Here is a 57,671-nt window from a genome sequence, read left to right on the forward strand (position 1 = left end):
GGAGAGCACCTGGGACGTGCACGACGCGGGTAAGGACGCCTGACCGTGACCCCACCTGCCGCGCAGAACTCCGGCCGCCTCGGCGATTCGATCATCGCCCCGCTGCAGCCGCCCGCGGACGTGCACCTCGACGACACGTCCGACGCCATGATCAAGTCGCTGTCGGGTTTCCGCGACCAGATGACCGGCAAGCTCGGCGAGGTCTACGTGAAGTGGATCCAGCACCCGTCGCGGAACCTCGGCACGCAGTTCGCCGCGCCGTACGGGAGGGGTGACGAGGAGAATCGCCTGCTCAACGAGCTGGGCGGCTTCGGCTTCGGCCATCTCTGGGGGGCACAGGGCCGGGCCGCGAACCTCGGCAAGGCGGCGAAGGCCGCGCAGGACGACGCCGGGCAGGCCAAACAGGCCGTGGCCGCGAGCTGGCAGGGCAAGGCCGCCGATTCCGCGGCGGAGAAGCTGGACGATTTCGCCAAGGCCGCAGGTGATTACGGCGGCGCGGTGAACGGCTTCAGCCAGTTGCTGCAGCAGCTGTGGCACACCGTCCGCCAGCCGATCGTCGACCTGGCGAAGCTGCCGGAGGACGCGGGCCAGAGCCCGAAGCAGTTCCTGGACGCGCACAGCCCGGACGACTGCGACGGCCAGTCGATGTTCATCGACCGCCTCAACGATGCGATCAAGTGGGGCCGCCGGAAGAACCACGCCGAAGTGGCCAATTCCGAGGACGGCGGAACCGGGCCGATCTCGCCGCAGGACCTTCGCGACGCGAGCCTCGGCGTCGATCTGGACACCGACTACTACTCCAGGTGGGCCAACGACTTCTGCAATCAGATGGACGAGTACTGCGTGGCGTACTCCAACGCGATGAACACCTACCGCCAGTACATCCGCAATGCGCACACTGCCGCGACCAACGCGTTGCGGGCCTTCACCGACGGGCTCGACGTGCCGACCGATCCGTTCGGCGGGCTGCACTTCGGGGCCGGTGGGGACGCCGGCGGGCAGACCAAGTCCAGCAGCAGCGGTGGGGACCACGGGAACGGCGCAGGCGGGAGTCCGTCGGCGAACGCGGGCGGGAGCAGCGCCCCGTCACCGGCCTCGGCCGCTCCGCAGCAGGCAGTCCCGGCCCCGGCCCCGGCAGCTCCCGCTGCGACTACTCCTGCCGCGGCGGATCCGAACGCCAATCCGGTCACGCACCAGCCGCTCGAGACGGATCCGGGGACCGGGCAGCCGTATCCGATCGATCCGCGGACCGGGCAGGCGGTCAAACCGGACACCGAGCAGCCCGAGACCATGACCGTCCAGCAGGGCGACCACAAACTTTCCCTGACCGAACCCGGCGACGACGGCCGGATGGGCATCACCGTCGACGACGGAAGCGGCCACCCGAAGGACTTCCAGCTCGACTTCGGCGACCACCAGGACGGTGCGCAGGCCGGGGCCGACCCGGCCGCGCAGCAGCCCGGTTCGGGCCAGCCCGCGCAGGTACCGGGCCAGCCGGATGCCGGACCGGGCCAGCAGGCGGATTCACCGGGCCACTCCGCGCATGCACCGGACTCGCCGGGCCAGCCGGATCAGGCCACCGGCGCGCACGCCGCACCCGGTTCGCCGGACCAGCCCGGCTCCGACACCGCGCCGAAGTACGAACCCGGCCCGGACGGCAAGATCCACATCGAGGACGGCGGCCTCAAGATCATCGCCGAGCGGCCGCAGGGCCCGGACGGCCCCACCGTCGTGACCGTCGACGACGGCAGCGGCGAGCCGGTCAAGTACACCCTCGGCGACGACCACGGCACGCAGCTGTCCCCGGACGCGTCCGGCCCGGCACAGACGAGCACTCCCGACAGCGCAGCGCACCCGGGCCAGAGCATGCCCGACGCCGCACAGCAGCCGGGGCAGGGCGTGCCTGACGGTGCACAGCAGCCGGGGCAGGGCGTGCCTGACGCCGCACAGCACTCGCCCGCGGAGGGTGTGCAGCAGGCGCCTGCTGCTGCGCAGTACGAGCAGCCCGACGTGCCGGTGGCGCATTCGGCAGAGGCCACAGTGGACACTTCGGGGGCCGATGACGCCACCACGGCCCAGTCCGTGATCAACCCGCTGGACAGCGACAGCGGGATCGGGCATCCGGCGGACAACCCGCTCGGTGCCGCCCCGTCGGGAGAGCACACCTCCGGTGGCGGCGCGGCGGGGGATTCCTCGGTCGCCGAGCTCGGCACCGCTCCTCCCGGCAGCGACCACGGGCAGCAGCAGGCACCGTCCGCGATGGGCATGATGGGCGGCGGGTTGGGTTCGGCACCCAGCGGCGGAGGGGACCAGGAACGTTCCACCAACCCGTACCGGGCGCCGGGCGGACTGTTCGACGCCGGCTCGTCGGGCAGGCGGATCAGCGGTTCACTCGACGACGAAGGCAGCCAGGGCACCCGGTAACCGTCCGAAGCTCGCGGCAGGTTCGGTCACCGATGTTCCGCACGTCCGACGATGCGGTGTGTCACCCGGGCTGCCGCACCCCGGCGAGGTGGATCACGCCCCGTGGCAAGCTCGGTCGCCGGTGTTCCGCAGGCCGGACCATGCGGTGAGCTGCCGGGCTGCCGCGTTCCGGCCGGTGCACTTCGATGCGGTGGAGACGTCTTCCACGTGGTGTCCGGGGTGTGGACCGTCGGCTGCGCCGCGGCCGGTCAGGCGGCGGGCTCGTCCTCGTCCGGCAGGTCGATCGAGGCGCGTTTCACGTTCCCGTCCAGCAAGGGCAGGTACTCGTCCGTACCGGTCAGGTGGGTCAGGAAGAACGCGGTGAACAGCGCACGGGTCAGCTGTTGCGTGCCGCGGTGCGGTTTGCCCTGCAGCAGAAGCTGGCTCCAGTGCTTGCCCTCGGTCACCGCCAGGTGGCTGGACTTGCTCAGGGTGCGCAGCTGGACCGGGCCCGCCCAGTTGCGGGCGATCGCCTCGGCGTGGCCGATCGCGGGGGCGACCAGGTCGTCCTCGACGGCCAGGTGCAGACCGGGGGCGGTGATCACCTTCGCCGCTTCGGTGGCGGGCGGGAACGTCTGCGCGGCGGCCACCGTCGCCACCGCACGCACCCGTGGCCTTCCCTCGTCGCCGGCGCCTGCCGACTCTGCGGCGGCCAGCACCGAAGCACCACCGCCCGCGGAGTGACCGGCGAGGCCGAGCTTCTCCGGGTCGACGCTGATGCCGTCCGGGCCGAGCCGGACCGTGGTGACCACGTCGAGGGTGGTCAGCAGGTCGCCGGCCAGCAGTCGGTGCGAGGGCAGTGGCCCGGTCTGCGTGGCGGGCGCCGCGGCGACCACACCCCAGCTCGCGAGGTGGTGCAGCAGCTGCCGGTAGCGCGTGGCCGGCTGCAGCCAGCCGTGCCCGAAGGCGACGGCGGGCAGCCCGAGCCCACTGCGCGGGGTGAACACGATTCCGGGCAGCCCGACCAGGGCGAGGTTGCCGCGCAGGACCTCGTGGGGGCCCGGGTGGGACAGCTCCGTGAGCAGCTGTTTGGGCTTGCTGGCCATGCGCGTGACCTTACTGCCCGCGCCCCGGTCCGGCCCGCCCGCCGCTCCGGCCTGCCACCCCGGTTCGCGCCGTACCGGTTCACCGGATGCGCCGCGAGCGCGGTCGCACCCTTGCCCGATGGTCGGTTTTCGCAGTTCACAGTGGCGAGAAGGGACCGGAGTAGGGGGCTGGACTTGTCTGGTTACGCTTGTCCGCGTGTGCGGAATCGTGGGATACGTCGGACATCGGCCGGCGCTGGACGTCGTCCTCGGTGGGCTGCGGCGGATGGAGTACCGGGGTTACGACTCGGCGGGCGTGGCGGTGCTGGACGGTGCCGGCGCGCTGAACGTCGAGCGCAAGGCGGGCCGTCTCGCGAACCTGGAGGCCAGGCTCGACGAGGTCGGCCGCGGCTCGTTCGACGGCACCGCGGGCATGGGGCACACCCGGTGGGCCACGCACGGTGCGCCGGTGGACCGCAACTCCCATCCGCACCGCGACGCGAGCAACCGCGTCGCCGTGGTGCACAACGGGATCATCGAGAACTTCGCCACGCTGCGCGCCGAGCTGGAAGCGGCAGGCGTCGAGATGACCAGCGACACCGACAGTGAGACCGCCGCACACCTGGTCGCCAGGGCCTACACCGATGGCGTGACCAAGGGCGACCTGACGGCCAGCGTGGCCGCGGTCTGCCGTCGGCTGGAGGGCGCGTTCACCCTGGTCGTGACGCACGCCGACGAACCGGACACGATCGTCGCGGCCCGCCGTTCGTCGCCGCTGGTGGTGGGCGTGGGCGAGGGCGAGCACTTCGTCGCCTCCGACGTCGCGGCCTTCATCGAGCACACCCGTGCGGCCGTCGAACTCGGCCAGGACCAGCTCGTGGTGATCACCCGCGACGGCTACCAGGTCGCCGACTTCCACGGCGACGCCGCGCAGGCCAAGCCGTTCACCGTCGACTGGGACCTGAGCGCCGCGGAAAAGGGCGGCCACGAGTACTTCATGCTCAAGGAGATCGACGAGCAGCCCGAAGCGCTGGCCAACACGCTGCGCGGCCACTTCGAGGCGGGCCGGATCATCCTCGACGAGCAGCGCATCTCGGACCAGGACCTGCGGGACGTCGACAAGGTGTTCGTGGTCGCCTGCGGTTCGGCCTACCACTCCGGCCTGGTCGCGAAGTACGCGATCGAGCACTGGTGCCGGCTGCCCGTCGAGGTCGAGCTGGCGTCGGAGTTCCGCTACCGCGATCCGGTGCTGGACCGCGACACGCTCGTGGTCGCGGTGTCCCAGTCCGGCGAGACGGCCGACACGCTGGAAGCGGTCCGGCACGCGCGGGAGCAGAAGGCCCGGGTGCTCGCGGTCTGCAACACCAACGGCGCGCAGATCCCGCGTGAGTCGGACGCGGTGCTGTACACACACGCCGGGCCGGAGATCGGTGTCGCGTCCACGAAGGCGTTCCTCGCGCAGATCGCGGCCAACTACCTGGTCGGCCTCGCGCTGGCGCAGGCCCGCGGCACGAAGTACCCGGATGAGGTCGCGCGCGAGTTCGGCGAGCTGGAGGCCATGCCTGCCGCCGTGCAGAAGGTCTTGTCCACTGTGGAGCAGACGCGTGAGCTGGGGCGGCGCATCGCGGATTCACGCGCGGTGCTGTTCCTCGGCAGGCACGTCGGGTTCCCGGTGGCGCTCGAGGGTGCGTTGAAGCTCAAGGAACTCGCGTACATGCACGCGGAGGGCTTCGCCGCGGGCGAGCTGAAACACGGTCCGATCGCGCTGATCGAAGAGGGTCTGCCGGTGGTCGTGGTGATGCCGTCGCCGAAGGGCCGTGCGGTGCTGCACTCGAAGCTGGTGTCGAACATCAGTGAGATCCAGGCCAGGGGCGCGCGCACGATCGTGATCGCCGAGGAGGGCGACGAGACCGTGCGCCCGTTCGCCGACGAGCTGATCGAGGTGCCCGCGGTGCCGACGCTGTTGCAGCCGCTGGTGTCCACGGTTCCGCTGCAGGTGCTGGCCGCGGAGATCGCCCGTTCCCGCGGGTACGACGTCGACAAGCCGCGTAACCTGGCGAAGTCCGTCACCGTCGAATAGAGCGGGAGGCCGCCGCCGTGCAGGGGATCTGGACCACGGAACGGATTCGCGAGGCGGAGGACGGGCTGCTGGCGGTGACCCCGGACGGCGAGCTGATGCGCCGGGCCGCGTTCGGGCTGGCCACTCAGGTGGCCGCGCTGCTGGCCGAGCGGACCGCCGCGGTTTCCGGACGGCGGGTCGTGCTGCTCGTCGGTTCCGGCAACAACGGTGGCGACGCGTTGTGGGCCGGTGCGTTCCTGCGCCGGCGCGGGGTGTCGGTCACCGCGGTACTGCTGAGCCCGGACAAGGCGCACCCGGCAGGGTTGGCCGCACTGCGGCGTGCCGGTGGTCGTTCGGTGTCCACTGCGGACGGTCCACAGTGGATCGCCAAGGCGGATGTGGTGGTCGACGGCATTGTCGGCATCTCCGCACGCGGTTCGTTGCGTCCGGCGGCCGCCCAGCTGGTCGAGCAGGCCGAGCAGGTTGAGGCGCCGGTGGTGGCGGTCGATCTGCCCAGCGGTGTCGATCCGGACACCGGTGCGGTCGACGGTCCCCACGTCACCGCCACGCGCACGGTTACCTTCGGTGCGCTCAAACCCGTGCACGCGCTGGCTCCGCAGGAGTGCGGTGAGGTCGCGCTGGTGGACATCGGCCTGCGGCCCTCGCTCGGCGAGCCGGACCTGTACCGCCTCGAGCTCGCGGATATCGCCGGTGCGTGGCCGGTGCCCGGTCCGGAGGACGACAAGTACAGCCAGGGCGTGGTCGGTATCGCCGCCGGTTCTGCGGCGTACCCGGGTGCGGCGGTGCTCGCGTCCGGTTCGGCAGTGCGGGCGACGGCAGGCATGGTGCGGTACGCCGGGCATGCCGCGGACGTGGTCCGGGCGCGCTGGCCGGAGATCGTCGCGACGGGTTCGGTCACCGACGCGGGCCGGGTGCAGGCGTGGGTGGTCGGGCCCGGCATCGGCACCGGAACGGAAGGTCGCGACGTGCTCAGCCACATCCTCGGCCAGGGTGTGCCGGTGTGCGCGGACGCCGACGCGACCACGATCATCGCGCGCAGCTCCGAAGTCCTCGACGCGCGTGACCCGGGCACTCCGCTGGTACTGACCCCGCACGCCGGCGAGTACGAGCGGCTGATGGGCCACGGCCCCGGCGCGGACCGGCCGGCCGCGGCGCGGGCGGCGGCGAAGAAGTACGACGCGGTGGTGCTGCTCAAGGGCCACTGCACCGTGGTCGCCGCCCCGGACGGCCGGGCCTCGGTGAACACCCCGCGTGGCTCGTGGCTGGCGACGGCGGGCTCCGGCGACGTGCTGACCGGTCTGGTGGGCTCGCTGCTCGCGGCCGGGCTCGATCCGTGGCTCGCCGCGTCCGCCGCGGCACAGGTCCACTCGCTGGCCGGCGCGCTGGCTGCCGAGGACGTGCCCACCTCGGCGTCGGCACTGGTCGACGCCATCCCCGCGGCACTCCGGCTGATCCGTGCGACCTCGCACTGAACGGTCCGGAAGTTATCAAGTTATGCGTTAACTCTCCCGGGAAAATCTGGTAAGAACAGGGCGTGACCGGTAAGGCGAGGCCCTCGGACGCCGTCGTCGAGCAGCGGCGGCGCGAGATCCTCGACCACGTCATCGAGCAGGGCGAGGTGCGGATCGACGACCTCACCGCCCGGTTCGGCGTGAGCCTGATGACCATGCACCGCGATCTCGACGAGCTCGCCGCGCGGCGGCTGCTGCGGAAGCTGCGCGGCAAGGTCGAGGCGTACTCCACGCACACCATGGAAGCCGCCGGCCGGTGCACCTTCCACTCGGCCGAGCGGGAAGCGCTCGCCGAAGTCGCGATCCGGCAGGTCGAGCCGGGCCACACCGTGTTCGTCGACGATTCCACCACGCTGTTTCCGCTGGTCGAGCAGCTTTCCGCGGTCGACGGCCTGACCGTGATCACCAACTCGCTGCAGGCCGCGCGGCTCCTCGGCGACGGGGTCGAGGTCGTGGTCGCGGGCGGCCGTTACCACCCCGAGTACGACTCGTGCTCCGGTCCCGACGTGCTCGCGTTGCTGGAGCGCACCCGGGCCGACGTCGCGTTCGTCTCGGTGAGCGCGGTCGCGGTTGGCAGGCTGTTCCACCCCGTACGCGACTACGCCGAGTTGAAGAAGGCCGTGTTGCGTGCCGCGAACCGCAACGTGCTGGTGCTCGACCACGCGAAGTTCGGCCACACTGCCACCTACGCGCACGGCACCGTCGCCGATTACGACCTGCTGATCACCAGCGATGCCACGCCGACCGAGGAGATCGAGGCCGCGCTCAACGCGGGCACGGCCGTCGAGATGGTGGAACACGTCGAGGAAGGGCAGCCCTATGACAGCTGAGCTGGTGGCCGGTGTCGATTCGTCGACCCAGTCGACGAAGGTGGTGGTCTGCGACGCGCACACGGGCGAGATCGTGCGCACCGGCCGCGCACCGCACCCGGACGGCACCGAGGTGGACCCGGCCGCCTGGTGGGAGGCATTCGGCGAGGCCACCGGCGAGGTACTGGAAGGCGTTTCGGCCATCGGCATCGGCGGTCAGCAGCACGGCATGGTCACCGTCGACGAGGCCGGTGAAGTGGTCCGTCCCGCCTTGCTGTGGAACGACACCCGTTCCGCGCAGGCGGCGAACGACCTCACCGACGAACTGGGCGGACCCGGCGTGTGGGCGAAGTCGGTCGGCTCGGTGCCGGTCGCCAGCTTCACCGTCACGAAGCTGCGCTGGCTCGCCGAGCACGAGCCGGAGAACGCCGACCGCGTGGCCCGCGTCCTGTTGCCGCACGACTGGCTCACCTGGCGGCTGCTCGGCCGCCCCGCCACCGCGGTGACCGATCGCGGCGACGCGTCCGGCACCGGGTACTTCTCACCGGTCGAAGGCACCTACCGGAGGGATGTGCTGGCGCACGCGTTCGGCGGCCGTACGCCCGAGCTGCCCACCGTGCTCGGTCCGGCCGACGTCGCCGGGCACACCTCTGCCGGTCTGCTCGTCTCCGCCGGCACCGGGGACAACATGGCGGCCGCGCTCGCGCTGGAGCTCGAACCGGGCGACGCGGTGATCTCGATCGGCACCAGCGGCACCGTCTTCGGCGTCACGGAGCACGGTTCGGCCGACGCGAGCGGTCTGGTCGCCGGTTTCGCCGACGCCACCGGTCACTTCCTCCCGCTGACCGCGGCGCTCAACGCGGCCCGCGTGCTCACCGCGGGAGCGGCAATGCTGGGTGTCGGCCTTCCGGAGTTCGACCGTCTCGCGCTGGCCGCCGAACCGGGCGCGGCCGGGCTCACGCTGCTGCCCTACCTCGACGGCGAGCGCACCCCGAACCTGCCCGGTGCGGCCGGCTCGCTGCATGGTCTGACCAGGTCGAACATGACGCCGGAGAATGTGGCGCGGGCCGCGGTGGAGGGCATGGTCTGCGGGCTGGCCGCCGGGCTGGACGCGGTCCGTGCGCAGGGCATGGACGTGCGTCGGGTGCAGCTCATCGGCGGTGGCGCGCAGTCCGCCGCGGTGCGGGCGGTCGCGCCGATCGTGCTCGGGCTGCCCGTCGTCATCCCGGAAGCAGGCGAGTACGTGGCACTCGGCGCCGCCAGGCAAGCCGCGTGGGCGCTGGCAGGAAGCGCCGAGCCGCCCGCGTGGCTCGGCAGTGCCGTTACCGGATCCGGAAACCGGCTCGTGCTGGACGAGCCGACCGAGGCGTTGCGCGCCGCGGGCAAGGAGATCCAGCGCCGCCACCTCGAGACGCGCGAGTTCGCGCACGGGGTTCCCGCGAAATTCGGAGAGGACTGACCGATGGCCAGCATCACCTACGACAAGGCGACCCGCCGCTACGCCGGTACCGAGCGCCCCGCCGTCGACGAGCTGAATCTGGAGATCGCCGACGGCGAGTTCCTGGTGCTCGTCGGCCCGTCCGGTTCCGGCAAGTCCACCGCGCTGCGCATGCTGGCCGGTCTCGAGGACATCGACGAGGGTGCGGTGTGGATCGGCGACCGTGACGTCACGCAGCTGCCGCCGCGGTCGCGGGACATCGCGATGGTGTTCCAGAACTACGCCCTCTACCCGCACATGAGCGTCGCGCAGAACATGGGCTTCGCGTTGAAGATCGCCGGCCGTCCGGCGTCGGAGATCAAGCAGAAGGTGCTCGACGCGGCGAAGCTGCTGGACATCGAGCAGTACCTCGACCGCAAGCCGAAGGCGCTCTCCGGCGGTCAGCGCCAGCGTGTCGCGATGGGCCGCGCGATCGTGCGTGAGCCGCAGGTGTTCCTGATGGACGAGCCGCTGTCGAACCTCGACGCCAAGCTGCGCGTGTCCACTCGTACGCAGATCGCCGCACTGCAGCGCAGGCTCGGCGTCACCACCGTGTACGTGACGCACGACCAGGTGGAAGCCATGACGATGGGTGACCGCGTGGCGGTGCTCTCCGACGGCCTGCTCCAGCAGTGCGACACCCCGCGCGCGCTGTACGAGAAGCCGCAGAACGTCTTCGTCGCCGGCTTCATCGGCTCCCCGGCAATGAACCTCGTCACGGCGAAGCTCACCGCCGACGGGGCCGAGATCGGCGGTGCGAGCGTCCCGCTCACACCGGAGATCCGCTCCGCGGCCGACGGCGACGCGGTCACCCTCGGTTTCCGTCCGGAGTCGCTGGAGGTCACCACCGACACCGACGGCACCCTGCCGATCGCCGTCGAACTGGTCGAGGAACTGGGCTCGGACGCCTACGTGTACGGCAAGCTCACCGGCGCAGCCGAGGCCACCGCGGAAGGCTCGTCACGCAATGTGGTCGCCAGGGTCGACCCGCGCACCCCGCCTGCCATGGGCGACACCCTGCACCTGCGGATCCGCCCCGACGAGCTGCACGTGTTCTCCGGCACATCCGGACAGCGCCTGCCTTGACTGCCTGCCTTGACTGCCTGCCCTGACTGCCTGCCCTGATCCCCGGCCGTGGGAAACTGGCGGGCATTATGACTGCCAGTTCCCCACGGGCCGAGGCCGTGATCGACCTCGACGCCGTGCGCCACAACGTTGCGTTGCTGACGTCGCGTGCCTCCGGCGCTGCGGTGATGGCCGTGGTCAAGGCCGACGCGTACGGGCACGGCGCGGTGCCGGTGGCCCGCGCTGCGGCCGAAGCCGGTGCGACCTGGCTCGGCACCTGTTCACTGGCCGAAGCGCTCGAGCTGCGTGCTGCCGGGCTCGACACCCGGTTGTTCAGCTGGCTGGACGTGCCGGAGGTCGACTTCGCCGCCGGGATCGAGGCGGACGTCGACCTCGGTGCCAGCTCCACCGGTGAGCTGACACGGATCGCCGAGGCCGCCGTCCGGGCGGGCAAGCGGGCGCGGGTACACCTGAAGATCGACACCGGGTTGTCGCGCAACGGCTGCCCGCCCGCGGAATGGCCTTCGCTGGTCGAAGCGGCGGCTGCGACGCCGTCGGTCGAGGTCGTGGCCATCTGGTCGCACCTGGCTTGCGCCGACGAGCCCGGCCATCCCTCGGTCGACGCACAGGCCAAGCGATTCGCCGAGGCGTACGACCTGGCCAGGGCCGCCGGGCTCGACCCGATCCGGCACCTGGCCAACTCCGCAGCCCTGCTGACCCGGCCCGATCTGCACTTCGACCTCGTCCGCCCGGGCATCGCGATGTACGGGCTCAACCCGGTGGACACCGGCGACGACCTGCGTCCGGCGATGACCTTCCGCTCCAGCGTGGTGCTCACGAAACGGCTGCTCGCCGGGGAATCCGTGTCCTACGGGCACATCTGGACCACTCCGCAGGACACCACGCTGGCGCTCGTTCCCACCGGATACGCCGACGGCGTGCCGCGGTCGCTGTCCGGGCGGATGGACGTGTGGCTCGGCGGTCGCCGTCGTCCGGTCGCCGGACGGGTGTGCATGGACCAGCTGGTGGTCGACTGCGGCGACGAAGTGCCCGAAGTCGGTGACGAGGTCGTGCTCTTCGGCGCGGGTGGCGCGGGTGCGCCGACCGCGCGGGAATGGGCCGACAAACTCGGCACCATCGACTACGAGATCGTCACGTCGATGTACCGGCCGCGGGTGCGGCGACGCTACCTGGGGGAGCAGTCGTGAAGCCTTCGGCACGGTTGTGGGCGGTCGCCGGTGGCGTCGGCGCGGTGGTCACCGGCGCGGCGGCAGCGGTCGTGGCTGCACAGCAGCGCAAGCCGAGTGCGGACCCACTCGCCGAAGAGCTGTTGGGGGAGCTGAAGCCGGATCGGACGTCCACCGTCGCGGCCGAAGACGGTACGCCACTTTCAGTGGAGGAAATCGACCCTTCGGACGGCGAAGAACCGGAGCTGACTCTCGTCGGCGTACACGGCTTCGCGCTGTCTCGTCGTTCGTGGCACTTCCAACGGCGCGACATCGCGTCGCTGCGGCTGCCGCGCGTACGGCAGGTCTACTACGACCACCGCAGCCACGGTCTGTCCGGCGATGCTTCTACCGAGACGTCGACCATCGAGCAGCTCTCGCGCGATCTCGACGGCGTACTGCGGGCGATGGTGCCCGAAGGCCCGATCGTCCTCGTGGGACATTCCATGGGCGGCATGGTGATCATGGAGCTGGCGGCGGAGCGGCCGGAGTTGTTCGCGGAGCGGGTGTGCGGCGTTGCGTTCATCGCCACTGCCGCGGGCGAGGTCGGGGCACGCGGGTTGCCGCGGCCGCTGCTGTCGAAGTACAACCCGCTGACCCGCGGCGTCGGCGAGCTGGCCGGCTGGCAGCCGGGACTGGTGGAGTTCGTGCGTGCCGCGGGCGGGCAGCTGACCCGGCAGGCGGTCCGGCGGCTCGCCTTCGGCAGCCGGGACGTTTCGCCGCGGCTGGTGGATTTCATGCTGGAAATGCTGGCCGTCACGCCGGTCCGTGGCCTGCTCAACTTCGTCGGCACGCTCGGCAACCACAACCGGTACGCCGCGCTGGCCGGCCTGAAACACGCACAGGTGCTGGTGATCGGTGGCGACTCCGACCGGTTCACGCCGTTCGCGCACGCCGAGCGGATCGCCGCCGAGCTGCCGGACGCCGAACTGGTGCGGGTCCGCGGGGCAGGCCACATGGTGCAGCTCGAACAGCCGGAGCTCGTGAACAGTCATCTCATCGACCTGCTGCAGCGCTGCGGTGGCAGCGCGGCCCCGAACCGGCGGAACTGGTGGTGGACAAGGTGATCCTGGAGACCCCCGAGGACACGATGGCGTTCGGCCGTGCGCTGGGTGCGGTTCTGCGCGCGGGTGACCTCGTGCTGCTGGCCGGTCCGCTCGGGGCCGGCAAGACCACGCTCACCCGCGGTATCGCCGACGGGATGGGCGTACGCGGCCGGGTCAGCTCCCCGACGTTCGTGCTCGCGCGGGTGCACGGCGCAGGGACCACCGGTGTGCCGCTGATCCACGTGGACGCCTACCGCCTCGGCGGCGATCTGTCCCAGCTGGACGACCTCGACCTGGACACCGATCTGGAAAGCTCCGCGGTGGTCGTGGAATGGGGCGAAGGCAGCGCGGAACGGCTCAACGAGGACCACCTGGTGGTCCGCCTGTCCCGCCGTGCCGACGACACGCGCACAGCGGCCCTGGAACCACACGGCACCTGGGCCGAGCGCACAGAGGCACTCGAGGCACGGGCCCACTAGGGCGTACTGACCGGCAGGCTCGTACGGCGCGTTGCGGTTCGGTTCGTCGGTACAGCTGCGTCAGCTCGTCGCCGTCGGGCACCAGCGGGCCGGTCACCGGGTTCCCGGTGACCGCACCCAGTACTGCATTGCGGACACCGTGGCGGAAAACCACTTCCGCACGGCGTTGTCGTGCTCCCGGCGGACGGTCGGCAATGCCGTGGTGAACGACCGCAGCCACACCTCGGTCATACCGGATGCGTCCGCCCGACCGGCCCGCCGGAGCACGACGCCGGGGGTTCAGCGCCCGGCTGCCATTTCCCTGGCTTCCTCCTCGGTGCCTGCCGACGGCAGTGAACCGGGAAGCGACTTGCCCGCGGTCTCCTTGAGCTTCAGCAGCGTGATCACGCCGATCACGCCGGCCGCGATCAGGTAGTACGCCGGCCAGTTCAGGTCACCGGTTGCCAGCACCAGCGCACTCATCACCAGTGAAACGGTGCCCGCGAACGCGGAGACGAAGATGTTGAACGAGATCGACAGGCTGCCGTAGCGGACCTCGGTCGGGAACAACGCGGGCAGCGTCGAGGGACAGGTCGCGGAGAAGCAGATCAGCAGCAGGCCCATCAGGATCAGCCCGATCAGCACCGCGAACACCGAGCCGCTCTTGAGCAGCAGCACCATCGGGATGCCGAGCACGACAAGGCCACCCGCACCGACCCACATGATCGGCTTGCGCCCGATCTTGTCGCTCAGCCTGCCCAGCAGCGGGATCACCAGCACGGCGACCCACAGCACCGCGATCTGCGTCCACTCCGACGCGGTGGACGAGATCGCGTGCCCGCCGTTCGCCTCCATGGTGTCCGAGTCCTTGAGGTAGGTCGGCATGTAGGCGGTGAGCATGTAGTTGGTGACGTTCCAGGTGACCACCAGCCCACCGGCCAGCAGCATGGCGGGCCAGTACTTCGCGAAGATGTCCCGCAGGACGTGCTTCGCCGCGGCGCCCTCGCGCTCGCCGGACTCTTCGAGCAGGTGCTGGAACGCGGGCGTCTCCTCGAGCTTCGTCCGCAGGTAGACCCCGGTGATGCCGAGCGGCAGCGCGATCATGAACGGGATCCGCCAGCCCCAGGAGTCCATGAAACCGTCGGTGGACACCAGCGGCAGCACCGAGGAAACGGTGGCGCCGAGCGCGTACCCGACGAACGTGCCGAATTCCAGGAAGCTGCCGAAGTATCCGCGCTTGCGGTCCGGGCTGTATTCGGCGATGAACGTCATCGCGCCTGCGTACTCGCCACCGGTGGAGAAGCCCTGCAGTACTCGCGCGCAGACGAGCAGGATCGGCGCGGCGATGCCGATCTGGGAGTACGAGGGGATGCACCCGATCAGGAAGGTCCCGGTCGCCATCAGGATGACCGTCACGGCCAGCACCTTGGTCCGGCCGATCCGGTCGCCGAGCGGGCCGAAGAACAGGCCGCCGAGCGGGCGGACCAGGAAGGCGACCGCGAACGTGGCGAAGGTCGCCAGCTGGGCCAGTGCGTGGTTGTCCGGCGGGAAGAACTGCGCCTCGATGGTCGTGGCGAGGTAACCGTAGACCCCGAAGTCGAACCACTCGGTGATGTTCCCGACGGCTGCCGCCCCCACGGCCCGGCGCATCGTCGCGCGGTCGGTCACGGTCACCTCGCCCGGTGAACCGCTCGCCGTGCCCCCGGCCTCAGCTGCCTCTGACACATCGCTCCTTTCTGGCCGGGTTTCCCCGGCTCAGGACTCCCTTTTCGACCGGTCTGTCCGGCGAAGCCCCCTGATCGATACCCAGCCACGAGAAACCGACAGCATAACGTGACGTGTCTCACCCAATCGTGGCGGGTGGTGGCGGTAACACTTGGCCCGCTTTATGCGCTGTACCAGGTAGAACACAGGACAGCACCACAAACCGGCAAGCGTCGTGCACCCCCGTGCGGATCATCCGGATCCGACCACGACTCACGTCGCGAGCACCCAGTGAGGAGGAGCCGCTATGACGGCAGTATTCGTGTCCATCGCCAGCTGTGCAACCGCGGGACTTGCCGTGGCTTCTAGCCTCGTCGCGTACGCCCAGCGCAACTGGAAGGTCCGCGCCGAGGCCTGAGGCCCCGCGCACGCACCACAAACCAGCCCTGATTTTCAGGGCTGCACGATCCCCCGGGTAAGTCCCAGGCCAACCAGGTCCTGCGGACGCAATCGGAGCCGGTCCGCGATCTCCGGCACGTCTCGTAACGGACGTTTCAGGATCGCGGCCGCGGCTTCGGGTGACGTCACTGAAAAGTAGGCGTCCGGGGCCATCCACGTCGCTTCCGGGGCGGCGAACGCCATCGCCCCGCCGGAACCCCCCTCGCCGATCACCAGTGTGGTGATCGGCGAGGTGGTGGTTGCCATCGCTTCGAACAGTTCCGCGATTGCCGGGCCGACACCGGCCTGCTCGGCTTCCGCGTCGTTCGCCGCTCCGGGAGTGTCCACCAGCGTCAGTACCGGGATCCCGAGACGGGATGCCATGCGTACGAGACGCGCAGCGGTTCGAAATCCGGCTGGACGCGTCGCGGTGCCGCACTGTGCGGCGTACGCGATCGCCCGTCCGTTACGCCAACCGAAGCCGCACAGCACGCCAGGGTCGACTTCTCCGACCCGGTCGCCTTGCACGTCTTCTCGCCAGTCGAAGTACGAGTCGAGGTACTCGGCGGCGCGCGCTCGCGAAGAGGCACGCGCGGCCTGTACGGCGTCCCAGCCCGTTTCCGGCAACTCGACCGCGCGAAGGGCCGCAGGCGGGGGCGCGGGGTCAGGTGATCGCGAAGAAAGCAATCGCAGCCACCGGCTCAGCACGTCGCGCAGTTCGTCCGGCTGTACGACACGGTCGACTTGTCCCCACTCGAGCTTCGCTTCGACGGTGTACGCCTCTGAAGGCGACGTCGCCGGCCGTACGCGCGAACCGGCAAAACCCACTTGCGCCAACGGTAATCCGAGCACCACGTCCGAGCTTGCGCCGAGCGTCGCCCAGCCACCGCCGGTCGTCGGGTCACGCAGTACGGAGATCTGTGCGACGCCGTCCGCCCGCGCGGCCGCGGAAGCCCGCGCGATCCGTTGCAGCTGCGAAAGCGCCCGCATCCCGTGCTGCATCCGGCTGCCGCCGGTCGCGATCAACGAGACGACCGGCAGCTGCCGCTCCCTCGCGCGGGCGAAAGCCGCTTCGATCCGGTCGCCCGTCTGCTGTCCGATCGAACCGCCGAGGAAGCCGAACTCCCAGGCGATCAGCACCGCAGGCACGTCGCCGACACGTGCCTCGCCGACCACCACCGACTCGGTCTCGCCGGAGCGTTCGGCCGCGGTGGCGCGTGCGTCCGGGTAGCCCGGCCAGCCGATCGGATCGTCCGGTGCGCCGCCGGAGCGGGACAGTTCGGTGAAGGTGCCGGCGAGATCGGCGATCAGCGCACGGGCAGGCGTGCTCATCCGAGTGCCCGCTTCATGACCTTGCCCATGTCGTTGCGGGGCAAGGCGTCCAGATAACGCACGACCCGTGGCCGCTTGTGCGGGGCGAGCAGTTTCGCCACGTGGTCGGCCAGCTCACCGTCCGCGGGCCGGTCCCCGTCGGGCACCACCCAGGCCACGATCCGCTCGCCGAGATCGGCATCCGGTTCGCCGGTCACCGCGACCTCGGCGACGCCGGGGTGCTCCAGCAGCGCGTTCTCGATCTCGCCCGCGCCGATCTTGTAACCACCGCTCTTGATCAGGTCGGTGGCCTTGCGGCCGACGATCCGCACGTACCCGTCGGCGTCGCGGGTGGCCACGTCGCCGGTGCGGAACCAGCCGCCGTCCAGCGCAGCCGCGGTCGCATCCGGCCGGTTCAGGTATTCGGTGAACAGGTTCGGCCCGCGGACCTGGATCTCGCCGACCGCGCCCTGCTCGCCGATCTCGCTGCCGGACTCGTCCACCAGCCGCAGGTCCACCCCGGCCAGCGGAACGCCGACCGAGCCCGGTTTGCGCTCGCCGTCCGCGCGCACGCTGGTGTTCATCAGCGTCTCGGTCATCCCGTACCGCTCCACGACCTGCTGGCCGGTCGCGGCCGTGATCCGCTCATGGTCGTGCACGGGCAGCGCGGCCGATCCGGACACCAGCAACCGCGCACCGCGCAGCGCCGTGGTCAGCTCCGCATCGGCAGGTACCGCCTCGGCGATCCGGTGGTACATCGTCGGGACGCCGAACAGCATCGTGGCGCCGGAGGACAGCTCCCGCGTGACGCCCTCGGTGGAGAACCGGCCAAGGTGCCGCACCGAGCCGCCGCGGCGGAGCGGGCCGAGGATGCCGAGGATCAGCCCGTGCACGTGGAACAGCGGCAGGCCGTGCACCAGCACGTCTGCACTGCTCCACTGCCAGGCGTCCTCCAGTGCGTCGAGCGTGGTCGCGATCGCGCGGCGGGGGAGCACCACGCCCTTGGGCGGGCCGGTGGTGCCGGAGGTATAGACGATCAGCGCCGGTGCCTCGGCGTCCGGCTCGGTGTCCGGGACGGGGCCGGAACCGGTGAGCGGGATGTCCCGGCGCGGCAGTCCGGCCAGCCCTTCCGGCAGGTCCGCGCCCGGTTCGGCGAGCACCAGCGCGGGGCTGCTGTCGCCGAGGATGTGCGCCAGTTCGCGTTCGCCGATCTTCGGGTTGAGCGGCACCGCGGGTACCCCGGCGAGCAGTGCGGCGACCACCGCGACGCTGGTGTGCAGGGTCGGCGTCGCCCACACCGCGACCCGGCCCGCGGGCAGTTCGGCGGCCAGCGCGCCGGCCACCGCGCCCAGTTCGGCATAGGTCAGCGACCGATCCCCGAACCGGAGTGCTTGCTTGCCGGAGCCGGTCGTGATCGCGGGGAACAGCGGATCGGGCACTTCGGGGACCTCCTGCGTCGGCGGCACCTGGCACCGCACCGTACCGCGGCCGGACCGCCGCCACCTGCGATGCGATTCACACGGTCAAGGGGTTGGCGATCGGTCCGGGCCGGGGGCCGCCGGTCCGGCCCGGCAGCGAGTTGCGGAAGTCCTGGTCGTAGGCTGGGACACCGTGCTGGTACTGGCGATCGACACGGCGACCCCGGCGGTGAGCGCGGGCATCGTCGCCGTGCACGAGACGGAACTCGTCACCCGGTCCGACCGCGTGACGGTGGATCCGCGTGCGCACGGCGAGCTGATCACCCCGCATTCGCTCGCGGCAGCCGAGGATGCCGGAATCACGCTACGGGACCTGGACGCGATCGTTTGCGGGGTCGGTCCCGGGCCGTTCACCGGCTTGCGTGCGGGCATGGCGACTGCCGCTGCGTACGCGCATGCGCTCGGCATTCCGGCGTATCCGGTGTGCAGCCTCGACGCCATCGCCGCCGACGTAGTGCGCACCGAGAAGCCGTTCCTCGTCTTCACCGACGCGCGCCGCCGCGAGGTGTACTGGGCGGCGTACGACGCGGCAGGCGAGCGCGTGGACGGTCCGCACGTACAGCGGCCCGCGGAGGTGATCGCGGAGGCGCGCGTCGCGGCCGGCGACGGCGCGCTGCAGTACGCGGACGCAGTGGGGGTAGTGCCGATCGAGCCGCGGTTCCCGTCGCCTGCGGGTTTGGTGCGGGTTGCTCGTGCCGCGCTGCTGGCGCGTACGGAGCCGGAGCCGCTCACGCCGCTGTACCTGCGCCGTCCGGACGCTGTCGAACCCAACGCGCGCAAGCGGGTGACCGCGCCGTGAAGCTGGACCAGCTGCGCCGCGCCGACGTGGCGAAGTGCGCGGAGATCGAGAAGATCCTCTTCCCCGGTGACGATCCGTGGAGCAGCCGCGCGTTCCACTCCGAGCTCGACCAGGGCCACTACTACCTGGCTGCGCGCTCGGACGACGGCGCTGAGCTGCTTGGCTACGCGGGGCTGGCCGTGGTCGGCCGCCGCGGCGACTACGAGACGAACGTGCACACCATCGGTGTGGTGCCGGAAGCGCAGGGTCAAGGCATCGGCAAGGCGCTGCTGCGTGCGTTGCTGGCGCGGGCCGACGAGCTGGCTGCCCCGGTGTTCCTCGAAGTGCGCACCGACAACGACACGGCCGTGGCGCTGTACGAGGCACACGGCTTCCAGAAGCTCGGCATCCGGAAGCGGTACTACCAGCCCTCCGGCGCCGACGCGTTCACCATGGCCCGCCCGGCGCGGTCCCCGGCCCGAGACGAGGTGGCCCGCTGATGTCCCGCGTCATCATGGGCATCGAAAGCTCCTGCGACGAAACCGGCGTCGGCCTGGTCCGGCTGCACGACGACGGTGCGGTGGAGCTGCTCGCGGACCAGGTCGCCTCCAGCGTCGAGCAGCACGCGCGGTTCGGCGGCGTGGTGCCGGAGGTGGCCAGCAGGGCGCACCTGGAGGCGATGGTCCCCACCGCGGAGCGGGCGTTCGCCACCGCCGGGCTCAAGCTGTCCGATGTGGACGCCATCGCGGTCACCGCGGGTCCCGGCCTCGCCGGTGCGCTGCTGGTGGGTGTCTCGGCGGCGAAGGCCTACGCCTCGGCGCTGGACATTCCGCTGTACGGCGTGAACCATCTGGCCGGGCACATCGCGGTGGACACCCTCCAGCACGGCCCGCTGCCCTCGCCGGTGCTGGCGTTACTGGTGTCCGGCGGGCACACCCAGCTGCTGCGGGTGGACGACGTGGCGTCCAGTATCACCGAGCTGGGGTCCACTGTGGACGACGCGGCCGGCGAGGCGTACGACAAGGTGGCCCGCGTGCTGGACCTGCCCTACCCTGGCGGCCCGCCGATCGACAAGGCGGCCAAGCTCGGCGACCCGGCGGCGATCGCTTTTCCCCGCGGGATGACCGGCCCACGGGATGCGAAGTTCGATTTTTCCTTCTCCGGCTTGAAAACGGCGGTCGCGCGCTGGGTCGAGAACGCCGAGCAGGCGGGCACCGGGATCCCGGTGCCCGACGTGGCCGCGTCCTTCCAGGAGGCGGTGGCCGATGTGTTGACCGCGAAGGCGATCCGTGCCGCTCGCGAACAGGGCATCGGCACCCTGGTGATTTCCGGCGGCGTCGCGGCGAACTCACGGCTGTCCGAACTGGCCGCCGAACGCTGCGCCGAGGCGGGGATCGAACTCCGCGTACCTCGCCCCCGGCTCTGCACGGACAACGGCGCGATGATCGCGGCACTGGGCGCGCACGTGGTGGCTGCCGGCCGTTCGGTGGCACCGATGGATTTCTCGGCAAGCCCGGGACTGACGGTGGAGACCGTGTCGCTCTGACCCGGCGCCGCTCGCGGTCCGGGGTCAGCGTGCCGACTGCAGGTCCACCGGGGCAGCCGGATCGGCCAAGCCGAGCAGGGTTTCGATTGCCGCGGCGGAGCGGATCGCCGCCGAGCCGTCGCCGTACGGGTTGGCTGACGTGGCCGCGCGCAGTTCCCCGGTGAGCACGCGGCAGGCGGTGTCGGTGATCCGGTCCGCGTCCGTGCCGACCAGCCACGCGCATCCGGTGGCCACCGCCTCCGGGCGTTCGGTGGTGTCGCGCAGGATCAGCACCGGCGTGCCGAACGTCGGTGCCTCCTCCTGGATCCCGCCGGAGTCCGTGATCACCAGCGTTGCCAGGCGCAGTGCGCGAACGACGTCCGGGTACTCCAGCGGTTCGGTGACGGTGACCCGCGGGACGCCGCTCAGTGCCGCGGTGACCTGGGCCCGTACCTCGGGGTTCGGGTGCATCGGGAAGAGCACCTGTGCCCGCGGGTGTGCCTCGACGATCCGGCGAACCGCGCTCAGCGTGCGCGCCAGTGGCTCACCCCACGATTCGCGGCGGTGCGACGTGACCAGGACCAGCTGTTCCCCGGCTTCGGCAATGCCCATTTCCAGCAACGCCAGTGCCGGATCGCGGGCAGGCAGATCGCGGGCGGTGATCGAGAGCACCGCGTCGACCACCGTGTTGCCCGCGACCACGATCCGCTCCGCCGGCACCCCCTCGGCCCGGAGCGCGGCGGCCGCGGTGGGCGCGGGAGCCAGGTGCAGCGAGGCGATCCGCGAGACCATCTGCCGCGTGCCCTCCTCCGGGAACGGCGTGGTCAGATCACGGGTGCGCAGTCCGGCCTCCAGGTGCACCACCGGAATACCGAGCCAGAACGCGGTGAGCGCGCCCGCCAGCGCGGTGGTGGTGTCGCCCTGCACGACGACCGCACCGGGGGCGTACCGGCGCATCGCCTCGTCGAGCGCGGGCAGCAGCCCGGCCACCAGTTCGGCCTGTGTGCCGGACACCCGCGGTGGCACCTGGAGCCACCCGTCCACGGTGCGCCCGAACGGCGCCAGCGCCTGCTCGACCATGCCCGGGTGCTGGCCGCTGTGCACGATCAGCGGCCGCAGCCCGGGGCGGGCTTCCAGCGCCTGCGCCAGCGGTGCGAGTTTGACCGCCTCCGGCCGGGTGCCTGCCAGCAACATCACGTTCACCACATTCACCTTCTCGAGTGTCCCCGAAAACCGGGCCGGCGGCTGGGGACACCGCACAGTCGCCCGCGCGGGTGAGCCCTCGGTCCCGGTGGGGCCCGGCGATCGGTGCCGGATCAGGCGAGCGGCGGCGTGCCGGTGGTGCGGGATCTCTGGTCAGAACACCTGCCGCAGCTGCACGTCGTCGAGGTTGACGTACTCGATGCGGTGGCCGAACTGGATCTCCACGTACTTCGTCTTTCCGCGCACGACGACATGGTCCGCGGGGTCGAAGGTGGTCGCTGCGAAGTACTCCGACCCGACGACTCCGGCTGCTGCGTACTTCTGGCCCGCAGCCAGGGTGTAGGGCATCGGCGCGAGCTCTTCCACCGGCACGTTCGACGGGTAGGCCGACGCCTCGGGGTAGGCGCGGCCGTAGACCGGAACGCTTGTCCGGCCGGGCTTCGGCGTCGCGACCAGACCGCTGGCGGGCAAAGCGGCCGGGGCGTTGCGCGGGTTGTGGAACCAGCCCTGCTGGCCGAGGTACCAGATCGCGGTCCAGTCACCCTGCCTGCCGGCGACCGCGTACCGCTGTCCGGTTGCCACCCGGCTGCCCACATCGGACACGTCCATTGTGGAGGGATCGGTACCGTGCAGGCCGGCGTCGTTCAGCAGCGGTGCCGAATCGCTCGGCTCGGTGTGCAGTACGACGGCCTCGGAATTCGTGGCGGGGCAAGGGTTTCCGGAACCGATCCGGTCGCAGCCGGTGAAGGCGGGCCGGTTCCCCGCGAACGACGGCGCGATGGTGACCAGCTCCGCACCCGGCCCGCCGGTGGCCCGCAACGGGGCGCCGAGCAGGTCGAAGTAGTGCGCCCAGTCCCAGTAGGGGCCCGGGTCCCAGTGCATGCCGGCAATGGTCGACGGGGTCGTGCCGGGCACGTTGTCGTGACCGATGATGTGCGCGCGGTCGAGCGGGATCCCGTAGCGCCGGGCGAGGTAGCCGACGAGTTTGGCCGACGACCGGTACATCGCCTCGGTGTACCAGGTGCCCTTCGCCCCGAAGCCTTCGTGCTCCACGCCGATCGACTTCGAGTTCACGTACCAGTTGCCCGCGTGCCAGCCGACGTCCTTCGTCGGCACGTGCTGGGCGATCAGGCCGTCCGAAGAGCGCACGGTGTAGTGCCACGCCAGGTACGTGGGGTCCTGCGCCAGCTTCAGCGCGGTGTCCCAGGAGGTTTCCGTGTCGTGGATGACGATGTAGTCGATTTTCTGGCTCTGCGGGCGGTTCGCCACGTCGTGGTTGCCGTAGCCGCCGTCGGGAAGCTCCTGGTACGGCGCGGGCACCGATTCGCAGGCCACCGACTTCGGGCACTCCGCTGCGGCGGGCGCGTCGGCACGCAGCCCCAGCCGTTCGGCCTGGGACCGGTCCGGGGTGACGCCGGGCGTGGCCGCGAGCGTGATGGCCTGACCGTCGTCCGTGGTGCGGGCCATGCCGCTGCTGATGGTGTCGAAGACCTCGTCGGCGAACGTACGGGCGGCAGTGACGTCTTCGGAGCCGCTGTAGTGCGCGACGGCGCCGTACCAGTCCTTCGCGTCAGCGCTGTGCACGCCAAGCTGTTGCTGATAGTGCGAGAGCAGGGCCGCGCCGCCACGGATGTTCTGCGCCGGGTCGGTGCGCAGCGTCGCCGCGTCGGTGTGCAACAGCGTCGCGGCTTCGTCGACAGTCTGCAGACCTGGCGGGGGAGCGGCGGGCTTGGACGGCACCGGGTGCAGAGCCGGACGGGCGTCGTCACCACGAGGGTCTTCGCCGCTGTCGAACTCGGTACCGGTACCGCCGGCCGCGCGCAGGTCGGTGAGGTGCATCGGCCCGTATCCGCCGGAGGTGCTGGGCGTGCCCGCGTGGGAATCCCAGCGCGACTCCAGGTAGGACACCCCGAGCAGCACGTCGAGCGGGACGCCGAACTCGGCGGCCGCGTCGGCGAACTCCCGCTGCCGCGGCGCCCCGGCTGCCTGCGCGGGCGTGGCAAGACCGACCGCGAGCAGCAATCCGGCACCGGCCGCCGCCACTCGCCGGAAACGCTGCGGAACCGAACGGGACATGGTGGGAACCCCCAGAGTCGAAGACCATCCGAGAGGAATCTAGCCGGAAACCCCGCGGCGGGTAAGTCTCCACGCCCAGGCGACGGCCGCGTACGCACGCCGTACGGGACGGGTCGTCGCCACCGGCCGCTGCGCCCGGCATGGGCGCGGAGTGAATGCGCCGGTCAGGCAGCTTCGGAGTGCTTTCGCCCGGGGTAAGTGGACCCTGCTTGCGAAGCTGGCACTCCCGTGGCTAGAGTGCTAATCGCACGGCCCGAACACGCCCCGGCACCCGCGACGGCGGGGGTGGTATGAGCCGTAAGTCATCATGCCGACGCTTTCGACGACCGTGGAGGTCAACCCGGTGAGCGTGAACATCAAACCGCTCGAGGACAAGATCGTTGTCCAGACGAGCGAGGCCGAGGAGACGACCGCTTCCGGCCTCGTCATCCCCGACACCGCCAAGGAGAAGCCCCAGGAGGGCAAGGTTCTGGCCGTGGGGCCTGGCCGTATCGACGACAAGGGCAACCGCGTCCCGCTGGACGTGGCCGTGGGTGACGTCGTCATCTACTCCAAGTACGGCGGTACCGAGGTCAAGTACAACGGCGAGGACTACTTGATCCTCTCCGCCCGCGACGTGCTGGCCGTCATCAACTGACGCGCTACTCGCAGCGCAATGACGCCCCGGGCCCCGCTGAAGCCGGGGTACGGGGCGTTTTTGTGTCGCAAACAACCGAAAGGTAAGCGGAAAACGCTATGCCCAAGCAGATCAGTTTCGACGAGGACGCTCGTCGCGCGCTCGAGCGCGGGGTGAACAAGCTCGCCGACGCGGTCAAGGTCACCCTCGGCCCGCGCGGCAGGCACGTCGTCCTCGACAAGAAGTTCGGCGGCCCCACGATCACGCTCGACGGTGTCACGGTCGCCCGTGAGGTCGAGCTCGACGACCCGTTCGAGAACCTCGGCGCGCAGCTGGCGAAGAACGTCGCCACCAAGACCAACGACGTCGCGGGCGACGGCACCACCACCGCCACGGTGCTGGCCCAGTCGCTGGTGAAACACGGCCTCCGCAACGTTGCCGCCGGTGCCAACCCGACCGCGGTCGGGCGGGGCATCGAGGCGGCCGCGGAGAAGGTCGTCGAGATCCTCAAGGAGAGGGCGACCCCGGTCAAGGGCCGCGACAACATCGCCCAGGTCGGCACCGTGACCTCGCGCGACGCCACCATTGGCCAGCTGCTCGGCGAGGCCGTCGAGCGGGTGGGCGAGGACGGCGTGATCACCATCGAGGAGTCGTCCACGCTGGCGACCGATCTGGTGATCACCGAGGGTGTGCAGTTCGACAAGGGTTTCCTGTCGGCGCACTTCGCCACCAATCCGGAGGACCAGAAGGCGACCCTCGAGGACGCCTACATCCTGCTGCACCGCGAGAAGATCTCGGCGCTGGCCGAGCTGCTCCCGGTGCTGGAGAAGGTCGTCGAGGCCAAGAAGCCGCTGCTGATCATCGCGGAGGACGTCGATGGCGAGGCGCTGTCCACCCTCGTGGTGAACTCGCTGCGCAAGACGATCAACGCGGTCGCGGTCAAGGCACCGTTCTTCGGTGACCGCCGCAAGGCGTTCCTGGACGACCTGGCCGTGGTCACCGGCGGCGAGGTCATCTCCGCCGAGATCGGCCGGAAGCTGTCCGAGGTCGACCTCGGCTCGCTGGGCCAGGCCCGCCGGATCGTGGTCACCAAGGACGACACCACGATCGTGGACGGCGCGGGCACCAAGGACGCGCTGTCCGCGCGGACCGCGCAGATCCGCAAGGAGATCGAGACCACCGACTCCGACTGGGACCGCGAGAAGCTGCAGGAGCGGCTCGCGAAGCTCGGCGGCGGCGTGGCCGTGATCAAGGTCGGCGCGGCCACCGAGACCGAGCTGAACGAGCGCAAGCACCGCATCGAGGACGCGGTGGCCTCCACCAAGGCGGCCGTCGAAGAGGGCATCCTGCCCGGCGGCGGTTCGGCGCTGGTGCACGCGGTCAAGGAACTGGACGGCGGCCTCGGCCTCACCGGCGACGAGGCCACCGGCGTGCGCATCGTCCGTGACGCGCTCACCGCACCGCTGTTCTGGATCGCGAGCAACGCGGGCCACGAGGGTGCGATCATCGTGAACAAGGTCCAGGAGCAGAGCTGGGGGCAGGGCTTCAACGCCGCCACCGGCGAGCTCACCGACCTGATCGCGGCCGGCATCGTGGACCCGGTCAAGGTGACCCGTTCGGCGGTCTCCAACGCCGCCTCGATCGCCAGGCTCGTGCTCACCACGGAAAGCTCGGTGGTCGAGAAGCCAGAGGAAGAAGAGCCCGAAGACGGCCACGGCCACGGCCACTCGCACTAGGACAGACGCACCACAACAGCACCAGCAAGACAACGGGGCGGCACTCCCTTCGGGGATGCCGCCCCGTTTTGTTCCTGGGGGGTGCTTCGTTGCTGTCGAGGGTGCCGCCCCGTTTTGTTCCTGTCGGAGGTGTCGCCTCGTTTTGTTGCTGGGTGCGGTGCTCCGTTTGGTTCTGCTGGGGGCGCCTCGTTGCTGCTGGATGTGGTGGCTCGTCTTCTTGCTGTCGGGGTGCCGCCCCGCTTCTGCCGGGGCAGTGCTTCGCTTCGTTTCCGTCAGGAATGCCGCCTCGCCTGGTTCCTGCCGGAAGCGCCGCACCCTCCGGTTCCGGCACGCTGCACCGGGGTTTCGTTCGGGGTTTGCCGGGCCGACTCCGGGCTGCCACTGCCACTATCCCGTCCGGGGCGTCGGGGGTCTTGCCGGAGGCGCCGCCACCTTGTTCAGCCTGCCGCCGCTCCGTCCACCCCGCCGCCTCGTCCGGGACCAGGGTCTTGCCCCGGACTTCCACGGCTTCGTCAGCGACCGGCGCTTGTCCGGATCATCACGATCGCGGCAACGGGACTGACCCGGCGCGGATCGCGAGTGGAATCGGGTCGGCGAAAACGGGCCGCCGCGCGATCGAACCCGGTGATCCGAACGGGGGCGGCGTCCATGGCGAAGGGGCGGCGTCCTCAGTGGACACCGCCCCTTCCGCGCCGGTCTGATGGCTCAGCTGTGCGCCATGGTCAGTGCTCGTTTGTCTTGCTTGATCAGGTTTTCCCGTTCCGATTCGGAGAGGCCGCCCCAGATGCCGTAGGGCTCGTGCACGGCGAGCGCGTGCCTGCGGCACAGGTCGAGTACCGGGCAGGCCAGGCAGATCGCCTTGGCCCTGGCCTCGCGCCGGGCCCTCGCCGGACCCCGCTCTCCGTCCGGGTGAAAGAAGGACCCGCTGTCCATCCCCCGGCACGACCCCTCCAGCTGCCAGTCCCACATGTCCGCATTGGGGCCGGGGAGCCTGCGCGTGTCTGCCATCCTGACCGCCTCCGTCATCCGGTCGATGCCATTAGCTGCTCTGCTGTGGTGCCGATACTCCATTCGGTGCAACGGCGGTAACGTTAGAAGCGCGCCAATAGTTGTTCAATAGATCCGCGGCGATTCAGCCGTTAGGCATCCCCCGGATGTGTGAGCTGGGGTTTTGGCTCGGGTTGCCGGGACTGCGGGTGACCTGGATATTGGCCGGGTGGGACCCGGATCGAGCGAAGGAGAACCCACCCTGCCGGTGGCCTCGGTCGCCCGCCGGCTCGGGGTCGCCCCGTCCACCCTTCGTACCTGGGACCGTCGCTACGGTCTCGGCCCGAGCCGGCACACCGACGGACGGCACCGCCGTTACGGCACTTCCGACATCGGCCGTCTCGAAATGATGCAGCGTGCTCTCCTGCGAGGCGCGTCCACCGCCGAAGCGGCGCGGTACGCGCTGGAGCAGATGCCGCGGGTGGAAACCGAGCCCGCGCCACTGGAACCTGTTCTGGCCACTCGCCCGTCTCAAGCGCCCGACGACGGCGAAGTCCCGTCGCGGCTCGCACGCCGGTTGAGCACCGCGGCGTTGGCCATGGACGTCGGCGCGGTCCAGCGAATGCTCCTCGACGCCATCAACGAGCTGGGCGTCTTGTCGGCGTGGTCGGGCGTGATCGATCCGGTGCTCACGGCACTCGGCGCGCGGTGGCGTGGTGTGCACGCGGGCGCGGAAGTGGAGTACTTGCTGGCGGAGTGCGTGTACGGGGCGCTGGTACGGGCGACGCCGGTGCTCGCTGAGCCGCGCAACCAGCGTCCGGTGCTACTCGCGTGCGTACCGGACGAGCGCGACACGATGCCGGTGTACGCGTTGGCAGCGGCGTTGGCCGGACGGCGGATCGGTGCACAGCTGTTCGGCGTACCGCTACCCGCCGAAGTGCTCGCGGTGACCGTACGGCGGAGCGCGCCGGCTGCGGTCGTGCTGTGGGCGCACCGTCGCACTGTCGCCGACCCGCGCCTCTTCGCCCGCGTATCCCGCGACCGGCAGCGCAGCCGCCTGTTCGCCTGCGGCCCGGGGTGGGACGTGGCCGAGTTGCCGGCGAAGGTCGAGTTGCTGCCCGACCTGTCGGCCGCCGCCGACCGCGTCGAACACGTTCTTGTCGGTGGTTCACGCTAGAAAGGTCGAGTGGACGAAGCGACCCTGACCACCTTCGCCTTCGGCGACCCACCTTGCGCCACCGGCGCGCTCGGCGCCTTCGCGGGCGCCTCGCCCCGGCACCGGCTGCTGGCTGCGATCGTGCTGGGCGCACAGGGGCGTTACGCGGCAGCGACCACGATCCTCGACTCGTTACGACGAGGCCGGGACCCGCTCGTGGCCTCCCTCGCCGCGAGCACGCTCGCATCCCACCGACGGCAACTCGGCGGCCACGCAGCCGCCCGGAAGCTGGACGGGGCGGCTTTGCTGGCCGTGGGGTTTTCCTCCACCGAGCCCGATCCGGCCGGCCTGACAGCAAACGGACCGAGCGTCGCTGGTCCGGGGAGCAGTGGCTCGGGTGGTGCCGGCCCGGGACCTGACGAGCCGGGTGTTGCCGACGCGGTTGGTCCGGGCGCCTCGGCTGCTGCTCCGGGTACCGCCGATCCCCATGGGCTCGACGTCGTGGGCGCGCGGGCCGATGCGCTGCTCGGGCTTGCCGCGGACAACCTCGCGCTCGGGCGGCTCGGCGCGGCTCGGCGGCTGGTCGTGCGGGCTGCGCGGGTGGACCGCCGGTGGCGGGCCGCGGTGCGCGGCGGGTGGGTTGCCGCCGAGATCGAGCTTGCCGATGGGCAGCCCGCGGCTGCCGTCGCGCCTGCCCGGAACGCGCTCGAGACCGCGCGCGCCCGTGGTGCGCGCCGGCATGCGGTGAAATCGGCGATCGTGCTCGGGGTGGCGTTGTCCGGTGCGGGGGAAACCGGTGCGCTCGAGCTCGTCACGGAGGCCGTCGAAGAGACCGAAAAATACGAACTCAATTCACTTATTTGGGTGGCAACGCGGGTTGCGGCCGATCTGGATGCCCGGCGTGATCAGGAGTATCGATTCAGGAGCCGGCAAGTGTTGCACGCAGTGTTACAGCAAGCTGATCCTTGCGTGATGCGTATCGCACGAGAGTCCCCTTGGGTACCCACCGGGGTCGGGTGAGCCTGCTGGAGAGGGGGTTCCGGCATCCGGGCTAAGAAACTTCAAAAAAAGCCACCGGATCGTGTCAAGGTTCGGGCTAAAGCGTCCGATAGGGGAAGTGGAATGTCACCCGGCTGCAGGAAGGAAACCCCGTGACGACGGTCTTGATCTGCGACGACCGACGCAGTGTCCGCGAAGGGCTCACCCGTGTGATGTCTGCGGTCCCAGGGGTCAGTCGCATCGACTGCGTAGCGCACGGTGACGAGCTGCTGGCCCGGTACACCCGTCAGCCGGTCGACGTCGTGCTGGTCGGGACGCAACGCGCGGTCCCGACGGGCGTCGAAGCCACCCGCCGGCTCGTCTCCGCGAACCCCCAGGCGAATGTCATCGTTTTCGGTGCCCCGGACGACGCGGGCAGCATCGCCGCGGCGATCGCCGGCGGAGCCCGCGGCTATCTGCGCTGGGACGCCTCGCGTCCCGAGCTGGTCGCCGCACTCGCGCACACCCTCGCCAGCACGTCGGTGCCGGCGCCGCGCCAGCCGTCGGACCCCGGCGTGCAGCTCACCGAGCGCGAGCTGCAGGTGCTGCGCGGGATGAGCCAGGGCAAGAGCAACGGCCAGATCGGCCGCGAGCTCTACCTCTCCGAGGACACGGTCAAAACGCACGCCCGCAGGCTGTTCCGCAAGCTCGGCGTCCGCGACCGCGCGCAGGCAGTGGCCCACGGCTTCCGCCGCGGCCTCGTGTCCTGAGGCCGGGACCGGCCGAACCACACGGGGTTGCCGAACCGACACCACGGTGACAACGGGCCAGGGCGCACGCCCTGGCCCGTACCTGTGCGCCCGGCTCGGCAGCCGGCCGGACCGATGTCGCGCTGAGTTGGCGCCGCGAAGCCGCACTGACGCCGGTTGGACGAACCCGTGCAGCCGAAGCCAGCCGCGATGGAGCCTGCGCACGAGACCTTCCCCGGCCGTTTCCGCCTGCACGGGCCGTGCCGCGATCGCTTCCACCCGCCACTCCACGATCGGTGATGGTCGCCGTGCCCTCTGGTCGGCGATGGCCGCCGCCAGCCCCCGACCGACGGCGTAACCGGGCGGCGAACGCCGGGTCCACCGAGCGGTGCGTGATGACCGATCGACCGGCCCAGAACAATCACGCACAACCAGCCACGGTCAGCCAGCCACTGCCAAGCCGACTGCGGCAGAGCCAGTTGCGGGTCAAGCCAGCCGCCGCCAAGCCGACTGCGGCGGAGCCAGTTGCGGCCAAACTGCTTGCGGCAGAGCCAGCTTTGCCGGGCCAGCGAGGGCCGAGGCGGACGTGGCGGGGCCAGACCGGTCAGCCCAGAACTGAAGTCGGCCCGGACTGACTGCTCGCCCGGCACTGGCAAGCCGAGCCGGTACCGGCTGAAGTCAGTGCGCCGGGACCGGCAAGCCGGAGCCGGTTGGGCTCGGTACGGCGGAACTGGCAAGCCGGGGCCGGAGGAGTCGGAGTCGGCAATCCGGCACCGGAGTTCGCAAGCCCGAGCCGGAGCCCATCAGCCGGAGCGTGAGTCCGCAAGCCGGAGCGGGAGCCGGCCGGGGTCGGTACGCCGGAGCTGGCAAGCCGGAGTCTGAACGGTCGGAGCCGCCGAATCGGAACCACCAATCCACAGCCTGCAAGACCGGGGCCACCAAGCCACGCCCAGCAAGACCGGCGCCATCGAGCGACAGCCTGCAAGACCGGCGCCACCGAGCGACAGCCTGCAAGACCAGAGCCACCAACTCCACAGCCAGCAAGCCGGAACGGGCATGGCACAGCTGCAACCACCGAGCCGTAGCCGCAAAGCCGCCGAGGCCGCAGACGCCAAGCCGTAGCCGCCGAGCCGCAAAGCCGCTGAGGCCGCAGACGCCAAGCCCCAGACGCCAAGCCCTAGACGCCAAGCCACAGACGCCAAGCCACAGACGCCAAGCCACAGACGCCAAGCCACAGACGCCAAACCGCAGCCAGCAACGGCGCAGCTGGCCGGCGCGTAGCGGAGTTGTTGTTGGGTTGCCTCGGTGGGCCGTGGTTCTCGCCACGTCGGTGGGTTGGTGGGTCGTTTGGTCGTTGGGGAAGGCTCTGACCTGCGGGAATATCCTGTGTGGCGTGGTGCGGGCGGGGGGTTTGCCGGGTGCGGCGCGCCGGTCACCACCTCTGGCGGTTGTCCGGGGCTGCTCCGACGGTACGGTGACTGGGGCAGGCGCATGGCTGGAATGACCACGCGCCGGATTCTTTGCACGCCTACACGTAACACTGGGACTGTTGTCTGCGATGGCCACTGTGGGGGACGGACTGGAAGAGCCGGTTGCCGCTGCTGTTGAGGGAGACCCTCAGGCGGTCGAGCGCCTACTCGCGGCCATCCGTCCTCTCGTAGTGCGGTACTGCCGTGCTCGAGTTGGCAGGCAGGAGCGGTCCTTCGCTTCGGCTGACGATGTTGCGCAGGAGGTGTGTCTCGCGGTGCTCACGGCCTTGCCAGCCTACCGTGACCAGGGCCGCCCCTTCCTGGCTTTCGTCTACGGTATCGCGCAGCACAAGGTGGCGGACGCGCATCGCGCGGCTGCCCGCAACCGGGCGGAACCGGTCGCCGAGATCCCGGACGAGATCGAAGGCGGCGTCGGCCCGGAGCAGCGCGCGTTGCAGGGTGAGCTGAACGAGCGGATGGCCCAGTTGTTGCAGGTGCTGCCGGACAAGCAGCGGGAGATCGTCGTGCTGCGGGTCGTGGTGGGGCTCTCCGCGGAGGAGACCGCGGAGGCCGTCGGGTCCACGCCGGGTGCCGTCCGCGTTGCCCAGCACCGCGCACTGGCCAGGCTGCGCAAGGTGCTCTCCGCCGAGGAGGTGATCTGAGTGGCCGATCACGACGACCGCGATCTGACGCCTTCCGCGCAGAGCAGCGGCACGACTGGTTACGACGCCGAGGCCGACGGCGACCTCACGGCGATCCAGGCCGACGACGCGTTGCTCGACGCACTCGGCGGCACCGATCCGGCCGTCGCGGACGGGCTCGGTGATCAGGAGCTCAACGCGCTGCTCCTCGCGTGGCGCCGGGACATCGACAGCGAACCGCTGGCCGAACTCGTCGACGTGGACACCGCGGTGACCACGGTCAAAACCGCCACGTTGGCGCGCAGGCACTCCAGCCGCAGCCGCCGCCGTCGCATCCTCGTTCCGGTCGCCGCCGCGTGCGCCGCCGCGGCGATCGCGTTCACCGGCACCGGACTCGCCGCACGGGACGCCCAGCCCGGCGACACGTTGTGGGGCCTCACGAAAGTCCTCTACTCCGACCACGCCCGCTCCGTCGAGGCCGCCGCGGCGGCGAAGCTCGATCTGGAGAAGGCGAACCTCGCCCTCGCCGACAACCGGCTCGTGGACGCCCAGCGCGCACTCGACGACGCGCAGGCCGCGCTGGACCAGGTCACCGACGCCGAGAACCGCGACCAGCTCATGGAACAGCACCGTCAGCTCGCCGCGCAGCTCGGTTCGCCGACCTCGCCGCCCGGCGGACGGCTGCCGACCTCGCAGGCGAGTGCGCCGCCGCCGAACAACCCGGCGACGACCACGCCGGAGCAGTCCAGCGGCCAGCCGACCTCGCTGCCCGGTTCCGGAAGCACCAGCCCGCCGGACACCACGACGACATCGCCGCCGCCCGAATCCAGCACGACCTCGTCGCCGCCCACCACGAGCGCGACAGGCAGCGAACCCGGCTCCGGCAGCGGCAGCCCACGCAACGAGTCGTCGCAGAACGGCGGCGCGGAGGTCCCGAACGGTGCCCCGGCCGGATCGTGACCTCGCCCGCCGGGCAGTTCCGGACCGTCGCCGCGAGGGCGACGCGGCCTTCGGCGAACCTTACGAGGCGCAGAACGGAACTGTCGTCGTCCCGGTTTCCCGCCGTGGCCGGGCAATCGGCCTGTTCACCGTCGACGAGCGCGGCACGACCTGGACCCCGGCGGTCGACACCGGCAGGCTCGGCCTGATCGGCGCAGCGACCGGATTCGTCGCGGCGGCACTCGCCACTCTCGCCGTGCTGCGCCGTCCACCGTGGCCGGAGCTGACCGAACGGGCCGTGACGGCAATGGCGGAAGCCAGGGCCGCGCAGGCTCGCCGGGGCACGCGAAAGCAGAATCACCACTAGGACAACCGCCGAGCCGGCCCGGTATGCAGCGGCGGCTGCCAGAGCCGGTCATCGAAGCGTGGCCATCCGCTCACTCACCGGAACCGCGCCGCCGGTACCTCCCCGGATCGGGTTGTCCACATGCGCAAGCCCCTGTGGATACTTCCTGTGGACAACTGTGCGCGCAGCAAAAACCCTGGTGAGAGATCTCACCAGGGCGTTGACCGCCGGCAACGGTCAGTAAGCGCTCTCGTTCGCGGTCACCCCGTCGGCGAAGCCGCGGCAGTAGTCCCAGCTCACGTAATCGCCCGGGTTCGGGTCGAAGGCCGGCTCGTGCGGACGCATCCGGCCCTTCGACAGCAGCTGCTCCAGACTGGCTCGCAGCAGGTGCCAGTCGTGGTAGTGCGGCTCCTCGCATTCACCGCAGTCGACCACGATGCCGCGGACCCCGCGAGGCTCCAGCAGTGCCTGGTACACCGCGAGGTCGGAGAGGTCGGCCAGCAGCTCGGTACGTTCGTCGGCGCTGATCGGCTCGTCAAGGTGGTCGTCGGGATCGAGGATGGCCCGGGCCGGGTCGTCCGGATCGTCCTCGAACGGGTCGGGGGGCAACACGTCGTGCGGCACGACCTGCACGCTACCCGCAGTGTGGCGCCCGTCCCCACCCGCCCGGGTCGGGGCCCCGGCCCGGATATCATGAGGGGAAGGTCCGAGCCCGCCCACCGCACCTCCGCACACTCCTGCCAGGAAGGCCCTTCGCCCGTCATGACCAGCGAAAGCATCACCCCCGCCGTGCCAAGCAAGTTCGCGATGCTCGGCCTCACCTTCGACGATGTGCTGCTGCTGCCGGCCGAATCCGACGTGGTGCCCAGCGCGGTGGACACGAGCACCCGGCTCAGCCGCAACATCACGCTGAACGTGCCGCTGGTCTCGGCTGCGATGGACACCGTCACCGAGGGCCGGATGGCGATTGCGATGGCCCGCCAGGGCGGGATCGGCGTGCTGCAGCGCAACCTGCCGATCGAGGAGCAGGCCGCCGCGGTCGAGGTCGTGAAGCGCTCCGAAGCAGGCATGGTCACCGACCCGGTCACCTGCTCGCCGGACGCCACCCTCGCCGAGGTCGACGCACTGTGCGCGCGGTTCCGCATTTCCGGCGTCCCGGTCACCGACGCGTCCGGTTCGCTGGTGGGCATCATCACCAACCGCGACATGCGGTTCGAGGTCGACTACACGCGCCTGGTCAGTGCGGTCATGACGAAGGCGCCGCTGGTCACCGCCCAGGTCGGGGTCACCGCGGAGGCCGCGCTCGGCCTGCTGCGCAGGCACAAGATCGAGAAGCTGCCGATCGTCGACGGTGCGGGCAAGCTGCGTGGCCTGATCACGGTCAAGGACTTCGTGAAGACCGAGCAGTACCCGAACGCCACCAAGGACACCGACGGCAGGCTCATCGTCGGTGCCGCGGTCGGCGTCGGCGCGGACGGGCACAAGCGTGCCATGGCGCTGGCCGAGGCCGGGGTGGACGTGCTGATGGTGGACACCGCGCACGGGCACTCCCGCGCCGTGGTCGACACCGTGCGGCTGCTGAAGAAGGAGCTCGGCGACACCGTCGACATCGTCGGCGGCAACGTCGCGACCCGTGCCGGTGCGCAGGCGCTGGTGGACGCAGGCGTGGACGGGGTGAAGGTCGGCGTCGGCCCCGGCTCGATCTGTACCACCCGGATCGTCGCCGGCGTCGGCGTACCGCAGATCTCCGCGATCTACGAGGCGGACCAGGCCTGCCGTCCGGCCGGGGTGCCGGTGATCGGCGACGGCGGGATCCAGTACTCCGGCGACATCGCGAAGGCCATCGCCTCCGGCGCGTCCACCGTGATGCTGGGCAGCCTGCTCGCCGGCACCGCGGAATCGCCCGGCGACCTGATCCTGGTCAACGGCAAGCAGTTCAAGGTCTACCGCGGGATGGGCTCGCTGGGTGCCATGCAGTCGCGCGGGGAGGCGAAGTCGTACTCCAAGGACCGCTACGCACAGGACGACGTGCTCAACGAGGACAAGCTCGTGCCGGAGGGCATCGAGGGCCGCATCCCGTTCCGCGGTCCGCTCGTGAACGTGGTGCACCAGCTCGTCGGCGGACTGCGCGCGGGCATGGGCTACGCGGGTGCCACGACGATCCCGCAGCTGCAGGAGGCGCAGCTGGTACGGATCACCGCGGCCGGCCTCAAGGAGAGCCACCCGCACGACATCACGATGACGGTCGAGGCGCCGAACTACACCACCCGGTGATCCGAACGCCCGGTGTGGTCGGTCGCCGCGGGATCCGCGCTGGGTACCGGTTCCGTGCCACCGGGTGTGTTCTTCCTGCGGGGTAGCAAGGCCGGGGTGCCGAGCAGGAGCACCCCGGCAACGCCGATCGCCCCGCGGGTGCCCAGCCATCCGGCCAGCAGGCCCCACAGCAGGGTCAGCACCGCGATCGTCGCGCCACCGGTGATCGTCCACGCCGACAGCACCCGGCCCACGCGGGTGGATTCGGTTTCCTCGAGCCGGTAAGTGGCGAGCACCGGGTTGAACACGCCCATGCAGGTGATCAGCCCCAGTTCCACCAGCATCACCCAGCCCAGCCCGCACACCCCGGACGGGGTGCAGGCGAGCCCCACCGGCCAGCACGCTCGTGCGGCGCCGGAGACCACCAGCACGCGGTCCCGGCCGAACCGGGTCACCAGCCCTCGCGCGAGCCGCGAACCGGCCAGTCCGCCGAGGCACGGGACGCCGAACGCCAGCCCGTACTCCCACGGCGCGAACCCCAGCTCACCCAGCAGCAGCACGGCCAGCAACGGCGCGGTCGCCATGATCAGCCCGTTGACCAGGCTGGTGTTGAGAAACACCGCGCGCAGCCCCGGATGCCGCAGCAGGTACCGCCAGCCCTCGGCGAGGTCGGCCATCCGGACCGCGGCCGGTCGCGCCGCCGGCCGGGGCTCGGGACGGCGGATGGCGCCGAGCGCGAACGCCGACAGCAGATAGCTCACCGCGTCGAGCACGATGGTGGTCAGAGGTCCGAACAGGCTGATCGCCGCGCCGCCGGTGGGTGGGCCGAGTGCGGTGGCGCTCCACTGCGTCGTTTCGAACCGCGCATTGGCAGAGAGCAGGTCGTCCGCGGGCACCAGCGCCTTCAGGTAGGCGCCGCTGGCCGCGGTGAACACGATGTTCGCCGCCGCCACGACCACCGACACAGCCACGAGCTGCCCGAACCCGAGCCCGCCGAGGAAGTACGCCACCGGCAACGTGAGCAGGGCCAGGAACCGCACCGCGTCCATCGCGACCAGCACCGGTCGTTTCCGCCGGAATTCGACCCACGGGCCGAGTGGCACCGCCACCAGCGCACCCACCGCGAGCCCGGCCGCGGCCAGCAGCGACACCTGCGCGGTACTGCTGTGCAGCACGGTCACCGCGATCAGCGGGAACGCGTCGAGCGCGAGCCAGGTACCCGCGGTACTCGCCGCGTATGCCCACCAGAGATGCCGGAAGTCCTTGCCCAGAGCCAATTTCGGTCTCCCCTTTCGCCTCGGTCCGGAAGATCGAACAGCGGGTGCGGACGCGGCGGCAAACAACCGGGTGGCCGAACGCACAACCGGCGGTTGTCCGCGGTCGAAACGGCCCCCCGTGCGCAGGTCACCGACCCGGACTGGCGACAATGGACCGCGTTGTCGTAGCCGCGAGAAGGGACATCACGTGCGGGATCTGGTCGAGATCGGCATGGGCCGCACCGCGCGGCGGGCGTACGGCCTGGATGAGGTGGAGATCGTCCCGTCGCGGCGGACGCGGTCCTCATCGGTGGTGTCCACCGCGTGGCAGATCGATGCCTACCGCTTCGACCTGCCGCTGGTCACCCACCCCACGGACGCCATCGTCTCGCCGGGCACCGCGGTGGCGATCGGCGAACTGGGCGGCCTCGGCGTGCTGAACGCGGAAGGCCTGTGGTCGCGGCACTCGAACGTCGAAGAGGCGATCTTCCGCCTCGTCCGTGCCGCCGAGGACCGCGAGGACCCGACTGCGGTCGTGCGTGAACTGCAGGACCTGCATTCCGCGCCGATCCGGCTCGATCTGCTGACCGAGGCGATCAAGACGATGCGCGAGTCCGGCGTCACGGTGGCCGCGCGGGTGAGCCCGCAGCATGCCGCCGAACTGACCCCGGACCTGCTCGCCGCCGGTGTGGAGATCCTCGTCGTGCAGGGCACCATCATCTCCGCCGAGCACGTGCAGCGCGACGCGGAACCGCTCAACCTCAAGGAGTTCATCGGCAGGCTCGACGTGCCGGTGATCGCGGGCGGGGTCAGCGACTACCGCACCGCGATGCACCTGATGCGCACCGGCGCGGCAGGCGTGATCGTCGGGCACGGCTACACCGAGGGCGTCACCAGCACCGACCGGGTGCTCGGCATCGGGGTGCCGATGGCCACCGCGATCGTGGACGCGGCCGCGGCCCGTCGTGACTACCTCGACGAGACCGGCGGCCGCTACGTGCACGTGCTCGCCGACGGCGGGATCACCACCTCCGGCGACGTCGCCAAGGCCATTGCCTGTGGCGCGGACGCGGTGATGCTCGGCGCGCCGTTGGCGGCCGCTTCGGACGCACCGGGCCAGGGCCTGTACTGGACGGCCGCGGCCGCGCACCCGTCGCTGCCGCGTTCGCGCGTGGTCGCCGGTCCGGATTCGGACTACGCGGTGGACCTGAAGACGCTGCTCTTCGGACCGTCGTCGGACGCCGAGGGCGTGGTGAACCTCTTCGGCGCGCTGCGCCGCGCGATGGCCAAGACCGGCTACTCGGACCTCAAGGAGTTCCAGCGCGTCGGGCTGACCGTGCGCGGCTGAGGTTCCGCCGCCGGGTGGAAAATGCCTCGACCTGGGCGAGGTGACTGGTCGGTAACTTAGCTCTGGCCAGGAGAACCCGCCCGGGTTACGCTCCTACCTGTGACTGCCAGTAACACCACCACTGAACGGAACGAGCCGGACTACGACGTCCTCGTGGTCGGCTCCGGGTTCGGCGGCAGCGTCGCGGCGCTGCGGCTGACCGAGAAGGGCTACCGGGTCGCGGTCGTCGAGGCCGGGCGGCGGTTCGCCGACGACGAGTTCGCCAAGACGTCATGGGACCTCAAGCGGTACCTGTGGGCCCCGCAGCTCGGTTGCTACGGCATCCAGCGCATCCACCTGCTCAACGACGTGATGGTGCTGGCAGGCGCGGGCGTCGGCGGCGGTTCGCTGGTGTATGCGAACACGCTGTACCGGCCGCTCAAGCCGTTCTACACCGATCGGCAGTGGGCGCACATCACCGACTGGGAGTCCGAGCTGGCGCCGCATTACGACCAGGCCGGCCGGATGCTCGGGGTGGTCACGAATCCCTCGGTCACGCCGTCGGACGTGGTGATGCGCCAGGTCGCGCAGGACATGGGCGTGGCCGATTCGTTCCACCCCACGCCGGTCGGGGTGTACTTCGGCAAGCCGGGGGAGACCGCGGCGGACCCGTTCTTCGGCGGTGCCGGGCCGGAACGCGTGGGCTGCACCGAATGCGGTTCGTGCATGACCGGCTGCCGGGTCGGGGCGAAGAACACCCTGGTGAAGAACTACCTGTACCTCGCCGAGCAGGGCGGCGCGAAGGTCGTCCCGCTCACCACGGTCACGTCGGTGCGCCCGCAGGGAGCGGGTTACGAGATCACGCTGCAGAAGACCGGCACTCGCTCGAAGCGGTTCCGCACCACGGTCACCGCGGCGCAGGTGGTGTTCGCGGCCGGTACCTGGGGCACGCAGAACCTGTTGCACCGCATGAAGGACTCCGGTGCGCTGCCGAAGCTTTCCGGCCGGCTCGGTGAGCTGACCCGGACCAACTCCGAGGCCATCATCGGCGCCGGACGCACCACTGTGGACGAAAGCCGCGACTTCAGCCGGGGCGTGGCGATCACCTCGTCGATCCATCCCGACGAGAACACCCACATCGAGCCGGTGCGCTACGGCAAGGGCAGTAACGCGATGAGCCTGCTGCAGACCGTGGCCACCGACGGTGCGTCGCAGGTGCCGCGCTGGCGGCAGGCGGTCACGTTCCTGGTCAAGCATCCGGTGCAGACGGCGAAACTGCTCAACGCGCACCGCTGGAGCGAGCGCACGGTGATCCTGCTGGTGATGCAGAGCCTCGACAACTCCATCACCACCTACACCCGCCGCGGCCGGTTCGGCCGGCGCAAGTACTCCTCCCGCCAGGGACACGGCGAGCCGAACCCGAGCTTCATCCCGGCCGGGCACGAGGCCAACGAGCGCGCCGCCGAGCACATCGGCGGAATCCCCGGTGGTACCTGGGGAGAGATCTTCGACATCCCGCTCACCGCGCACTTCATCGGCGGGGTGCCGATCGGTGACAGCTCCGATTCCGGTGTGCTCGACCCGTACCACCGGGTCTTCGGCTATCCCGGACTGTCTGTTGTGGATGGTTCGGCGATCACCGCGAACCTCGGCGTGAACCCCTCGCTGACGATCACCGCGCAGGCCGAACGCGCGTTCTCGCTCTGGCCGAACAAGGGCGAGCCGGATCGACGGCCGGCGCAGGGCAGGCAGTACGTGCGGCTGGATCCGGTGCCGCCGAAGAATCCGGCGGTGCCCGTGGACGCACCTGCCGCGCTGCGCACTGTCGGCTGAACTCCCGGCAGGACGTCTGATGTGGACGGACTCGGCCGTCCGGTCGGGTGGCGCAACCGACGCGGCGCCCGTAGCGTCTGACGAATATGACAGTCGGGAGAAGGACCTTCCTGCGGGCCGCCGGTCTCGGTGCGGTCGGCGCGGTGGCCACGGCTTGCGGAGCCACACCGCCACCGTCCGCACCGCAGCCGAGTACGCCTGCCGGCTCGATGCCGCCGTCGACCAGTGCGAAGCCCGCCGGGCCGCCGGACTGGGACGCGTTGCGCAAGAAGCTGAGCGGCGAGCTGGTGTTGTCCGACGACGGTGGGTTCGCCAGCGCGAAACGTGCGTTCAACCCGTTGTTCGACGGGCAGAACCCGGCTGCGGTCGCGAAGTGCGTCAAGCCGGAGGACGTGCAGGCCTGTGTGGCGGCGGCAGGCGGCCGGATCCCCGTCGCCGCACGCAGCGGCGGGCACAGCTACGCCGGGTATTCCGCGCCGGAGAACGGCCTGGTCATCGACGTCGGCGGGATGTCCGCGGTGGACGTCCAAGGTGAGCAGGTGGTGATCGGCGCCGGCGCGCAGCTCGGCGACGTGTACTCCGCGCTGGCCAAGGCAGGCCGTTGCCTGCCCGCCGGTTCGTGCCCGACCGTCGGTATCGCCGGGCTCACGCTCGGCGGCGGGATCGGCGTGCTGACCCGCAAATACGGCCTGACCTGTGACCGGCTCACCTCGGCGCAGGTCGTGACGCCGGACGGCAAGCTGCGCACGGCGAGTGCGGACAGCGAAAGCGATCTGTTCTGGGCGTTGCGCGGTGGTGGGGGCGGCAACTTCGGCGTCGTCACGTCGTTCACCTTCAGCACCGCCGAGGCACCGAGCCTCACGGTGTTCTCGCTGCACTTCCCGGCCGGTTCGGCGGGCGACGTGCTCGACGCGTGGCAGCGCTGGCTGCCGACCACGCCACCGGAGCTGTGGTCGAACCTCGTCGTGTCCGGTGGTTCGAGTGTGTCCTGTCGCGTCGGCGGTGCGTTCGTGGGCAGTTCCGCGCAGCTGACGCCGTTGCTCGCCAAGCTGGAGGCCACGCCGTCGAGCCGCACGATGAAAACGCTCGGCTACGGCGCGGCGATGGAGTACTTCTCGGGCAGTTCGCAGCGGCAGACTTTCGTGGGGTCGTCCCGGATCATCACCGACCCCGTCGACGGCGGGAAGGTCAGCGATCTCGCCGCCGGGCACCAGGGCATGGACCTGCTGATCGACGGTCTCGGTGGTGCGGTCGGCGACGTCGCGCCGACGGACACCGCCTTCTGGCACCGGAAAGCGCTGGCGAGCGTGCAGGTTTACGCGCCTGCCACGAGCTCGACCCGCTCGAGCGTGCGCAAGTCGGTGTCCACTGTGGTCGCCGGACTGGCCGAAGCAGGCGCGGACGGCGGCTACGTGAACTACCTCGACCCGGACCTGCCGGACTGGAAAACCGCCTACTACGGCGACAACGCCGGACGGCTGGGCCGGATCGCCAAGACCTGCGACCCGAACGGGGTCCTCGCGTTCGCCCAGTCCGTGTGATGCGCGGGGCGCGGCTGAACGACGGGTTGTCCGTGCTGACCGTCGGCAGCGGGCCGGCACTGGTTGTGGTGCCGGGGCTGGGCGCGGGTGCGGACCTGGCCGAGCGCGTGCCGCGTTCGGCGGAGTGGTCCGCGCGTGCCTTGGCCACCGGCCTCAACCGCACGGTCCACCTGGTCCACCGTCCGATGTGGATGCCGGACGGCACCTCGATCGCCGAACTCGCCGGGTGGTACGCGGCCGCCTTGCGCGAGCGCTTCGACCGGCCGGTGGACGTACTGGGCACCTCCGCGGGCGGTGTCACCGGGCTCCAGCTGGCGATGGATCATCCGGACCTGGTGCGCCGGCTGGTCATGCTCGTCGCCGCGAGCCGAGCCGACGAGCGGGCTGCGCGCGCATTGCTGGAGTCGGTGCGCCGGGAACAGCGCGGGCGGTCCGCGGCGTGGGCAGGCAGCGGCTTGGTCGCGCGGGGCCCGCTCCGGCTCCTCGTGTTCGGCGCGTACGCCCTCGGCGGCCGCCGCGCCCCGGGGGAAGCCGCGATGGCCACCGCGCTGCAGGGCTGGGACGTGACCGACCGGCTCGCCGAGGTCACCGCGCCCACCCTGGTCATCGGCGGCACCCGGGACCGGATCATCCCGCCCGATCTGGTGCGTGCCACCGCCGCCGGAATCCCGGACTCCCGCCTCCTCCTGCTGCCCGGCCGCGACCACCTGCGCGCGATGTACGCCCGCCAGGTGAAGCCGGCAATCGAAACGTTCCTCGGCTAGGGCGGGTACACCCAGCCCTGGCGCCCGCAGACCAACGGGAAAGCACCGCACCCTGCTCGACGAACGGGCCCACCACCAGCCCTGCCCCTCAGAAACCGCCCGCCAACAAGCCCTCCCCGACAGGCCCGACTGGCACAACTACCACCGCCCCCGCACCCAGCCAGCGGCAGCACCAACCTGCACCGAGCAGCACACCCTAGGTGTGGTGCTTCCGTAGGTCGTTGCCGTCTTGGGTCTTCTGTAGCAGCCTTTCGTACGGGGTGTGGCCGCCCAGCTCGCCGTCAGGGCGGTGGAAGTTGTGGTAGTCCTCCCGTTCCTTGAGTTTGTCGTTGAACGTGCCGATGTTGCCGAGGACGATGCCGTCGAGCAGGCGGTGGAACTCATCGGCGTCGATGTGGTGGGAGCGCTCGACCTTGCCGTTGAGTCGCGGGGTCGGATGTAGACACGCCCGATGCCCTGGTCGAGTAGGTGCCGGTGGAACGCCGACTGGAATTCGGCCCCGTTGTCGGCCTGGATCTTCTCGGCCTGGAACGGCAGCCGGGACAGCACGTAGTCCAGGAACGTCGGTCGCGGTGTACTGGTAGAAACGCTTCTTCCCGCCGGTGTCGGTGGTGATCGGCTCGACGAACGTGACGTCGATCTGCAACTGGTGGCCGGGACGCTGCTTCTCGTAGCGCTTGGCGCTGGTGGCGCTGAGAGGCAGGGAGCCGGTTCATGCCCCAGCGTTTGAGGATGCGGTAGATCCTCGAGTGGCCGATCTCGACGTCGTGGTAGCGACGCAGATACATCTCGATCTTCAGCGGGCCGAAGTGGTAGAACGACCAGCCGCCGGTTTGCACGCCTGACCAGGTCCTTCTCACTCCACACTCGCTCAGTCACAGGTCTCCCCAGAACAGGAACCCAAGACTGTCAGCAACCTCCGGCAGGTTTATACCTAGAGCTCCACTCCGGTGAACACGGTCACGCGTTCCTCCGTGAGGTCGTGCATTGCGGACAGCACGCCTTCGCGGCCGATGCCCGAGCCCTTCACGCCGCCGTAGGGCATTTGGTCCGCGCGGTACGACGGTACGTCGCCGATGATCACGCCACCCACCTCCAGTTCCGCGGAGGCGTGGAAGGCCAGTGCCACGTCGCTGGTGAAGACGCCTGCCTGCAGGCCGTAGGCTGATTCGTTCACTGCGGCGAGTGCTTCGTCCACACCGTCCACAACGGACACGGCGAGGACCGGGCCGAAGATCTCCTCGGCCCACGCCTTCGCGTCGGCGGGAACGTCGGCCAGCACCGTCGGCGCGACTGCGGTGCCCGCACGCGTGCCCCCGGTCAACACGCGGGCGCCACCGGCCACGGCCTCTTCGACCCAGCTGATGATCCGCTCGGCGGCTGCCTCGTCGACGACCGGGCCGACGTCGGTGTTGCGGTCGTAGGGGTCGCCGGTCTGCTGCGACTGCACCGCTTCCACGAGCGCGGGCACGAACTCGTCCGCGATCGCCGCGTCCACGATCACCCGCTGCACCGCGATGCACGACTGCCCTGCCTGGTAGTTGCCGAACGTCGCGATGCGGTGCGCGGCGCCTTCCGGATCCGGCCAGTCACGCAGCACCACGGCCGCCGCGTTGCCACCCAGCTCCAGCACCACGTGCTTGCGTGGCACGGCGTCCGCGATCGACCAGCCGACCGGGCCGGAACCGGTGAACGACACCACCGGCAGCCGCGGGTCGCTCACGAGCGCCTGCGTTTCCTCGTTGCCGAGCGGCAGTACGGAGAACGCGCCGTCCGGCAGGTCCGTCTCGGCCAGCAGCTCGCCGAGCATCAGCGCGGACAACGGTGTGCGCGGCGCGGGTTTCACGATGATCGGCGCACCGACCGCGAGCGAGGGGGCGACCTTGTGCGCCACCAGGTTCAGCGGGAAGTTGAACGGCGCGATGGCGAGCACCGGCCCACGCGGCACCCGCCGGGTGAGCGCGAGCCGGGCGTCGCCGGACGGGTCCGCGTCGAGCCGCTGCACGTCGCCGCTGAACCGGCGGGCCTCCTCCGCCGCGATCCGGAACACCGACACCGCCCGGCTCACCTCGGCCTCGGCCCACTTCAGCGGTTTGCCGTTCTCGGCGGTGATCACCTCGGCGAATTCCTCCGCGCGAGCCGCCAGGCCGCGGGACACGTGCTCCAGCGCCGCGGCCCGCAGGTGCGCGGGGCTGCGCCGGAGCTCGTTGGCGACGGCGGCGGCCGCGGCCACCGCCCGTTCCACCTGCTCCGGGCCGGGCACCGCGACGGTGGCCACTTCGCTGTCGTCGAGCGGATGGTGCACCACCAACGTGCTCGCGCCCTGTTCAGCCTGTCCGGCAACCCATGCGGCCCGCGGCTGGGGGGTGATCGTGTCCATGTGCACCAAGGTATTCGGCCGCGCCGGCCGGGGCACGTCGGCCTCAGAACGCCACGAGCACCTTGAGCGCCTCGCGATCGGCCATCGCGCGGTAGCCCGCCGGTACGTCCTCCACGCCGATCGTCCGGTCGAACACGCGACCCGGCTGGTAGCGGCCCTCCAGCACATCCGGCAGCAGCTCCGGGATGTAGTGCCGGGCGGGCGCGACGCCGCCGGTGATGGTGATGTTGTTGACGAACACCGGCCGTCCGATCGGGCCCTCCGGGTACTGCGGCACGCCCACCCGGCTCAGCGCACCACCGGCCCGCACCACGCCAAGCCCCATCTCGAACGCAGGCAGCGTGCCCACGCATTCGAGCACGGTGTGCGTGCCCCGGCCGGAAGTCAGCGCACGGACCTGCTCGATGCCTTCGTCGCCCCGCTCGGCCACCACGTTCGTGGCGCCGAACTCCCGGCCGAGGTCGGTACGCACCTGGTGGCGTCCCATCAGGACGATCTGCTCGGCACCGAGACGCTTCGCGGCCAGCACGGCGGACAGGCCCACCGCGCCGTCGCCGATCACGGTCACCGACCTGCCCGCGCGGACGCCGGCGGTGACCGCGGCGTGGTGACCGGTGGCGAACACGTCGGAAAGGGTCAGCATCGAGGCCAGCAGATCGGCGTCCTCGGTGTGCGGCAGCTTCACCAGGGTGCCGTCGGCCTGCGGAACGCGGACCGCCTCGCCCTGTCCGCCGTCCACGCCGCGCTGACCCCAGTTGCCGCCGTGCAGGCACGAGGTCTGCAGCCCCTCCTGGCAGAACTCGCAGGTGCCGTCGGAGTAGACGAACGGCGCGACGACCAGGTCACCCTTGCGTACGCTGGTCACGTCCGCGCCGGTTTCCTCGACGACGCCGAGGAATTCGTGCCCGATCGGCCTGCCCCGCTCCTGTGCGGGCATCCCGCCGTAGGGCCACAGGTCACTGCCGCAGATACACGCACGGACGACCCGGAGCACGGCGTCGGTCGGCTCGACCAGCTTCGGGTCGGGCACGGTCTCCACTCGCACGTCGCCGGCGCCGTAGATGAGTGTCGCTCGCATGAAGGTCCTTTCTGGTTGCTGCCCCCACCTGGGTGGACCCATCGCCGCCGGGATTCATTCCCCCGGACGCATCATTCACCGAGGAGATGACATTTGTACGGGGTACCCGACGGGCCCTCGACCTATCGTCGGACGATGCCCGATCGGCCGCCGGAACGCCGGCACCGTGGCGTTCTTCACCGGTATCGGCACCCGTCGGCGCAGGCAACTCGATGTGCGTGGCGGGCCTGCCCGGCGCGCTCGCCGTGGTCGGGTTGCGGGCACCTGCCCGGCACGGTGTCGAGCTTCACCAGCGACTGCTTGTCCCTGCGCTGCTGGTGGCGCCACTGGGGGTGCTCGACACCGTGCTCCACGACAACCACGGCATGCCTGCCTTGCCGGGCATGGCGCTGGGATTCATGCTCGGCGGCTTCGGTACAGGTCGCGCAGCAGCAGAATTTCGGCCGAGTGATGGATCGCTTCGCGGTTGATGTGCAGGATCAGCTTGGCGAGCGGGGCTTCGGCGTACGGTCCCTCGGCCGGCCCGCACGGCCGGGCGAGTCCTTCGGCGTCGAGCGCCCGCACCCCGGCGATCCAGTCCGCGTACGCGTCGTCGAGTTGCCGGAGTGCCTCGGCAGCGGTGCCGGCGTACGGGTAGGTGCCGTAGGACATCGGCGGGCCGCCGAAGTGTGAAGCGGCCCGCATGCCCAGCACGCCCACGATGACGTGCCCCAGCCGCCACGCGATCGTGGTCACCGGGGGAGGCGTCGGCTCCGGGAAGGCGAAGTCGATGGTGAAATCCCCGGTGCCCGCACCTTCCGGATTCTCCGCACGCGGGCGCACGGTCCAGCAGTCCGGGGCCGGTTGCCAGAAGTATTCGTCGTCGGTCAGCCCGTCCAGCCGGCCACGCACGTGGTGCTGCCAGTGCCAGTCGAGCTGGTCGTGCACTTCGGTGGTCCAATCGACAGTCATGGCGCAACGGTAGGACCGATCGCGGTCAGCCACGGTCCTCGTTCCGGGCCCAGCGCCGATGTGCCGCGGCCCACCTGGGACGATGTGGTGGCCGGCCACCAAAGTGGCACAGCGGCAAACGCGCTCATTCGCCTGGAGGTCGTAGGTGGCCAATCCCACCGGTCCGGTACTCGTCATGGACTTCGGGGCGCAGTACGCGCAGCTGATCGCCCGGCGCGTACGGGAGGCTCAGGTCTACTCCGAGGTCGTGCCGTCCACGTCGACCGCCGACGAGCTGCTGGCCAAGAACCCGGCGGCGATCATCCTGTCCGGCGGCCCGTCCAGTGTGTACGCCGAGGGTGCGCCGGGGATGGACCCGAAGCTGGTCGAGGCGGGGGTGCCGATCTTCGGCATCTGCTACGGCCACCAGCTGCTCGCGAAGGCACTCGGCGGGGTCGTCGAGCCCACCGGGGTGCGTGAGTTTGGCCGCACCGACGTGCGCACGGTCGGCGAGGGCGGCGTATTGCACGCCGGGCTGCCCGGTCGTCAGACCGCGTGGATGAGCCACAACGACAGCGTCACCGAGGCTCCGGCGGGTGCCGTTGTCACGGCCTCCTCCGACGGTGCCGTGGTGGCCGGTTTCGAGGACGTCGAACGGTGTTTCGCCGGCGTGCAGTACCACCCGGAAGTGGCCCATTCGCCGCACGGGCAGGAAGTCCTGCGCCGGTTCCTGTACGACATCGCCGGTATCCGTCCACAGTGGACCACCTCGTCCATCGTGGACGAGCAGGTCGGCCGGATCGCCGCGCAGATCGGCGAGGGCAGGGCGATCTGCGGGCTGTCCGGCGGGGTCGACTCGGCGGTCGCCGCGGCACTCGTGCAGCGGGCCATCGGGGACAGGCTGACCTGCGTGTTCGTCGACCACGGGCTGCTGCGCGCCGGTGAGCGAACGCAGGTGGAGCGCGATTTCGTGAGCGCCACCGGGGTCAACCTGGTGACCGTGGACGCGCGGGAGCGGTTCCTGGACGCGCTCGCCGGGGTCAGCGATCCGGAGCAGAAGCGCAAGATCATCGGCCGGGAGTTCATCCGGGTGTTCGAACAGGCCGAGCGGGACCTCAAGGCGCAGGGCGATTACGCGTTCCTCGTGCAGGGCACGCTCTACCCGGACGTCGTGGAGTCCGGTGGCGGCGAGGGCACCGCGAACATCAAGAGCCACCACAACGTCGGCGGGCTGCCCGACGATCTGCAGTTCGACCTCGTCGAACCGCTGCGGCTGCTGTTCAAGGACGAGGTCCGCCGGGTCGGGCTCGAGCTGGGACTGCCGGCCACGATCGTGGGGCGCCAGCCGTTCCCCGGTCCCGGCCTCGGCATCCGGATCATCGGCGAGGTGACCGCGGACCGGCTGGAGACGCTGCGTGCGGCCGACGCGATCGCCCGCGAGGAGCTCACCGCGGCCGGGCTGGACCAGGAGATCTGGCAGTGCCCGGTGGTGCTGCTTGCCGACGTCCGCAGCGTCGGCGTGCAGGGCGACGGCCGGACCTACGGCCATCCGATCGTGCTGCGTCCGGTGTCGTCGGAGGACGCCATGACCGCGGACTGGACACGGCTGCCGTACGAGGTGCTGGAACGGATCTCGACCCGGATCACCAACGAGGTGGCCGAGGTCAACCGCGTGGTGCTGGACGTGACGAGCAAACCGCCGGGCACCATCGAGTGGGAATGACGTCGAACGGGGCAAGGACCGGCGCGGTCCTTGCCCCGGTTCGCATGCTCAGCGCCGTCGGCGGCCGAACGAGGCGGCGACCATCAGCACCCCGATGAAGACCGCGCCGCCCGCGACGATCCAGCGGAAGTCGAAGGACGGCAGCCAGCTGGCCCCGTCGGAGAGCACGTAGGCGGAGACCAGCAGCGTCGCGATCCCGATGATCAGGGTGAACGGGTCGACCCCGCGGCGGCGGGCCGGCGCCTTCGGCTCGTCGTAGGAGTACGGGTTCTCAGCCACGGCGCACCTCCACAGTGCCCACGCCGTTGGTGACGTGGAGAGTGATCTGCTGTCCGCCGGGCCCGTCGTTGCCGAGGTCGGTACCGGTGACCGGGGCCTGGCCGACCCCGTCGGACGAACGGCCGAAGCAGGTGACGTCACCTGCGCTGGTCTCACAGTTGTAGGTCACGTCGGCGGTCTCCGGCACGAGGACCGTGCTTTCGCCCGCGCCGTTGCTGACCGTGGTGGTGATCGGGCCGGACAGCGGAAGCTGGGTCAGGTCGAGATCGAGCTGGCCGGCCGCGTGCCGGTACTCCGGCTGCAGTTCGGCCACCGAACGCGGGGTGGCGTCGAGGTCGCCGACGCCGCCACGCAGGTCGAGGTCGCCGAAGGTGCTGGTGGTCAGCAGCAGGCCGACGATCGACAGCGGCACCGCCAGCCCGGCCAGCCCCCGCGAACCACGGACGAACGCACCGGCCACCATGCCCACCCCCAGCACCCCGAGCACCAGCCCGATGATGTGCTGCAGCGAGAACCAGGCGACCCCGTTGAGGTTCAGCGCAACCCCGGCGCCGGCCACGAGCACCGCCACGCCGAACGTGGCCGAGCCGATCTTCGAATTCTGCCGCCGTTCGTACGACGGCGTCCCCGCGGCAGGCGGTGGAGCCGGCGGAACCGGCGCGGCCGGATCGGGCAGATCCCATGCGGCCGGGTCCGCGGCCAGCGGGTCCCAGCCGGATGCGGCAGTCCCGGCGGCAGAGGTGTCGGCGTTGCTGCTCATCGTGAAAGCTCCGGTTCCGGGCGCGGCCGGGGTCCCCGCGAACGCGGTGACCGGGGCCGGGCGGTTGTCCTGCCCGCGGCCGCGGTGCAGGAGGTAGAGGCCTGCGGAGAGCAGTACGAACCCGATCAGGCCGCCGCCGTCGAACCAGCCGCCGCCGAACGTCCAGCCGGTCACCGGGAGCACCAGCACCGACAGCGCCACCGCGAACGCCTTGGGCATGCTCGAACGCCCCCGGCCGAGCATCGCCTCGAAGCCGGAGACCTCGTCCTCCTCGCTCGGGAACAACAGCCACCCGAGCAGGTAGAACACCAGTCCGGCGCCCCCGAACACAGTCGCGGCGACCAGCACCACCCTGATCACCACGGGATCGATCCGGTACCGGTTGCCCAGCCCCGCCGCGACCCCGGCGACTTTCCGCCCCGCCAACACCCGCCGAGGCCGGCTGACCCAGAAGTCCTTGACCGTCTCCTCGAACCCGTTCAGCGGATTCCCCCGGGAGGCCCGCGTCTCGTCCGCACCACTCATACCGAAGAGCATGCGGGACCACCGCCCCGAGCACATCGGGGAAGGCCCCTGAGTTTCCCCGGAGACGGCGGCGGGGTGGGGCTCGCCTCCTGGAACGGTCTGCCGGCGGCCACCCGGCCCGCCGAGGTGCATGGGGCACGTGTTGCGCTTACCGCACGTGCGAGCAGGAGTTCGGCCGAGTCAGTTTCCGGGAAGCTCAGGTTCCAGTGAGATGGCGACTTCCTCGGCTTTCTTGCAGGCGGCTTCGGTGTCGGTGCCGACGATGACGAGCACCAAGGCGCGCGCCGTGGCGTCGACGCCCATGCCGACCTGGCATCCTCCGGGTACGCCGAGAAGGTCGCGTTGTTCGATGGACGGTCGGCCGTTGATGTCGCCGCTGCGTGCGGTTTTGGGGTTCGCGATGTTGTCTGTGTACTTTTGGTTCTTCTGCAGCGACAAGGTCACGCTGGTCTGGGGAGCGGTGCTGCTGTTGTCGATCACCGTTTGGTGCCGCAGCTTTGTCGGGCGTCGGCGACCGTCGGCTTGGCCGGTGGAAACCCCTGTCCGGCGAGGAGCTGGTCGAGCACGGTGCACTGGTTCAATGCAGCGAAGGGGTTTCCGGAGCTGGTTGGCGCATTGCTCGGCGTGGTAGCGCTGGTGCTTTCCGGTGTCCCGTCGACGGGGCTGCTGCAGCTGGAGATCGCTGCCGCCAGAAGTGCGCCGCCGAGTACTCCGGCAGCGAGCTTGGTCGGTGTCACTGGCTGTCCGGTTTCTTGCTTGCCTAGTTCTTCGGCAGCTTGGGTTCCAGAGAACTGGCGACCTCTTCGGTCGTCTTGCACGCGGCGTCGCTGTCGGTTCCGGTGGAAACGATGACCAGAGCGCGTGCGTTCGAACCCACGGCCATTCCGATCTGGCATCCGCCGGGTACGCCCAGTGGGTCGCGCTGTTCGATGAATGGCCGGCCGGTGATTTTTCCGCTGCGTGCCTGTTGTGGATTCGCGATATCGTCGGTGTACTTTTGGCCGTCCTGCAAGGAAATGACCACGTCCAGCCCGAGGCGGGTTCCGCCATCCGAAAAGGACTTGTCTGCCCGGCAACTCCGTTTGGGGTCTGCGACCGTCGGGTGCGCGGCGGAGTAGCCCTGTCCGGCAAGAATCTGGTCCAGCAGCGTGCATTGGTTCAAGGACCCGAATGGATTGCTCGAACTGGGGGATGCATTGCTTGACGCGGTTGCGTTCGGCTCCGGTGCCGGTGCGCCGCTGACAGAGCTGCTGCACCCGGCCACGGCCGCTGCGGCGAGCATGATCCCCGGCAATGCGGTGGTGAACTTCAATTTCGTCACTGGCTGTCCAGCTTTTTGTTCAGTTCGGTGAACGATACCGTGTTTTCGGATTCGCTCTCTCGATAGTTTTTCCGTGCGATGACCATGGCCTCACGGGCTGCCTGTACGGCGTCGAGCATCAGCTTGAGGTTGGGCAGCATGGCTTCCGGGTTGGTGTCCGCCACCGTGGTGTTGAACTCCGCCACCGCGCGCGCGTACTCCGAACTGCCCATATTGGCCTTTTGTGTCAGCAGCTGAAGGTCTGAACTCATTTCTCGGTAGCCGTCGATGAAGAAGTCGCAGGCCTTGGTGTAAGCCTGGAATCCCTCGTCGTTGATGGCGAATGCGCCGTTCTGCGCCAAGTTCTTCAGGGTGTTGCCGGCATTGCGCATTTTCTCGGCGGCTTCGTGGCTGCCCGGTCCCTCGGTGAGGCCGGCGAGCAGGTCGTTTCCCGCGTCGGCGGCGGAGTCGTGGGGGACCGAGTTGGGCGAATCCCATTCGATGCCTGTCATCGCTTGCTCCTGGGTACGGATTCGGTGCTCGAGGTTGGGGACGTCCGGGGTCGGCGGCGGGAACGAGGGTGCCGGGCCTGCGCTGCCCCGTCGGTGGTTCAGCCGCCGATGACAGGTGGGGTGATCTGCTCCCCGTCGGGGCCGCGTTCCTGGCGGATTTCGAAGGACTCGTCGGGGTCGACCTGGGTGGGGATTTTGTTCTTGTGTTCCTCGTCGTCTTCTTTTTTCTTGCCTCGGCCGGCGGCGCCGGCGGTGGTGTCCGGTTTGCCGCTCTTGGCTGCCTCGGCGGCGGACTTGGCGCCGCGTTCGAGGTTGGTGGCCTTGCCGGACCCAGTCCCAGTCCCAGTCCCAGCCCCAGTCCCTTTGCCGTCCACCGGGGCTCCAGTGGCGCCCCGGCCGCCGCTGCCGTTGAGGCGGTTGCCTGCGTAGCCGCTGCCGGAGCGGCCGCTGCCGATCGCGGGGCGGTTGCGCGGGGTGTCTCCGCCGGAGTTGCCGACGTTGCCTCCACCGAGGCCGAGTGCGTCCGGGGCGAGGCGGCTGTTGATGGCGCCGGGAACGACCGGGCCGCGGACGGCGCCGGTGCCGCCGGGGTTGGCGAACGATCCGGCGCCGGTGTTGATCCCGGGTGCCGGGGGGTAGGCGTTGCCGGAGGACGGGGGCGGCGGGGTGAAGGTGCTGCTGCCACTGCCCGGCGCACCCGGCTGCGCCACCGGGGAGAAGCTGCCGCCACCGGGGTGAAAGCCACCGGATGATCCGCCGGGCGCGGTGACCGGTGCCGCACTGCTCGCTTGCGTGCTGTCGCTCTGGCTGTGCATCTGCGGCGGCGCGGTGTAAGTCGGCTGGGTGGCCGACGTCTCGTGATAGGTGTTGTCGAGCCCGTGCATTACCTGCACCGCCTGCTGATGGGCGGCGTCGGCCTGCTGCTGCTTCTGGTTGATCCCGTTCATCGTGACCGCGGCCTGCACCGGGTCTCCGCCCGCCAGTTGCTGGGTGGCCTTGCCCATCTCGGCTTTCTGGTCGAAACCGGTGGGCTCGGGCATGTTCTTCTGCGCGTAGTCCGCGGCCGCGGACTGCTGGGAGTAGCGGTTGGACACCAGCTGCATCGCGTTGCCGGTCTGCTCGGTGTGCTCGGCAGTGCTCCGGAAGAACGAGTGCGCCTGCTCTGCCGCGGTGCCCTGCCATTCGGCGCCTGCGGTGCCGGCCGCGTCGCGGAACTGGTTGGACACGTCGGCGAGCCAGTTACCGTACGTGTTCGTCACGACGCTGCGCTCGTTGATGCCGTCGAAGTTCAGCCCGTCGTGGACCATCTTGTGCATGTCCTCGTGGCTGAACGAGGCGTAGTTCGTGTCCGGCGCCGGTGCGTCCCCCCGCGTCTGCTGTCCCTGCAGCAGCTGCTGACCCTGCTGAACCGAGTACTGGGAGGCCTCGCGCTGGGTGGCGTTGCGGGCATCGGGAGTGTCGACGCCGAGAGCGAAGGCCTCGTTCACCTGCTGAGTGCGGGCGTAGTGGTCGCCAGCCGACTCGACGTGCTGCGCCCGGTGTTCCTCGCTCATGGTCGGCCTCCCCGCCGCTGTCTCGCCTGTGCCATGCACACACCGTGATCAGATGATCGCGCCTCACGTATCGTACCGACTGCCGGCGACCGGCAGCGGGCCTTCGCCGATTCTCCCCGCTGACGACCGCTCCGGGTCGATGATCAGGGGCTTCCCCGATGTCCGGGGTGCGTGCGCGTGTGACCATGGATCCGTGCAGGACTTTCTCGACATCGACGCTCCGGGACGGGGTGCAGAGGCTTCCGGGGAACCCCCGCGGTCCGCGCCGCTCACCCAGGTGGAACCGGCCGCGGTCGAGGTCGGGCAGCAGGCGCGGATGTACCGGCAGCGGTCCGGACGGGCGGTGGCCGGGGTTGCGAGCGGGCTGGCCGAGCACCTCGGCGTCTCGGTGGTCTGGGTGCGGGCCGCGTTCGCCCTGCTCGCCGCGCTCAACGGGGCCGGGCTGCTGGCCTACGGGCTGCTCTGGGTCTTCGTGCCGCAGCGAGCCGACGAAGCCGAGACGAAGCCGCGGGCCAAGGATCGCCAGCAGGCGTACGGCCTGATCGCACTCGGTATCGGGCTCGCCATCGCCAGCGGCACGCTCACCGGCGCGATCCAGGGCTGGGTGGCGATCCCGCTGGTGATCATGGCGATCGGTGCGGCCGTGGTCTGGCGGGAGGCCGACGAGGCGCAGCGCAGGCGCTGGCGGCTCGGCGCCCGGGACGGTGTGGCCGGGGCGCTGGTCGGCGACGGCGGTCGTGCTTCGGCGATCATCCGCATTCTCGCCGGTGGCGCGCTCGTGGCCACCGGCATCGGGGTCGTGGTGTTCCAGAGCGGCAGCTTCGACCAGGTGAAGTTCGCCTTGCTCGCGGTGCTCGCCACGCTGTTCGGCGTCGCCGTGCTCACCGTGCCGTTCTGGCTGCGGCTGGTTCGCGACCTCGGCGACGAACGCCGGGCGCGCATCCGCACCGACGAACGCGCCGATATCGCTGCTCACCTGCACGACTCGGTGCTGCAGACGCTCGCGCTCATCCAGCGGCAAGCCGATCAGCCGCACGAGGTCGCCCGGCTGGCCCGTGGACAGGAACGCGAGCTGCGCGGCTGGCTCTACGGTCCCGGCGGCTACGGCAAACCGAGTGAGAAGCGGTCCAAGGAAGAAGAAGAGGGTGCGCGGCAGCTGTCCGATGCGCTCGCCACCGCCTGTGGCGAGGTCGAGGACCAGTTCGCGATCTCGGTCGGCCAGGTCGTGGTCGGCGACGTCGAACTGAACGAACCGCTCACCGCACTGGTCCAGGCCGCCCGCGAGGCGATCGTGAACGCGGCCAAGCACGCCGGTGTCGACGAGGTGAGTGTGTTCGCCGAGGTCGAGCCCACGTCGGTGACGGTGTTCGTACGCGACCGCGGAAAGGGTTTCGACCCGGAGGTGGTGCCCACCGATCGGCACGGGCTCGCCGATTCGATCCGCGGCCGGATGGAACGCCACGGCGGCACGTGCAAGCTGCGCACCGCTCCCGGCGAAGGGACCGAGGTCCAGCTCGCCATGCCGGTCAAGGCAGCCAAGGGGGTGGCATGAGCTCGCTATGCTCGGGGCACGCCGATGAGGGAGTGCAGTCGTGACGGAGAGCCAGCGGGAACCGGTCAAGGTCTTCCTCGTGGACGACCACGCGTTGTTCCGTGCCGGGGTGCGCACGGAACTGGACTCGATCACCGACGAGGTGCAGGTGGTCGGCGAGGCGGGTTCGGTCGCCGACGCGGTGGCCGGCATCGCCCGCACCCGTCCGCAGGTGGTGCTGCTGGACGTGCACATGCCCGACGGCGGCGGCGCCGAGGTGCTCCGCCGGGTCCGCCCCGAACTGCCGGACGTGGTGTTCCTCGCGCTGTCGGTGTCCGACGCCGCGGAGGACGTGATCGCGGTGATCCGCGCCGGTGCGCGCGGCTACGTCACCAAGACGATCTCGTCGAAGGAGCTCGTCCGCGCGGTGGTCCGGGTGGCCGACGGCGACGCGGTGTTCTCCCCGCGGCTGGCGGGCTTTGTGCTCGACGCGTTCGCCGACCGGCCCGGTTCCGCGCCGATCAACGATCCCGAGCTCGACCTGCTCACGCCTCGCGAGCGCGATGTCCTGCGCCTGCTGGCGCGCGGCTACGCGTACAAGGAGATCGCGTCGGAGCTGTTCATCTCGGTGAAGACGGTGGAGACGCACGTGTCCAGTGTGCTGCGCAAGACCCAGCTGTCCAACCGCTACGAGCTCTCCCGCTGGGCTTCGGACCGCCGCCTGGTGTGAGCGGTCAGACCCGTTCCCGTACCGCCGCCGGTTCCTCCGGGGCCGCTGCTGGTGTGCGCTGCAGCCGGGTGAGCGCGACCCCGGCCAGGACCACGACCATGCCCGCGATCACCCGGAAGTTCAGCTGCTCGTGCAGGAAGATCGCGCCCAGCGCGACCGATACCACCGGCAGCAGGTACCCGACCACCGAAGTCGCCACCGCGCCTTCGCTCGCCAGCAGCTGGTAGTTGAGCGCGAACGCGATCCCGGTCGACCCGACGCCGAGGATCAGCACTGCGATCGCCGGCAGCGGGCTCAGGTGCACCGGCGTCAACCCGCCGAACGGCATCACCAGTACCAGGAATCCGGTCGCCACCAGCATTTGCCCACCGGACACCGCGTACGGCGAGAGGCCGGTGTCGGACAGATAGCGTCCTTCGTAGACGAACGCGAAGCCGTAGCTGGCCGCGGCGGCGAGGCACGCCAGCGCGCCCCAGCTGAGCAGCCCGGAGGCCTGCCACGGTGCGAAGATCAGCAGGATCCCGGCGAGGCCCGCGACGAGGCCGACCACCCTGGTCACCGTCATCCGGTTGGGCACCCCGAGGAACGGTGCGACCACCAGCACCCACAGCGGGGTGGTGGAGTTCAGTACCCCGGTGATGCCGGAGTCCACAGTGGTCTCACCGATCGCGAAGAGCAGGAACGGCACGGCGTTGTGGAAGAACGCTGCGACGGCAAGGTGCCCCCAGGTGCGCCGGTCCGCAGGCAGCCGGCGACGGCCGAGCAGGCAGAGCGCCAGCAGTACCGCGGCGCCGAGCACCAGCCGCGCGAGCACCAGCTGCACCGGTGAGAACGACCCGAGCCCCAGCTTGATCCAGAAGAAACTCGATCCCCACATCACCGCGAGCGCCGTGATCCGCAGCAACGTCTTGGTCTCGCCCACCGAGGTGCCTCCTTCGTCTCCAAGAGCCAGCTTCGCCGCGTCCAGACGTAAGGACAAGCGAAAATAACTGCAGGGACGATTAAGCACAGCTGTACTATCGAGTGCATGCTCGACGTGCGGCGCATGCAGGTCCTTCGTGCGGTGATCACGAGCGGTTCGATCACCGCCGCGGCGCGGAATCTCGGCTACACCCCATCGGCGATCAGCCAGCAGCTGGCAGTACTCGAACGCGAGGCAGGCACCGCGTTGCTGGAACGCGTGGGCCGCGGCGTCCGGGCGACCGCGGCGGGCACGCTGCTCTCCGGCCACGCGGAAGCGCTCAGCGCGGAACTCGCGCGGGCCGAGATGGCGCTCACCGAACTCAAGGAGGGCCGCGTCGGTAAGCTCGCGATCCGCTACTTCGCCACCGCCGGGGCGGCGATGGTGCCGCACGCAGTCGCTGCCGTCCGCCGGGAACACCCCGGTGTGTGGCTCGATCTGAAGCTGGTCGACCCGGGCGACCCGCTGCCCGAGGTCGAGGAGGGCCGGGCGGACGTGGCGATCGTGGTGTTCCCGCGGTCCGCCGCGCCGGCGAAGGGGATCGAGCTGGTGCACCTGCTCGACGATCCGTACTGCGCGGTGCTGCCGCGTACCCATCGGCTGGCCCGCAAACGCGTGCTCGACCTGGCGGATCTCGCGGACGAGCCGTGGGTCGGCATCGATCCGCTGCCGGGCAGCTGCCGGGCGATCCTGGAGGGCGCGTGCGCGTCCGCCGGGTTCCATCCGAACGTGGTCGTCGAATCGGAGGACTACCAGACGGCACAGGGGTTCATTGCCGCCGGACTCGGCGTCGGGCTCGTCCCGGGGCTCGGCCTCGGCACGCCGCATCCGAGCGTGGTGGTGCGCCGGGTCCGCAATCCGCGGCCGAGCCGCAACATCCACGCCGCGGTGGCTCCGCGGGCAGCGGGCAGCCCGGCGGTGCACACACTGCTCACCGCGATGAAGGAAGCGGCCGCGAAGGTCTCCTGAACCCGCGTCAGACGAACAACAGCTGCGAAACGCCGATCCCGATCAGCACCGCGCAGAGGACGGCCGCGACGGTGAGGATGATCCGCCGCCGGGCCGCGGCCTTCTCCCGGGTGGCCTGCGCCGCGGCGGCTTGCTGCGCGGGCGAAGGCACGAACCGAGCGGTCGGCTGCTGGGGC

At 70.4% G+C, this 57,671-nt stretch carries 52 protein-coding genes (2 of these 52 cut by a window edge); 30 read left to right on the top strand and 22 right to left on the bottom strand.

Annotated elements, in window-relative coordinates:
- Both ABD793_RS11005 and ABD793_RS11010 read left to right on the top strand, forming a co-directional pair.
- Positions 1-43, top strand: the 3' portion of a protein-coding gene (locus tag ABD793_RS11005; protein WP_344858358.1) for a hypothetical protein. The gene continues 275 nt to the left of window position 1, outside the view; only the last 43 of its 318 coding nucleotides appear in the window; the start codon falls outside the window, past its left edge; the stop codon is at positions 41-43.
- A 2-nt stretch (positions 44-45) separates the two neighbouring features.
- On the top strand, positions 46-2,424 hold the full coding sequence (locus ABD793_RS11010; protein WP_344858360.1) for a hypothetical protein: 2,379 nt from the start codon (positions 46-48) through the stop codon (positions 2,422-2,424).
- A gap of 248 nt (positions 2,425-2,672) precedes the next feature.
- Here the strand turns inward: ABD793_RS11010 and ABD793_RS11015 are convergent, their stop codons facing one another.
- On the bottom strand, positions 2,673-3,509 hold the full coding sequence (locus ABD793_RS11015) for a dienelactone hydrolase family protein (RefSeq protein ID WP_344858363.1): 837 nt from the start codon (positions 3,507-3,509) through the stop codon (positions 2,673-2,675).
- A gap of 196 nt (positions 3,510-3,705) precedes the next feature.
- On the opposite strand from ABD793_RS11015, the gene glmS reads away from it, so the two are divergent.
- The 8 genes from glmS (at position 3,706) to tsaE (ending at position 13,181) form a co-directional block, all read left to right on the top strand.
- A complete protein-coding gene (gene glmS / locus ABD793_RS11020; RefSeq protein WP_344858365.1) occupies positions 3,706-5,568 on the top strand; it encodes a glutamine--fructose-6-phosphate transaminase (isomerizing) in 1,863 nt (620 codons plus the stop codon).
- Between the two features lie 17 nt (positions 5,569-5,585).
- Positions 5,586-7,040: an NAD(P)H-hydrate dehydratase gene (locus ABD793_RS11025; protein WP_344858367.1), complete on the top strand. Its 1,455-nt coding sequence runs from the start codon at positions 5,586-5,588 to the stop codon at positions 7,038-7,040.
- Positions 7,041-7,102: 62 nt separating this feature from the next.
- Positions 7,103-7,909, top strand: a complete 807-nt coding sequence (locus tag ABD793_RS11030; RefSeq protein ID WP_344858370.1) for a DeoR/GlpR family DNA-binding transcription regulator — start codon at positions 7,103-7,105, stop codon at positions 7,907-7,909.
- Positions 7,899-9,347, top strand: coding sequence for a xylulokinase (xylB, locus tag ABD793_RS11035; RefSeq protein ID WP_344858372.1), 1,449 nt, complete (start codon positions 7,899-7,901; stop codon positions 9,345-9,347). Before ABD793_RS11030 ends, xylB begins: the two co-directional genes overlap by 11 nt.
- A 3-nt stretch (positions 9,348-9,350) precedes the next feature.
- Complete coding sequence (locus tag ABD793_RS11040; RefSeq protein ID WP_344858374.1) at positions 9,351-10,451, top strand: ABC transporter ATP-binding protein; 1,101 nt, start codon at positions 9,351-9,353, stop codon at positions 10,449-10,451.
- A 68-nt stretch (positions 10,452-10,519) separates the two neighbouring features.
- Positions 10,520-11,638 carry an alanine racemase gene (alr, locus tag ABD793_RS11045; protein ID WP_344858376.1) on the top strand — a complete coding sequence of 373 codons (1,119 nt, stop codon included), beginning with the start codon at positions 10,520-10,522 and terminating at the stop codon, positions 11,636-11,638.
- A complete protein-coding gene (locus ABD793_RS11050; protein ID WP_344858379.1) occupies positions 11,635-12,723 on the top strand; it encodes an alpha/beta fold hydrolase in 1,089 nt (362 codons plus the stop codon). The genes alr and ABD793_RS11050 overlap by 4 nt, the downstream gene beginning before the upstream one ends.
- The gene (gene tsaE / locus ABD793_RS11055) at positions 12,711-13,181 is read left to right on the top strand and encodes a tRNA (adenosine(37)-N6)-threonylcarbamoyltransferase complex ATPase subunit type 1 TsaE (protein WP_425548681.1); all 471 of its coding nucleotides are present in this window, start codon (positions 12,711-12,713) and stop codon (positions 13,179-13,181) included. The genes ABD793_RS11050 and tsaE overlap by 13 nt, the downstream gene beginning before the upstream one ends.
- 93 nt (positions 13,182-13,274) lie before the next feature.
- Here the strand turns inward: tsaE and ABD793_RS11060 are convergent, their stop codons facing one another.
- The 4 genes from ABD793_RS11060 to ABD793_RS11075 form a co-directional block, all read right to left on the bottom strand.
- Positions 13,275-13,412 carry a hypothetical protein gene (locus tag ABD793_RS11060; protein ID WP_344858384.1) on the bottom strand — a complete coding sequence of 46 codons (138 nt, stop codon included), beginning with the start codon at positions 13,410-13,412 and terminating at the stop codon, positions 13,275-13,277.
- Between the two features lie 48 nt (positions 13,413-13,460).
- Positions 13,461-14,885, bottom strand: a complete 1,425-nt coding sequence (locus ABD793_RS11065) for an MFS transporter (protein WP_344858387.1) — start codon at positions 14,883-14,885, stop codon at positions 13,461-13,463.
- 432 nt (positions 14,886-15,317) lie between these two features.
- The gene (locus tag ABD793_RS11070; protein ID WP_344858389.1) at positions 15,318-16,634 is read right to left on the bottom strand and encodes a carboxyl transferase domain-containing protein; all 1,317 of its coding nucleotides are present in this window, start codon (positions 16,632-16,634) and stop codon (positions 15,318-15,320) included.
- Positions 16,631-18,052, bottom strand: coding sequence for an acyl-CoA synthetase (locus ABD793_RS11075; protein WP_344859178.1), 1,422 nt, complete (start codon positions 18,050-18,052; stop codon positions 16,631-16,633). The genes ABD793_RS11070 and ABD793_RS11075 overlap by 4 nt, the downstream gene beginning before the upstream one ends.
- Positions 18,053-18,224: 172 nt before the next feature.
- Here ABD793_RS11075 and tsaB point away from each other — a divergent pair, with 172 nt between their 5' ends.
- The 3 genes from tsaB to tsaD are packed head-to-tail and all read left to right on the top strand — an operon-like array spanning position 18,225 to position 20,415.
- Positions 18,225-18,890, top strand: coding sequence for a tRNA (adenosine(37)-N6)-threonylcarbamoyltransferase complex dimerization subunit type 1 TsaB (tsaB, locus tag ABD793_RS11080; protein ID WP_344858391.1), 666 nt, complete (start codon positions 18,225-18,227; stop codon positions 18,888-18,890).
- Entirely contained in the window at positions 18,887-19,369 is a 483-nt protein-coding gene (gene rimI / locus ABD793_RS11085; RefSeq protein WP_344858394.1) for a ribosomal protein S18-alanine N-acetyltransferase, read from the top strand. The genes tsaB and rimI overlap by 4 nt, the downstream gene beginning before the upstream one ends.
- A complete protein-coding gene (tsaD, locus tag ABD793_RS11090; protein WP_344858396.1) occupies positions 19,369-20,415 on the top strand; it encodes a tRNA (adenosine(37)-N6)-threonylcarbamoyltransferase complex transferase subunit TsaD in 1,047 nt (348 codons plus the stop codon). The genes rimI and tsaD overlap by 1 nt, the downstream gene beginning before the upstream one ends.
- Before the next feature lie 24 nt (positions 20,416-20,439).
- On the opposite strand, the gene wecB is transcribed toward tsaD, so the two are convergent.
- A complete protein-coding gene (gene wecB / locus ABD793_RS11095) occupies positions 20,440-21,597 on the bottom strand; it encodes a non-hydrolyzing UDP-N-acetylglucosamine 2-epimerase (RefSeq protein ID WP_344858399.1) in 1,158 nt (385 codons plus the stop codon).
- A 153-nt stretch (positions 21,598-21,750) separates the two neighbouring features.
- Complete coding sequence (locus ABD793_RS11100) at positions 21,751-23,673, bottom strand: N-acetylmuramoyl-L-alanine amidase (protein WP_344858402.1); 1,923 nt, start codon at positions 23,671-23,673, stop codon at positions 21,751-21,753.
- A gap of 343 nt (positions 23,674-24,016) precedes the next feature.
- Here ABD793_RS11100 and groES point away from each other — a divergent pair, with 343 nt between their 5' ends.
- Together groES and groL are read left to right on the top strand one after the other, a co-directional pair.
- A complete protein-coding gene (groES, locus tag ABD793_RS11105; protein ID WP_009072407.1) occupies positions 24,017-24,310 on the top strand; it encodes a co-chaperone GroES in 294 nt (97 codons plus the stop codon).
- 98 nt (positions 24,311-24,408) lie between these two features.
- Positions 24,409-26,025 (top strand): chaperonin GroEL, encoded by a 1,617-nt coding sequence (groL, locus tag ABD793_RS11110; RefSeq protein ID WP_344858405.1) that lies wholly within the window; start codon positions 24,409-24,411, stop codon positions 26,023-26,025.
- 705 nt (positions 26,026-26,730) lie between these two features.
- Here groL and ABD793_RS11115 read toward each other — a convergent pair.
- Complete coding sequence (locus ABD793_RS11115) at positions 26,731-27,051, bottom strand: WhiB family transcriptional regulator (RefSeq protein WP_344858408.1); 321 nt, start codon at positions 27,049-27,051, stop codon at positions 26,731-26,733.
- 190 nt (positions 27,052-27,241) lie between these two features.
- Between ABD793_RS11115 and ABD793_RS11120 the strand changes: the two genes are divergently transcribed.
- The 6 genes from ABD793_RS11120 to ABD793_RS11145 all read left to right on the top strand — a co-directional run bounded on the left by ABD793_RS11120 (position 27,242) and on the right by ABD793_RS11145 (position 33,311).
- On the top strand, positions 27,242-28,189 hold the full coding sequence (locus ABD793_RS11120) for a MerR family transcriptional regulator (protein ID WP_425548682.1): 948 nt from the start codon (positions 27,242-27,244) through the stop codon (positions 28,187-28,189).
- A gap of 9 nt (positions 28,190-28,198) precedes the next feature.
- Positions 28,199-29,188: a serine/threonine-protein kinase gene (locus tag ABD793_RS11125; protein ID WP_344858410.1), complete on the top strand. Its 990-nt coding sequence runs from the start codon at positions 28,199-28,201 to the stop codon at positions 29,186-29,188.
- A gap of 131 nt (positions 29,189-29,319) precedes the next feature.
- A complete protein-coding gene (locus ABD793_RS11130) occupies positions 29,320-29,916 on the top strand; it encodes a response regulator transcription factor (protein WP_020662719.1) in 597 nt (198 codons plus the stop codon).
- A gap of 1,537 nt (positions 29,917-31,453) precedes the next feature.
- A complete protein-coding gene (locus ABD793_RS11135) occupies positions 31,454-32,026 on the top strand; it encodes a sigma-70 family RNA polymerase sigma factor (protein ID WP_344858414.1) in 573 nt (190 codons plus the stop codon).
- Positions 32,027-32,965 carry an anti-sigma-D factor RsdA gene (locus ABD793_RS11140; RefSeq protein ID WP_425548683.1) on the top strand — a complete coding sequence of 313 codons (939 nt, stop codon included), beginning with the start codon at positions 32,027-32,029 and terminating at the stop codon, positions 32,963-32,965.
- Positions 32,946-33,311 carry a hypothetical protein gene (locus ABD793_RS11145; RefSeq protein ID WP_344858417.1) on the top strand — a complete coding sequence of 122 codons (366 nt, stop codon included), beginning with the start codon at positions 32,946-32,948 and terminating at the stop codon, positions 33,309-33,311. The genes ABD793_RS11140 and ABD793_RS11145 overlap by 20 nt, the downstream gene beginning before the upstream one ends.
- Before the next feature lie 216 nt (positions 33,312-33,527).
- Here ABD793_RS11145 and ABD793_RS11150 read toward each other — a convergent pair whose 3' ends face one another.
- A complete protein-coding gene (locus tag ABD793_RS11150; protein WP_344858419.1) occupies positions 33,528-33,923 on the bottom strand; it encodes a DUF5319 domain-containing protein in 396 nt (131 codons plus the stop codon).
- A 129-nt stretch (positions 33,924-34,052) separates the two neighbouring features.
- On the opposite strand from ABD793_RS11150, the gene guaB reads away from it, so the two are divergent.
- The gene (guaB, locus tag ABD793_RS11155; RefSeq protein WP_344858421.1) at positions 34,053-35,564 is read left to right on the top strand and encodes an IMP dehydrogenase; all 1,512 of its coding nucleotides are present in this window, start codon (positions 34,053-34,055) and stop codon (positions 35,562-35,564) included.
- Here guaB and ABD793_RS11160 read toward each other — a convergent pair.
- On the bottom strand, positions 35,549-36,820 hold the full coding sequence (locus ABD793_RS11160; RefSeq protein WP_344858423.1) for an MFS transporter: 1,272 nt from the start codon (positions 36,818-36,820) through the stop codon (positions 35,549-35,551). The two genes, guaB and ABD793_RS11160, sit on opposite strands and share 16 nt — an antisense overlap.
- A 187-nt stretch (positions 36,821-37,007) precedes the next feature.
- Here ABD793_RS11160 and ABD793_RS11165 point away from each other — a divergent pair, with 187 nt between their 5' ends.
- The 4 genes from ABD793_RS11165 (at position 37,008) to ABD793_RS11180 (ending at position 42,264) form a co-directional block, all read left to right on the top strand.
- On the top strand, positions 37,008-38,147 hold the full coding sequence (locus ABD793_RS11165) for a GuaB3 family IMP dehydrogenase-related protein (protein WP_344858426.1): 1,140 nt from the start codon (positions 37,008-37,010) through the stop codon (positions 38,145-38,147).
- A gap of 99 nt (positions 38,148-38,246) precedes the next feature.
- Positions 38,247-39,959 (top strand): GMC oxidoreductase, encoded by a 1,713-nt coding sequence (locus ABD793_RS11170; protein ID WP_344858429.1) that lies wholly within the window; start codon positions 38,247-38,249, stop codon positions 39,957-39,959.
- 86 nt (positions 39,960-40,045) lie between these two features.
- Positions 40,046-41,500: an FAD-binding oxidoreductase gene (locus tag ABD793_RS11175; protein ID WP_344858432.1), complete on the top strand. Its 1,455-nt coding sequence runs from the start codon at positions 40,046-40,048 to the stop codon at positions 41,498-41,500.
- Positions 41,500-42,264 (top strand): alpha/beta fold hydrolase, encoded by a 765-nt coding sequence (locus ABD793_RS11180; RefSeq protein ID WP_344858434.1) that lies wholly within the window; start codon positions 41,500-41,502, stop codon positions 42,262-42,264. The genes ABD793_RS11175 and ABD793_RS11180 overlap by 1 nt, the downstream gene beginning before the upstream one ends.
- A gap of 196 nt (positions 42,265-42,460) precedes the next feature.
- On the opposite strand, the gene ABD793_RS11185 is transcribed toward ABD793_RS11180, so the two are convergent.
- The 4 genes from ABD793_RS11185 to ABD793_RS11200 form a co-directional block, all read right to left on the bottom strand.
- Positions 42,461-42,910: a hypothetical protein gene (locus tag ABD793_RS11185; protein ID WP_344858437.1), complete on the bottom strand. Its 450-nt coding sequence runs from the start codon at positions 42,908-42,910 to the stop codon at positions 42,461-42,463.
- A gap of 288 nt (positions 42,911-43,198) precedes the next feature.
- The gene (locus tag ABD793_RS11190) at positions 43,199-44,644 is read right to left on the bottom strand and encodes an aldehyde dehydrogenase family protein (RefSeq protein WP_344858439.1); all 1,446 of its coding nucleotides are present in this window, start codon (positions 44,642-44,644) and stop codon (positions 43,199-43,201) included.
- 43 nt (positions 44,645-44,687) lie between these two features.
- Positions 44,688-45,722 carry a zinc-binding dehydrogenase gene (locus ABD793_RS11195; RefSeq protein WP_344858442.1) on the bottom strand — a complete coding sequence of 345 codons (1,035 nt, stop codon included), beginning with the start codon at positions 45,720-45,722 and terminating at the stop codon, positions 44,688-44,690.
- Between the two features lie 396 nt (positions 45,723-46,118).
- Positions 46,119-46,673, bottom strand: a complete 555-nt coding sequence (locus ABD793_RS11200; protein WP_344858445.1) for a DinB family protein — start codon at positions 46,671-46,673, stop codon at positions 46,119-46,121.
- A gap of 145 nt (positions 46,674-46,818) precedes the next feature.
- On the opposite strand from ABD793_RS11200, the gene guaA reads away from it, so the two are divergent.
- Positions 46,819-48,375 carry a glutamine-hydrolyzing GMP synthase gene (guaA, locus tag ABD793_RS11205; protein WP_344858447.1) on the top strand — a complete coding sequence of 519 codons (1,557 nt, stop codon included), beginning with the start codon at positions 46,819-46,821 and terminating at the stop codon, positions 48,373-48,375.
- Positions 48,376-48,423: 48 nt separating this feature from the next.
- On the opposite strand, the gene ABD793_RS11210 is transcribed toward guaA, so the two are convergent.
- From ABD793_RS11210 to ABD793_RS11235, 6 genes are all read right to left on the bottom strand, one after another.
- The gene (locus ABD793_RS11210; protein ID WP_344858450.1) at positions 48,424-48,654 is read right to left on the bottom strand and encodes a hypothetical protein; all 231 of its coding nucleotides are present in this window, start codon (positions 48,652-48,654) and stop codon (positions 48,424-48,426) included.
- Positions 48,647-49,939 carry a PspC domain-containing protein gene (locus ABD793_RS11215; RefSeq protein ID WP_344858452.1) on the bottom strand — a complete coding sequence of 431 codons (1,293 nt, stop codon included), beginning with the start codon at positions 49,937-49,939 and terminating at the stop codon, positions 48,647-48,649. The genes ABD793_RS11210 and ABD793_RS11215 overlap by 8 nt, the downstream gene beginning before the upstream one ends.
- 180 nt (positions 49,940-50,119) lie before the next feature.
- Positions 50,120-50,419, bottom strand: a complete 300-nt coding sequence (locus tag ABD793_RS11220; RefSeq protein ID WP_344858455.1) for a hypothetical protein — start codon at positions 50,417-50,419, stop codon at positions 50,120-50,122.
- A gap of 280 nt (positions 50,420-50,699) precedes the next feature.
- Complete coding sequence (locus ABD793_RS11225; protein WP_344858457.1) at positions 50,700-51,260, bottom strand: DUF3558 family protein; 561 nt, start codon at positions 51,258-51,260, stop codon at positions 50,700-50,702.
- Positions 51,257-51,751: a hypothetical protein gene (locus ABD793_RS11230; protein WP_344858460.1), complete on the bottom strand. Its 495-nt coding sequence runs from the start codon at positions 51,749-51,751 to the stop codon at positions 51,257-51,259. The genes ABD793_RS11225 and ABD793_RS11230 overlap by 4 nt, the downstream gene beginning before the upstream one ends.
- Before the next feature lie 98 nt (positions 51,752-51,849).
- Positions 51,850-53,304, bottom strand: coding sequence for a hypothetical protein (locus tag ABD793_RS11235; protein WP_344858462.1), 1,455 nt, complete (start codon positions 53,302-53,304; stop codon positions 51,850-51,852).
- A gap of 193 nt (positions 53,305-53,497) precedes the next feature.
- On the opposite strand from ABD793_RS11235, the gene ABD793_RS11240 reads away from it, so the two are divergent.
- Both ABD793_RS11240 and ABD793_RS11245 read left to right on the top strand, forming a co-directional pair.
- Positions 53,498-54,856 carry a PspC domain-containing protein gene (locus tag ABD793_RS11240; protein ID WP_425548684.1) on the top strand — a complete coding sequence of 453 codons (1,359 nt, stop codon included), beginning with the start codon at positions 53,498-53,500 and terminating at the stop codon, positions 54,854-54,856.
- Positions 54,857-54,896: 40 nt separating this feature from the next.
- Complete coding sequence (locus tag ABD793_RS11245; protein ID WP_344858465.1) at positions 54,897-55,565, top strand: response regulator; 669 nt, start codon at positions 54,897-54,899, stop codon at positions 55,563-55,565.
- Positions 55,566-55,569: 4 nt separating this feature from the next.
- Here the strand turns inward: ABD793_RS11245 and ABD793_RS11250 are convergent, their stop codons facing one another.
- Positions 55,570-56,487: a DMT family transporter gene (locus tag ABD793_RS11250; RefSeq protein ID WP_344858468.1), complete on the bottom strand. Its 918-nt coding sequence runs from the start codon at positions 56,485-56,487 to the stop codon at positions 55,570-55,572.
- Positions 56,488-56,592: 105 nt separating this feature from the next.
- Here ABD793_RS11250 and ABD793_RS11255 point away from each other — a divergent pair, with 105 nt between their 5' ends.
- Positions 56,593-57,495, top strand: coding sequence for a LysR family transcriptional regulator (locus tag ABD793_RS11255; RefSeq protein ID WP_344858470.1), 903 nt, complete (start codon positions 56,593-56,595; stop codon positions 57,493-57,495).
- A gap of 7 nt (positions 57,496-57,502) precedes the next feature.
- Here ABD793_RS11255 and ABD793_RS11260 read toward each other — a convergent pair whose 3' ends face one another.
- Positions 57,503-57,671, bottom strand: the end of a protein-coding gene (locus tag ABD793_RS11260) for a serine/threonine-protein kinase (protein WP_344858472.1). The gene runs 1,043 nt beyond the window's last position; 169 of the gene's 1,212 nt are visible here — the last part of the coding sequence; its start codon lies off the right edge, out of view — the gene reads right to left on this strand; it ends in the stop codon at positions 57,503-57,505.

Source organism: Amycolatopsis ultiminotia, from assembly GCF_039536925.1.
GTDB lineage: Bacteria > Actinomycetota > Actinomycetes > Mycobacteriales > Pseudonocardiaceae > Amycolatopsis > Amycolatopsis ultiminotia.

Coding starts and splice junctions, on each gene's coding strand:
- ABD793_RS11180 (WP_344858434.1), top strand. CDS start 41,500: ATGCGCGGGGCGCGGCTGAACGACGGGTTGTCCGTGCTGACCGTCGGC.
- groL (WP_344858405.1), top strand. CDS start 24,409: ATGCCCAAGCAGATCAGTTTCGACGAGGACGCTCGTCGCGCGCTCGAG.
- ABD793_RS11100 (WP_344858402.1), bottom strand. CDS start 23,673: ATGTCCCGTTCGGTTCCGCAGCGTTTCCGGCGAGTGGCGGCGGCCGGT.
- ABD793_RS11070 (WP_344858389.1), bottom strand. CDS start 16,634: ATGAGCACGCCTGCCCGTGCGCTGATCGCCGATCTCGCCGGCACCTTC.
- ABD793_RS11195 (WP_344858442.1), bottom strand. CDS start 45,722: ATGCGAGCGACACTCATCTACGGCGCCGGCGACGTGCGAGTGGAGACC.
- ABD793_RS11115 (WP_344858408.1), bottom strand. CDS start 27,051: ATGACGGAGGCGGTCAGGATGGCAGACACGCGCAGGCTCCCCGGCCCC.
- ABD793_RS11190 (WP_344858439.1), bottom strand. CDS start 44,644: ATGGACACGATCACCCCCCAGCCGCGGGCCGCATGGGTTGCCGGACAG.
- ABD793_RS11230 (WP_344858460.1), bottom strand. CDS start 51,751: ATGACAGGCATCGAATGGGATTCGCCCAACTCGGTCCCCCACGACTCC.
- tsaD (WP_344858396.1), top strand. CDS start 19,369: ATGTCCCGCGTCATCATGGGCATCGAAAGCTCCTGCGACGAAACCGGC.
- ABD793_RS11135 (WP_344858414.1), top strand. CDS start 31,454: ATGGCCACTGTGGGGGACGGACTGGAAGAGCCGGTTGCCGCTGCTGTT.
- ABD793_RS11175 (WP_344858432.1), top strand. CDS start 40,046: ATGACAGTCGGGAGAAGGACCTTCCTGCGGGCCGCCGGTCTCGGTGCG.
- ABD793_RS11200 (WP_344858445.1), bottom strand. CDS start 46,673: ATGACTGTCGATTGGACCACCGAAGTGCACGACCAGCTCGACTGGCAC.
- ABD793_RS11015 (WP_344858363.1), bottom strand. CDS start 3,509: ATGGCCAGCAAGCCCAAACAGCTGCTCACGGAGCTGTCCCACCCGGGC.
- ABD793_RS11235 (WP_344858462.1), bottom strand. CDS start 53,304: ATGAGCGAGGAACACCGGGCGCAGCACGTCGAGTCGGCTGGCGACCAC.
- ABD793_RS11040 (WP_344858374.1), top strand. CDS start 9,351: ATGGCCAGCATCACCTACGACAAGGCGACCCGCCGCTACGCCGGTACC.
- ABD793_RS11215 (WP_344858452.1), bottom strand. CDS start 49,939: ATGAGTGGTGCGGACGAGACGCGGGCCTCCCGGGGGAATCCGCTGAAC.
- ABD793_RS11060 (WP_344858384.1), bottom strand. CDS start 13,412: ATGACCGAGGTGTGGCTGCGGTCGTTCACCACGGCATTGCCGACCGTC.
- xylB (WP_344858372.1), top strand. CDS start 7,899: ATGACAGCTGAGCTGGTGGCCGGTGTCGATTCGTCGACCCAGTCGACG.
- ABD793_RS11255 (WP_344858470.1), top strand. CDS start 56,593: ATGCTCGACGTGCGGCGCATGCAGGTCCTTCGTGCGGTGATCACGAGC.
- guaB (WP_344858421.1), top strand. CDS start 34,053: ATGACCAGCGAAAGCATCACCCCCGCCGTGCCAAGCAAGTTCGCGATG.
- alr (WP_344858376.1), top strand. CDS start 10,520: ATGACTGCCAGTTCCCCACGGGCCGAGGCCGTGATCGACCTCGACGCC.